This window comes from Candidatus Tisiphia endosymbiont of Ceraclea dissimilis (genome assembly GCF_964030735.1).
In the GTDB taxonomy this organism is placed as follows: domain Bacteria; phylum Pseudomonadota; class Alphaproteobacteria; order Rickettsiales; family Rickettsiaceae; genus Tisiphia.
The window spans coordinates 1,557,130-1,614,800 of record NZ_OZ034917.1 but is presented as its reverse complement, the minus strand read 5'-3'; the positions used below and the strand labels follow the sequence as shown (position 1 = coordinate 1,614,800).

Sequence of the window (57,671 nt, the reverse complement as noted above, 5' to 3'; positions counted from 1 at the left end):
GAAGCTTATAGTAAAACTTGAATATTGTCGTAATACGATATAATATTTTGAATAAAATTATCAATTTTATTATGCTTTACTACAATGTAAGCCTTGTATGTTAAGGTTTTTATGAATTTTCTAATCCAGAATTCGGGTTAGTATTATTATGAAATACAATATTAAAAAATGTTCAAATAAAGATAAACAGATTAAGAACCATTGAAATAAAAAACTATTACAAATAATCTATTAACTTTGGCAGGTAAATTTATGACTAAACTTATTAAACCTACTGACTTTATTAGAAAGCTACAAGATAATGAGAAATTGACCAAAATAAACCTTAGAAACTATAATATCAATAGTAATGATCTTAAATTACTTAGTGGGGCTTTAAAAAATAATAAAACGGTAACACATATAAATCTACATAATACTAATATTTACGATGATGGAGCAAAGATAGTTGCAAAGTTTTTGCAAAACAACACAACCGTAACCAAAATAGATCTAAGTAATAATAATATTAGTGATAAGGGTGCAATCAAGCTAGCTAAATTTTTAGAAAATAATAGAACTATCAAGCGACTATATCTCAGTGGGAATAATATTGGTGATGATGGGGCTAGACAACTTGTTAAGGCTTTAGAAATTAATAGAACTTTATCCGAACTAAGACTTAATGATAATGTTTTTAATCATAGTGTAGTAAAAGAACTTGTGGAAATGATAAAGGATAATAAGAAGATTGTCAGTAAAATAAGAATTGATAGTAGTAGTATTGAAGATGATAATGTTAGCATATCAGATGTGTTAGAAGTGTTAATTATGGGTTTAATACAAATATAAAAGACTAGAAGTGTAATTATCTGAAGTAGTTGAGATTAAACTTATATTATGCTGCTAAAAAGAGCCTTAATAGAGACTGTAATAGGCAAACTTAAATTTCTTGATAAACTACTAGAGCATTCTAGGCATAGATCGATTACTAATGCATTTAGCCCGGATATTGCATGAAGGTAGCAAAATTAACCTCTGAACCCCTTGTAATATAAGGGGTTCAGAGGAATTATACAAAAATACAAATTGAGTCAATCATTTATTTTGTGTGTGCGCCAAGACAAGGTGCATTAATCTTGCAGGTGAAAGTCCTGTTATGGAAGGAGTAGCTAGCTTCACCATATAGCGAGTCTTGCACTGCTGAAGGTAACGACAGTGGTGAAGCGTAGACAGCGAAACATTCGAGCCGAAACCAAATGGTGATCGTGATAGCCCCGAAATTTAATTGGTAGTGGAAGCTGATGTCCTACACAAGGCAGTAAGCAATAGAAAATTGGAGGTTAACCTAGCAAATCCAACAGTTTTCAACCACCGGGGTCTCAGGCGTCAGCGAGTTTGTAGAGATTAATGACACAACTTGGGAAGTCCTTATAACTCTTACTGCAAAGTAAGTATCTAAAGTACAAGTGCCAAAACATAAGGCTTTGGAGATGGTGTAAGGATGGCTGAGTCAGCTGTAGTAGTGATGAAACTCCGTAATGGGAGTGGAGCAAAGGGCTGGCAGAAAGGTAAGAACGTAAGGGGGAAACAATGTCTGTACTCAGAGACGGAAACACATGGTTAACAAAACTTGAACGTATAAAGTTGTTAGCATCACAAAATCAACAAATAAAGTTCAATAACCTTGGACATATTATTGATTTAGAGATGCTAGAAGAACAGTATAAGGAACAGAGTGGTAAGAAAGCTGTAGGAATAGATGGTATTACCAAAGAAGAATATGGCAAGGAGTTAAGAGCAAACTTAAACTCACTACTAACCAAAATTCATCTGGGTAAGTACAATGCTAAACCTACAAGAATTACCATGATTCCAAAAGAAGATGGAAGTAAGAGACCCCTGGCAATATCTTGTTTTGAGGATAAGTTAATCGAATCAGCAATAAGCAAGATATTAAACTCTGTGTTTGAGCCAATATTCTTAAAATGCTCATATGGATTTCGTCCAGGACTAAATGCCCATGACGCACTAAGGAAGCTAAATGAACTTACATACAACTTTAATAAAGGTGCTGTAGTAGAAATCGATATAACAAAGTGTTTCAATAAAATCAGACACCAAGAGTTATTAGAATTTTTAATGAAGAGAATATCTGATAAGAAATTCCTAAAGCTAGTGAAGAAACTGATAGAAACTCCAACTATAGAAAATGGCATTATAGTACCAAACAAAGAGGGATGCTGTCAAGGCTCAATAGCTTCACCAATACTAGCTAATATATTCCTGCATTATGTTATTGATAACTGGTTCGATAAAATCAGTAAAGAAAACCTAAAGGGAAAGAGTGGAATGGTGAGGTATTGTGACGATATGGTATTTGTCTTTGAGAAAGAAGATGAAGCAAGGAAGTTTTATGAAGTTCTTCCCAAAAGACTAAGTAAATATGGGCTAGAAATCAATGAAGCTAAATCGCAAATCATCGTATCTGGTAGGGAACATGCTGAAATTCTAGCCAAACAAGGCAAGAAAATTAAAAGTTACAATTTTCTTGGGTTTACCTGCTATTGGGGTAAAACAAGATTTGGTACAACATGGAGACTAAAATATACCACTAGAAAAGATCGTTTTACTGGAAAACTTAAAGGGCTGCGGAAATATTTGCGAAGTAAGCTAAATACGCAAAACAAGACACAAATATTAGAAAAAGTCATTAAAGTTACTAGAGGATGGATCAATTATCATGGTATATCAGATAACCAAAGACGAGTAAGATCATTTATTTACCAAAGTAGGCGTTCAATATATGGGTGGTTTAATAGAATGGGCGGAAAACGTAAGATGAATTGGCAAAGATTAGCGGAAATACTAAGGATAACCAACTTTCCAAAGAAATGGAAGACTATTTCAATGTTCTAAAGCAGCAAATAAGGTTAATACACCTATCTTGCTTTTCGCGAGCCGTATGCGGTAGTTCCGCACGTACGGTTCTGAGGAGGGGTCTAATCGAGTGATTGGTTAGATATACTCACAAAGTTCTATTTTTTACATTCCAATAAATCATATTTAAAATCACCACAAAGTATTTCAAATTGATTCAAAGCTAATGACCAATCTTTTATGGGCATAGTCCATTTTTTAGATGCATTTTGTAGGGCTAAAAATATTATTTTCTGAATTGATTTATCATCCGGAAACACCCCCTTATTTTTGATAATTTTCCTAATTTGACGGTTGACAGATTCAATGGTATTTGTTGTATAAATTACCTTTCTTATTTCCTGAGGAAAAGCAAAAAATGGGATTATCCCAGACCAACTACGTTGCCAAATATCAGAAATTACTGGATATTTTTTATCCCATTTTGAACTAAATTGTTGAAGTTTTAGACTTGCCATTTCTTCATTATTTGCTGTATAAATTTGCTTCAAATCTGTGGTCACCTCCTTATTACATGTCGTTTTTAAAGAGATGACTATTTTTATACTTTGTTGTATAAATAAACAAATATTACCTTTATACTTACATAAAAAGTAAGGTAATAATTAACTATTGATATGAGATATTTATATTGCTACAATATGGTTATGAAACCGCAAGTGAATCATACAGTAAGGCTATGATTCATTATTTTTCTATACTGATTGATAGATTACTTATTATGAAAGAATTTCGTAAATTTCAATTGACAAAAGAATTGACAACTCAAATAAAAAGTGAAGAACAAATTAAACAACAAAATAAAGAATATAAAACTTTGTATCAATATAAAGCAAGTATTGATAAGCATTATGATACAGTACATGCCCAATACTATAAATTGGTGAAGGTCAAGGAGAAGCTGGAAAATGAACATGAAGAAAAAAAGCAAAAGATGATAGATATTCACTCCTCAGATACTTATGATAGTAAAAAAGTGGGAATATTAAAACATAAAGAGAAGAAGATTGAGCAATTAATTCCTGTTGTGATAAAAGCTAAAGAACTTAAAGCTGAAGTATACAAGAAAATGACAATTATAGAAGAATATCACAAAAGAGAGGCAGAATCATGGAGTGAACTTGAGGATATAGCCAATAATTGCCAATACACATATCCTGATAAACATAAAATGCTGAAGATAGTTGCTAGCTTGGGTAGGAATCAAGAGGTAGCTATTACTGGCAATGGAATAGTGCATGATACACTCATTCGTAGAAAATTTATAAACTTGGCTAAAAATGGGAAGGATAAAGCAATGAGCAAAAAAGCACAATATCAAGTAAAAGTAGTAACTTAATTTTCCTAGTTTAAGGATAAGTAGACTAATATTTTTAACAATATACAAATTAAAATTTTATGCAGATACACAATACCTACGTAGTTACTATATTGTTTTTATTTTAGGTTGCTTTTAGTTTATTGTTTACTTATCCAAATAACAACCAATTTAAGAATAAGCAGTGTACTCTATACTTTATTATTACAATTTAGATTATAACGGTCTTGAGGTAAAATTTGATAAGGTTATTAAATTTTTACAGGAAGGTGATTTTAAATCAGCAGAAGTTAAAAAGCTGAAACCTACTGATTATTTCAGAGCTAGACTGGATATAACTAACCGAGTATTATTTAAACCTATAAGGCATAATAATCAATATTACTTACTTATTTTAGAAATAATTCGAAATCACGATTACAGTAAATCGAGATTTTTAAAAGGAGGGGCAATAATTGAAGAAGATGTAGAATTTAAGTCATTAGAAATAAATGACCTTGAATTATTGAATGGTAGCCCTACAAACACTTCACCTGTTCGTTTGTTAAATAAATTTATTATCTTTGATAAACAGCAAGAAGATATATTACATTGTAATCTACCTTTGCTTATTATTGGTTCTGCTGGTAGTGGCAAAACCTCAGTAACTTTAGAAAAACTTAAGGAGCTTGAAGGCAGAATTCTCTATATAAGTTTATCTAGCTATCTTGTTCATAATTCACAAAAATTATATTTTTCGTGTAATTATAGTAATAGTAAACAGGATCTTGATTTTTTATCTTTTCGTGAGTTTTTGGAAACTATAGAAATTCCTAAAGGGAAACCAGTTAATGAAAATATATTTTTATCATGGTTCACCAAGCAAAAGGTTTCTGGATCCATAGGAGATGGGCGTAAGCTATTTGAAGAGTTTATAGGGGTAATAGCCGGTTCTTCTAACGAAAGAGCTTACTTAACCAAAGAAGAATACCTAAATTTAGGAATAAAACAATCGATCTTTTCTCAAGAACAACGACATGATATTTATGGACTCTTTCAAAAATATACTAAATTCTTAGAGCAAGAAAACTATTATGATAGTAATATTATTGCTTATAACTATCTTAATTTAGTGGAGGCTACTTATGATGCAATCTTTGTCGATGAGGTGCAAGATTTTACTAATAGCCAATTATCTTTAATATTAAAAAGTCTAAAAGATAATAGTCAATTTTTGTTATGTGGGGATGCTAATCAAATAGTCCATCCCAATTTCTTCTCTTGGTCTAAGCTAAAATCTTTTTTTTATAGTGATACAGACTTAAATACCACTAGTATCACCAGAATTCTTGTGGCAAATTATCGTAATAGCTTAGAAGTTACTGAATTGGCTAATCGGGTACTACGCTTCAAGAATTATCGTTTTGGCTCAATCGATAAAGAGAGCCATTATCTTATAGACAGTACTTCTGAAAAGCATGGTAGTGTTAGCTGTTTAGAAGCCACCTCAAATATTATCAAAGAGGTAAACGCCCGAACATCTAGATCAACAAGTTACGCTATTTTAGTATTATATGAGCATTGCAAGCAGAAAGTCAGGGAAGTCTTTAACACGCCTCTGATATTTACTGTCCAAGAAGCAAAGGGTTTAGAATATGAGAATATAATTCTTTATGACTTTATATCTTCTGAACAAACTTATGCTACTATTAGCAAGGATATGGATCGATCATTTCTTGATACAGATTTTAAATATTCTCGGACAAAAGAAAAAACAGATAAATCCCTAGAAATATACAAATTTTATATAAATTCTTTATATGTTGCAATTACTCGGTCTATTTGCAATGTTTATATGATAGAATCTAATCCAGCTCATAAGCTCTTGAGGCTGCTAGATATTAATCAAATTAAGGAAGTAACTATTGAAGCTAAAGAATCTTCTAGAGAAGAGTGGCAAAAAGAAGCAAGTAAGCTAATAACCCAAGGTAAAGAAGAGCAGGCTAAAGCCATTGAAGATAGTATATTGCAACATAAAGTAATTCCATGGAAAATTATTGATAATCAACAATTAACGCAATTACAGGATGTTGTATTAGTGAAAAAGACTGCTAATAAAAAGGATATAATTAAATTGCTAAATTATGCAATAATCTATTCTAATGTTAGGATAATAAAAAATCTACAAGATATCGGGGTAAAGGCTGCTAACAATCTTCCCAAATGTGTTGCTCTAATGCAGGATGAATATTTCGTTGATTATATTTATAAAAATACTAATAATATCTTACAAAAAGTTGATCAATTTGGTATTGATTACAGAAATGAATTCAATCTTACTCCTTTAATGTGTGCTGCATATATCGGTAAAAAGCCCCATATAGAAACATTAATTTCTTTAGGAGCATCAGTAGATTTAACTGATAATAATCGTCGTAACGCCTTTATGATTGCTATAGCTAGGGCAGTAAGTGATGTAAAATATTGTACCGGGCTATTCCCAGATATTTATGAATATTTAAAACCAGATGCCCTTATAGTCAAAATAAATAACAAACTAGTTAAGATTGAATCCTATAAATCTGAATATTTTTTGTTGTATCTTCTACTAACAAAAATAAGGAATATCACCTGTGTTCAGGATGATCAGCATATAGTATTTAGATCTGGTACTATTGGTGATATGCTGAAGAATATGCCAGAAAATATTGTACCTAAACAACGTAAAAGTGCTGAATATATAAGGAGTATACTTGCCCGCAATGAGGCAAATAGTAAGTATCCTTATAATAAGCATTTATTTACCAGAATAAAAATAGGAGTGTATAGTCTCAATAAGGAATTACAGATAAAACTTAATAATGATTGGCAAATGTTATATTGATATGAATAGCTGAAAGTTTGTAAAATGACAAAAGAGAATAAATCAAAATTAATTGTTACAGAGGAGGCAGAAGGAAATTCACTATAGAAGCTCGGCTACTGATGGTGCTGGAGTATATAAGGGAGTATAGACTTATTTCATGCCATATGCTAAAGACATATGGGTTTTACGATGTTTTTTGCCATTTGAATTGTTGTCTCGGAAAGATGATATTTCTTTTTTACTTCTATCCAAGCTTGTTGGGGATTTAATTTTGTAACCATTATTACTCCTTATTAATTTTGGCAATATTTATGTAGGAATGTGGCATAAGGCTGCAATCCCGTAGGTATAAGGTTTCCAGAGAATAGTTTTCTTTTGTATAGTTTTGAAAGAGGAGACTGCCTACGATAACTAATTAATTATATTTTGAGCTATTTTTCGGCGAGAATAAATATAATTTTTGAAGGAATAGTGTACTTATTTCAAGAAAATCATGTTTATTCGCAGCCAAAAAGAGCCAAATATAGCATTACTTTAGTTATTGCAGGCAACCTCCTAGATACCAATAACTGTATTAGTACTTTCCCCTTACTATGCTACCCTTTAATCAGCGAGTGTATCAATGCATTAACAGCCTGTTGATATTCTGGGTTACGGATTTTCATAAAATTCCTCGACACCTCTATACACAGACGCTGATGCTGAGTTTGGACAGGCTCAATATTTTTAATATCTTCTAAACCTTCATAAAAATAACCAATATTTTTTTCTAATGCCTTAGCAATAAGAATTAGCCTACCTATTGATATTCTATTGAAACCAGTCTCATATTTTTGTAATTGTTGAAGGGTTACATCTATTGTCTTTGCAAGTTGCTGACGTGACAAACCTTTAGCAAGCCTTAGAGAATAGATTTTTTGTCCTATCAATTTATCAATTTTGCTTATATAGTCATTGTTTCTTGCCATAATTAACTCCCCTGGCTTAATATGTGCTAGGTAGATTAATTATATCTAGAAACGACTGGTAGGTTATATCTAACTCATTGTTTAAAGATTCCTCAGGATAAGATAACATGTAAAAGAATGTACCATTTTTTTAACTTTTTTCATGAATCCAATTTTCTTAAATTTGCTCAACGGTACCTAATATTTTTCTTTCAGATACTCATAGTATTTTGCTATCTCCGATATACTCTTTCAATTTATTAATTTGTATTTTAGTTAAGCCAGTAAATTCAATAATTTCATCTAACGGTTTATTTTTAATTAGCATAGTTTTTGCTACCACTTTCATCGCTTCAGCTTTACCTTCAGCTTTACCTTCAGCTTTACCAATCTGGATTCCCTTCTCTTTACCAATTTGGATTCCTTTAGCCTCACCAATTTGTAAACCTTCTAGGACGCCTTCTTCTTTCCAATGTTGTGCCAAACTACCCATAAGCTTTGTACCTGTTTCCTGATTTAACTTACTTATTAATAACTTTTCTAATTCTACCTTATCAGATTGGTTTATTCTTGTCAATGTGTAACACAATAGTAGCTCTAAGTAATTGTAACCAATAGTCACCTTAGTTATTTCAGGTAACATATAAGCTACTTCCTGCCATTTCTTTAGTAGATCGCGTTTCTTGATATGCTTCATGAAAAACTCAAGTATCCCTGACCACATCCTTTGTTTCAATTGCTCATCAGGAATATCATGAACATTAACTAGTTGATAGTCATTGATCCAAGCACTTCTTGCTAGCTTACTGTCTTCAAATAAATCCCATAAGTTCCTTGGAACATTATATTTTTCTGTACCATTAAAAAATATCAGCGGATAAACCAATGGTAACGTCTTGGTCTCAGGATTTAAAGTCAAATATCGATCACAAATATTAATGAAATATTTGAATATTCTGAATGCCATGAAGTGGTCAGGCGAACTTTGGTGTTCGACTAATAAATATAGATACCCATCATTATTATTATCAAATTTTGCCGAAAATAACACATCCGAAATAGAATCTCTTAAATCTAGCTCTATGAAACTGGTATTTTCAATTGTCAAACTAGGGAAATTTACTATATCCTTAATATGTTTAGGTAAATGAGCATGCAGAAATTCATGGGCTACTAGCGGATTCTCCATTGCTTTGCGAAAAATTTTGTCATGCTTTAAACGTTCTGTCATTTTACCTAGCTATTTTAAGAACTCCCATATATTTTGACATAAAAACTTTTAATAGACAATATCATAATTGCCATTTTTAACGATCTTAAGTCCATATGCTAGGAGGCTGCCTGCAATAACTAAAGTAATTCTATATTTGGCTCTTTTTGACTGCGAATAAACATGATTTTTTTGAAATAGGTACACTATTCCTGCAAAAATCATATTTATTCTCGCCGAAAAATAGCTCAAAATATAATTAATTAGTTATCGCAGGCAGCCTCCTAGATTGACAAAATTTAAATTACTCTATTTTGACCATTTTAAGCTACAAATTATAAGATTTTTTTTGAAATAGATGTCAAGTATGATTGCATTTAATCCTTGATTATTTGTGCTTTATTACAAAATTTACCTTGCATATCAAATATTTGTACTACTCCTTCTGTATGAATATCGTGAGCTTTTTCAACCACATATTTTTGCCGTGGTGGAAACCATTGTAATACAAAATAAAGGACTGTGGTTGAGGTAATAATTGATGAGATAAGACTAATTGCTACCATAAAAAAGAAATTTTTACTACGATCAATCCTGAAAAATTCAATATCAGTTTTAATGTTGTTTAAAGTTTGAATGCAGCCATTAATTGCTGTAGTCATTTCTTCTATTTTCAGTTGGTTATTATCTTGAATTGCCCTAGCCACTTCAGGAGCAATAGCTATTATGCTTTTACTTAACTTTTCTGGTATTTTGTTTAAAATGTAACACTCTTCACTAAGCTTGCAAAGATTCTTTTTAAAAGCTTCTAACTGGATACTGATATTATTACTACATTGTTTGGTAGAATCATTAAAAGATGCTAAGATATCTTGTACCTCTCGTTTAATATATGGCAAATCTTTAACAAGTTCCATACATTCGGTAAAGTGCTGGTCTAGTTTATCATAAATTGTAGCAAAATCAGATAATGTAATATTTGATAATGCTTGTTTATTTCTTGGCTTATTTAGATTTTTATTATTTAATTGTACTTGTTGATGCGGCAAATCAACATCATCTGTTATTTTTTTACTCATTGCTTATCCTTATACCAAATCACTATCTATTTAATAATATAGATGCTATAGTGTGTTATTTAAGATAGTATAGTGTTAATTAAGATGTCTAGAGGGTATAAGGTATTAGAAGTTAATGTAGAAGAAGTGAAACAATTAATGAATGAAGCAAAGACTAAAGAAGAATTTAGACGTTATCAATCAATCTATCTAAGAGTGAGTGAAAAAATGCCGACATCATTGATTGCTAAAGTTACAGGATTATCAGAAAGTCATGTTCACAGAACCCATAGTCAATGTCGGAAAAAAGGCTTAAAGGCACTATGTAGCAGGAAGAAAGGTGGGAGATACAGAAGTTATCTAACTCAAGAGCAAGAACGTGAGATGCTTAAAAAGATAGAACAGAATGCCGTTAATGGTGGGATAGTAGAAATTAGCAAGGTGCATAAGATTTTTGAGGAAACGGTTGGTAGTAAAATAGCACGTTACACAGCTTATAGGCTGCTTCATAGGCATGGGTGGCGTAAAATTGCACCAAGACCATACCATCCTAAACAAAAGAAGGATGCGGTAGAAACTTTTAAAAAAAGTGGCCTGATATGGTTAAAGAAGCAAGAGTATCAGCAGCAACTGAAGGCAAGGAATTAAAGATATTCTTCCAAGATGAGGCACGTTTTGGTCGTATAGATTCATTAAGGCGTTGCTGGGTTCCGGCTGGAATCAGGCCTTTACTTAAGAAACAAATTATTCGTGAATATACTTATACTTATGGGGCAATTTGTCCATTTGACGGTGCTAGTTGTTTCCTTATTTTGCCTTTAATGAACCAAGATTGGATGATGTTAATGCTACAAGAAATGGCAAAGCGTTATAAGGATAATTTTCTTTTAGTAGTATGCGATGGAGCTGCTGCACATAAACTCGATAAAGAATTATTACCTAATAATATTAAACTAGCTTACTTGCCACCATATAGCCCACAATTAAACCCACAAGAAAATATATGGGATGATATGAGGGAAAAATTCTTTTATAACCTAGCTTTTGATTCAATGAATGCTATAGAAAATCAACTAATCACAGCATGTAATTATTATGAAAATAATCCTGCAATTGTCAAATCTATATGTGCTTGGAATTGGATAGTATCTTGTTAATTAGATAGTGATTTGGTATTAAATGTTTCGTTATTGTTTATTTTAGTCATAGCAACATATTCTTGCCTAGCTTCTTGCCACCAAGGTTGTTCTTCTTGTTGATCTTGTGGCACTTGAGGTATTACTTGCTCACTATCTGTTTGACTTGTCGGCTTATTTGAAATATGAGGAATACTGGTCTCCTGAAGATGATAATTAATAATGGAATTATTATTAGTAGCTCTATTTGCAGCAACAAATCCAGGATGTTTAAGCGGAACATCGGAGGCTATTGGCACTTTAATTCTAGCTATTCTAGCTTTTGGCTCTGGTAGGCTGACAAAACATTCTAAATCTGCTAAAGTAGCAAGATCATTGGTGGTAATCAAAGCTTTACGTTTGGTGCCTTCAGTATAGCTAACACCATCGCGAAACTCATGAGCACCAAAAGAAGTATTTTTTTGGGACGTGGCATATTCCAGTTGCCCAAATATCTCAGTAATAATTTTGGCGGTAGCTGGTTCGTCACTTCTAAAGAGAAACTTAGTAGCATTGCCCAAAGATAGTGCTGCCCTGTAGCATGCCAAAATTATCGAATATTTGATTAATTGATTGAGTTGCACTAAGTATACAACCACCATATTTTCTGGATTCCGATATTAAAGTAGAAAAGCCAGATAAATTGCCTAGAGAAGCTAACTCATCGATAATAAACCACATGCGTCTTTTCTCGTTGATACCTATGCCAATTAAACATGAGATCGCTAGCTCAAATAAACAAGCAATGATAGGCATCGTGACATTTCGCATATCTGGTTTAGTACTTAAAAATAACCAGGCAGAGCTTCCTTGCTGAACTTCAGCAAAATATTCTGTTAGTGAGAATTTTTTCTCAGACTCAAATAACAAATTTAAGGGTTGAGTGCTAGTTGCCAGTACTGATAAAATAGAACTAGCTGTAGTCTTATTATTAGCTGTTAAATATCTAGCAGCTAAGGTACCAGTCAGCCTATTCTTAAGCTTATCCCAGGAAGATAGACTCAACATATTTTTCAATTCGATAATTGACTTGTTGCCCTCTGTTACTAAAACTTGTACACAAGCACAGAAAATGGTGGCAGCACTATTATCCCAAAATGGATCAAAACCACTATTAGTTTTCTTGCCAAACTTAAACAATACTTTAGCAAATTTATCTAACTTTGGATCAAAATATTCTGCCTGTTCTGGATTAGGTATATTACCACTATCAGAGTTAGTGTCAGCCCAGAAATCCCAAGCATGAGATCTCGCATCTAACGGATTAAAAATAATATCTCCCCTATCAGGATTATAGTATCTTTCTATCATTTCTCCTGTTTGATCTACCACTAAGGCTGGTTGTTTAAAGTTTCTGATTTGTGGAATTAGGTTATTAAACAAATTAGTTTTACCAGAACCTGTAGTACCAATAGCTATGATATGTCTGATTTCACTATCTTTAACAAGTCGCATATCACCTACAATGAATTTACTTGCTTTATTAGCTTTATTTAAATAATTAGTGATTTCTTTGGAAGATTTGATAGTACTACCGCTGATTTGTTTTTCTATTGATACAGACTTACCAAATTTTGTCCAAAGTAGGAAAATTAGTACAAAAATACCAAACATCAGCCCAAGACAAAATAATAACTCAACTTTGATAAAATTAACCAGATGATAATAATTCTTACTAAATTGCTGAGAAGTTAAGATCACTTCCGGATTAATATTACGCCTATATAAACCAGCTTGGTTATAGGCGTTTATGGTGGTAATATGTTCATATTTTTTACTTTTAGGATTAACTATTGCTCTAATAGAACGTATGCTATTATCAAACTTACTGACTAGTAAAGCTTTTTGATAAGTTACAGCGGCAGATAAATCATATAGTTCTAGCTTGGGATAAGCTAGAACTATGGTAATTATCACACTGACTACACACGAGATAGCAATAGAACGACCAAATACCTGCAAAAACATCCTGATCTTATGTAAGAAGATTTGCCCACCACCAATAAAATTATTTAGCATATGAATTCCATAGTTATTGTTTCTTTCTCCTTTCATTTATGGGTTGTAACCAGACTACGTACCATCAGAATCGTCAAGCCATGATAACAACACCTTTCTTGAATATTGCCTATGATGATGAGGTTTAGCTGAGTGATAGAGCCTTACTACCTTTTGCCAATCACCGTGCTTCCCATATAAATCAGTTAACAATTTTGCCGCATATTTAAGGTTATTTTTAGGGGTAAGCATTTCATTGATGCTGCTAAAATTATAACCGTGCCAGTGCCAATTTATTTGAGCCAGTCCTATATCAATATTGGTATGTCCTTTCTTTAGATAAGAACGTATAATTTTAACTGCATCTACCTGAGAACTCGCAATAAAAGCTTTACCTGCTATATTTACTGCATAAGCTTTTAGTCCAGATTCTACTTCAACAATGGCTTTCAACAAACCACTTGGAATATCATGCTCTTTTTCAACCGTGCTAATTAATTCAGGTAAATCTTGGGCAAATGCTATATTTTGTGAAAAACTAAATATTATAACCACCAAAATCTTTATTATTGCTTTACTTAAAATAGTAAACCATGATATCATCGATTTAAGTATGGTAGAATTGAGGTTTGTTATGAATTGGATCAAATCACGGCTAAATAAAGATAATTTCTGGAATTTAATGTTCTGGTCTGGGGTGGTTTTTAGTGTTTTTTTGAGTGAACAAATAGCAGATTTTTTAAGTATTGGTGCTTTAATTATTTTAGTTTTGTCACTGACTTTAGTACCATACTTACTAGATTTAACAAAACTAAATATATTAGTAATAAAATATTTCTAAATAGCCAAGGTAAAGACTTAACGAATAAACTGCCAAAAAGGTTCAGCATAATATTTTTAGTTAATATATTTTTCACTGCTGCATGTATATCTAAAAATTTTAATGAGCTAAACCTATCTTCTATTATTGGGATAGCTCTTGTCTTGCCTATTTCATACTTCATATATAAAAATTGTCCTATTTCTATTTTATTTAACAAAAATGCTTGGCAAGAAGAAGTGATTGGCATAAAAGCAGGAACATATAATGCTAATACCCATTCTTCTACCTTTAGTTCCAATAATATATATTACACAGGCATTGAACATCGTAACCTACCTGGTAATATGTATTATCATAGAAAGTAAATCTTTTACTTAATATCTTTTGGTTTACTCTGCCTTGCAGATTGATAAGCTCCTTTGTTGAACTGCCGACCTCTTGGAGAACCTTTAGTTGAACCTCCTATTCCTAAAGGGCTACCAATAATTCTTCCCTGCCCAATCCTATCTTCTTCATACTTATCAATCTCTGCCTGTAAATCTTTTCGCTCAAGTTGATTAACTTGCCGGATATTATTATATTGTTCAGAATTTTTATCCGTTACTTTTTTACCCTTGTTTTTAGTTCTCCTTCTTTTTCATGAATATTTGCTGCAAATTCATTAATATTAATACCGCTTTTTGTTGCTACTTCTTTAACTTGCGATTCAGGATTCCTATTAATTTGCTTATCATGTTCATTGCTAAAATCATTCAATGCTTTTTCTGCATGCTGACCCGATACTTGTTGCTTACCGCTATTTATTTCAGGCATTAAATTTTGTAATTCTTCAGATGCTATTTTATTCCATACTTTCATCACGTCAGGATGCCTTTTGTCTACTAGCTTCCTCACGGAGTTTGCATCCATACCAAACTCTATTACGCAGCGATCTAATACTTCTTGATACATATCTTTGTTGACTGTCGCTGATTCTAAATCAAGTTTGCTTTTTGTTTTGTACCAATTATCTACTGTTTCTTGACGCATTGATACTTGTGCCTCTAATCTTTTCTGTTTTTCATAGCTGTTTCTTACTGCATCGCTATAATGTTTTTCAGCACTATTATCTTTTCCCCATACCTCACTTGATGCTGCTTTGACTATATTGTTGTAATCTTCATGAGTATTATTTTGTGTTGATGTATCATTATCCTCCATAAAAGACTGATCGCTCATATTTCTAGCAGTAACTGAACCTTCTACGCTACCAGAGACACCAATACCAGTAAGTCCTTTTAGTGGAGTAGACGCAGTCATAGATGCTTTCAATGCTGCATCTGTTGCTTGTTGCCAACTATATCCATATTGTTCTTTAAGAGTTCTTACGTTGTTTATTGCTCGTTGAAGTGACTTGCCTTGCTCTCCCATTATATCATAATTATAACTTTCCCCATTATGTTCACGTTGTGCTAAGTTGGAAACAAAATCAGCTGTTTTGCTAAAGGTGTTACTCTTTGCCTCTGATAGGGCTCTTTGATCTGACTTCAACAAACTTTCAGCCGTGTGCATGCCTTGAGTCACATGATTTTGGGCTGTTTGTTCCAGATTAAATTTGGTAATACCAACCGAAGTATTAATACCTTGACCGCCAGTGTAAATTACGTTGCCATCAGGATTATTGCGAGCTATACTACCATCAGCCTGTTGCCAGCTATTACCCCCTTCAACATATTGCATATTATGGTCGGTCTTATATCCTGATTTCATATATTGCTGACTGTTCCCTTCTGAAACATTATCAATGCTTCTATTACCACTTGCTGTCTCTGCTCCTATACTACCACCTGTTGCTTGTAGCCCACCAATAATTGAGCCAGCTAAGTGACCAAGACTGCTAACTCCACCTTGCATAATAGCAAATGCCAAAAATGGTATTACCATTTGTAAACCTGCTGCTACTGTTACTATTGTATCAACATGATTGGTGATTGTACTGCTACTACTGAAACTTAACATTAAATTTGAGCCAGTCTTTAAATGACTATACGTACCCATGATCATATTAATGATGGCATTTAATGCTGGCCATAATTGTAGTGATGCAACTAGGGTTAGATAAGAAGTATATTTTGCTATGCCACCACTAAAGATCAACATTGGCACTAAGAACATAAATGATGCATAGACTATACATTTTATTACCACTAGTAACATTGGGAGATATAAGCTTGCCATATCACTTGATAATAGCCAGCCGCTTTCTTGATTAGTTCGTGCTCTTGCCATTGCATAGTTACCGGATGTATAGTCAGATAAACTATTGATCATCATTTGCTGACGTAGTATGTCACCTGCTTTTTGACCACCACCATAGAGTGCTTTAATATTTTTCTCTAAAACATTTGATATAATTGATGAGCTAGTTGATGGAGTATAATTTGATCCACCTCTTGCTAAAGCAAATTCTGTATTGGCATTTTTTGATACTACTCTTTTGATTTCTTCATCAAAATAATTTTCAAAGAAATTTACTGCCTCTCTACAAGTGACATTACGCATTTTATCTCCTATTCGCAGATAAAGACGAGTTAAAGTTCCAGCTTTACTACTTACTAATTTCCAAATATCTGGAGTATTTATTAATTGTTTAGGAGTAAATTGGTAGCCGATCATTGCTGGAAGTACAATACATTGCTTGATAAAAGATCGCATATTTTCTACAAATTCTGGGTCTTTTATGCGAACCTGACGTAATTCCTTTTTTAGTCTTGCACCAAATAACATCCCATAATTATAATAAGAAAATGTAGATGACCCAGAAACAAGAGATTCTATCGGTGCATATACTTGCTCAAAACCTATAGTGATCAAATGACCAAATTCCTCTAATATTCCAACAGGAAGAGCAAAAGCTATGGGAATATTATCAACCTTGCCTATTCTTTTAGTGACATGATCTTTAACAATCATTTCTGTTTTAGGTAGTAATAATGTGTTAATTAGTATAATCATACCAAGTACTTTAAACACATATGCCCGCCACACCATATTACTATTACTATACGACATTTTTACTGCATAATAGCATCCGGTAATTATGCATAGACTATTTACTAAATCTGTATAAAATTCATTATTGCGGAACATTGCCAAACCATTTAATACATAGTACAAAGCATCATAATAACCGTAAGTATGAATTGTTAAATCAAGTTCCATATTTCCTACCTATTTTCCTTTTCTTCCCTTTTTTCTATTATAGCTAATCCGATTAGCATTTAGTCATAGTAAACTGGCTTCTATTAGCGAGAAGCCGCTTTAGTAGCGTCGAAGCAATCCAGAAAAGTAATTAAAATGGATTGCTTCGACCATTCCCTGGTCTCGCAATGACATATGTATGTACATCTCCAACATCATTGCGAGGAACCAGTTTGCAATACACCGTCATTGCGAGCCACCGTAGGTGGCGTGGCAATCCATAAAAGAATAGATTGCTTCGTCGGCTTACGCCTTCTCGCAATGACGGCATAATGCTTAATCCATGCCAATTTCACATTTATCCACTCACCTTACACATAAACCCCATGACAATTTAAAAATTCCAGAAAAGTACAAGACGTCATTGCGAGACCACGTAGTGGTCGTGGCAATCCACATTCATTAGATTGCTTCGTCGCTACTAAAGTAGCTCCTCGCAATGACGCCATGCTATTTTCTCTATTAGTTTTAAATGCCATGCGTAGGGTGAGTTATCCATCCATCTCATTAGTCGACATAAACTCCTGAAACTTCATCTCAAAGTATTTTTCCTCTTGCAACATTCTCATTTTGGTTTGTTCGATAATATTATACCGTCTAAAGGCGTTCTCTCTGCTACCCACCAAAAAGCTAATAGTATTATTTACTTCCTGTTCAAAGCTGGTAAATACTCCTATATCTGCCAGCTGCAAGTAAGATAACTCTGATACTGCTTCAGAAGTTTGCTGTAATAATTTGGTAAGATAATTAGTTACCACGTCATAGCATAAGGTTTCAACAAACTCAGCCATGCGGACTGTAAGGTAGCTATTATCAGCATTAGTGGCAAGTTCTCTCTGTATCTTGTTAGTTAGTGGTATGGATGATAAGGCTATTAAATTTTCCTCTTCTTCAGTAAAATCACCATTATTAGTTTTTATTTTTTTAACCATCGAAACTAACATATCATCAATACTACCATATAATGTATCGCTAGCTGATAATCTGGTTTTTGCTTTTTGTGGCATTAAGCATAAATTTGTTTCATCACACTGATATTGCTCAACATCTACATTACCTTTTCTTACTCCAATAAATTCCTCTATTAATTCTTTATTAACTAGTGACTTCTTATGAATTATAGAAATACGTCCTTCACTATCTTTTTTGCCAATAATAGTCCCTGATATACTCATTAATAATTCTTTGAAACTAGTTGAATCTCCACCACCACTTGCATTCTTGGTAAGAGCTTTCCATACCAAATTAAAATTATCACCTAGTAAACTTTCGAGTTCTTTATTGGTTTTGGTTGGGTCTCCATTATCCTTTTTAGCTTTATCTCTAATATCTGCCATATCGCTTCCGCTTTTGGTCATTGCCAAGTCACTCTGGCGAGTAAGCTCTGCTCCTTTATTCATTCTGCTAGCTATACCATTACTTATCTGAGTAGCCATATCGCAGGAATTAATGTTGAACTGGTTAGTGTTTCTTTGCATTTGTTCTAAGTAAGTCATAATGTTTTCGCATTGAGGGCAAACTGTTTTAATAGCCATGATTGCTGCATAGCCACCAACATTCTGTACCATCTCTTTAAGAAATTGCTCCATAGCAGCACTTTTTAGAAATGATAATGCTCCACCTCTTAAATCAAGTTGTATTCCACATGGAAGACCACCAAGTTTACAGCTAGGAGCTTGGAAATTAACAAGCTGCAAATCTTCTATAGGTGGCGACTTAATTAACACTGATCCACCAACTATATGACCCGATAATTGATCATGTACTATCGCAGTTTTACTAACATTGCTCATAGTACCTTTTGGCATAACGCTTTTAATCAGTTTCTCTATACCGCCATAACTATTACTGCTTGCGAATAAGCATATTGCTAATAAGCAATAAATAGATAATTCCCGTATGAAGTTTCTAATCATCATTTTCCGCTACCTGAGTTTTTTCTTCAGCTATTCTCTCCATCTTATTCAGATATTCAGCAGCAAATATTGCAGCTTCCTCAAGCTCTGACATTGATGCTGCTCCTCTAATTAGTTCAAAATTGATCTTGCTGTCATTAGTTACAACTACTATTGTTGGGGTACGTTGCAAGTTTAGCTTATCAGCCAGTCCTTTATTTTGATGAGTTTTAAAAATTTTACTTGTGCTGCCATCCAGGCTTACTGCTTCTACCTTAAATCGGTATTTTTTAGCAAAATTATTAAGTACCGGTTCAAGTATTGAGCAATAAGGACAAGTTGAGGAAAAGAATACAAAGAGTTCTATCTTACTACTAAGCTCTTTAAGCTTGTTAGTTATTTCCTGTTCATTAATCTCTTCTTTTATTCTTCTGCCATATAGGTTAATTGGGTTATCAATTAAATTGATAATTTCAGGATAAAGAAAATTCACCATCCTAAAGGTATGAGCAAGTTTTAAGCTATCTTCTAGCATCTGTGCCTCCTTTTCCTTATATCTCCTTGCATGTTCAATATTTTCTGGATATCTAATCATCATAAATTTTAACTCCTCTAGTTCCTGGCTAAACTGCTCTACTTCTTGTCTTGCTTTAGCGTATTTTTGTTTCTGTATTTCCTTTAAGGTTAACTCCTTTTGTTTGTTAGCCACCTTCTCAGCTTTTTCTTTTTCCTCAAACCATATCCAACCACGGTAACGTTGATCAAAGAAGTTACTTGCATAACAATAGTTAGGGATGCAGTAATTAGCGGCAACTATGCAAATTAATAATATTTTCAGAATATATGCATAGCTAACCCGACTAGCATTTAGCCATAATAAACTGACGTTAGTGCCAGAAGGTGTGAGCCTATGAAGCAATCCATTTCTAATCACTTTCCTGGATTGCTTCGTCGACCTACGGTCTCCTCGCAATGACGTTCGTGAATTTGGTGTAACGTTAGTAGGGTTAGCTGCTATACACATCACTAATTGCCTTTCTGTAGTTGTAGCTCTTGCTCCATTTGTTGCTCCTTCTATTGTTCTTGGTTCTTTATCTAGCATTATGTTCCCTTCAATTAACTTATAGCTAACCCGATTAGTATTTATCTATACAAACCTTCATTGCGAGCCACCGTAGGTGGCGTGGCAATCCATTTCTAATCACTTTTATGGATTACTTCGTCGACCTACGGTCTTTCTCGCAATGACGTTGACCATATACTACTTATTAAAGTGTCTTGCCTAAAACCGTATCTTCTTCTAACTTTCAACAATTGTGCTACGGTCTCCTCGCAATGACGTTTGAAAAATTGGTGTACTTGCCATTAATCGTCTCCTATTTTGGTACTCCAACCAGATTTATTATTTCCTTTATTATGAGGATTATTATCTCCTTTTCTGATGTTAGAGGTTGCTGTACCTTTTATCCTGATAGTAATGTCACCGACATTTGGTGCTTTATATTTTCCAGCAAACTTAAGCTTAAAGTCTTCAATAAATTCAGTAAGATCCATTTTGTCAAAATCCAGATTCTGCAATTCTGCTAAAGTTAATCCCCGACAATTAGGATTGCCGCCACTACCAAAATTCTTTTCCGTATTACTGATAAGTCCCTTGGCATATAATTGCTTTCTTCCTTCAACTTGAATAACCTTTTGTAGTAAATTACCAAAACAACAATAATAATGCTTTATACCAAATCACTATCTATTTAATAATATAGATGCTATAGTGTGTTATTTAAGATAGTATAGTGTTAATTAAGATGTCTAGAGGGTATAAGGTATTAGAAGTTAATGTAGAAGAAGTGAAACAATTAATGAATGAAGCAAAGACTAAAGAAGAATTTAGACGTTATCAATCAATCTATCTAAGAGTGAGTGAAAAAATGCCGACATCATTGATTGCTAAAGTTACAGGATTATCAGAAAGTCATGTTCACAGAACCCATAGTCAATGTCGGAAAAAAGGCTTAAAGGCACTATGTAGCAGGAAGAAAGGTGGGAGATACAGAAGTTATCTAACTCAAGAGCAAGAACGTGAGATGCTTAAAAAGATAGAACAGAATGCCGTTAATGGTGGGATAGTAGAAATTAGCAAGGTGCATAAGATTTTTGAGGAAACGGTTGGTAGTAAAATAGCACGTTACACAGCTTATAGGCTGCTTCATAGGCATGGGTGGCGTAAAATTGCACCAAGACCATACCATCCTAAACAAAAGAAGGATGCGGTAGAAACTTTTAAAAAAAGTGGCCTGATATGGTTAAAGAAGCAAGAGTATCAGCAGCAACTGAAGGCAAGGAATTAAAGATATTCTTCCAAGATGAGGCACGTTTTGGTCGTATAGATTCATTAAGGCGTTGCTGGGTTCCGGCTGGAATCAGGCCTTTACTTAAGAAACAAATTATTCGTGAATATACTTATACTTATGGGGCAATTTGTCCATTTGACGGTGCTAGTTGTTTCCTTATTTTGCCTTTAATGAACCAAGATTGGATGATGTTAATGCTACAAGAAATGGCAAAGCGTTATAAGGATAATTTTCTTTTAGTAGTATGCGATGGAGCTGCTGCACATAAACTCGATAAAGAATTATTACCTAATAATATTAAACTAGCTTACTTGCCACCATATAGCCCACAATTAAACCCACAAGAAAATATATGGGATGATATGAGGGAAAAATTCTTTTATAACCTAGCTTTTGATTCAATGAATGCTATAGAAAATCAACTAATCACAGCATGTAATTATTATGAAAATAATCCTGCAATTGTCAAATCTATATGTGCTTGGAATTGGATAGTATCTTGTTAATTAGATAGTGATTTGGTATTACTACTGTCCTCTTCATTATTCCCCTCCTTTCTTTTCCAACATATATGCATAGATTCTTCTTGCGATTTTCAATTAATTGTTTTTCATCGCTATTGCAGTGGGCACCTAAATGATTGCCCCAACCATTTAGACTAACTGCACAGCAATTGATGTAACCAGTAGCCTTCTTACTACAATGGCTATTAAAACCAGCAAATATTTTAAAATTAAAATCCTTTGCATCTCTTATTTTGCTCACCATGTAAAGCTTGGAGACTGAATCCATCATCTCACCATTAGTCTCGTAGCTTTTATCAACACAGTTACCGTCTATACAAGGTACCCCCCTGCAAACTAATCCTTCTTGCCCATCTTTTTCAGTTAGTCCCATTCTTGCCTTTTGATTCTCTACTTCCGCTGGTATCCATCTCTTACACGAAAATTCTCTTTGTAAGTTTACACAATTACCTAAGCTGTCATGCAGTAAGCAAGGTAAATCTGCTACTGTGTAACAATGATCATAATTCCTGCAATTATCCTGACTCGGATAATTGCAGGTTTTTTGGTAAGAATATTCCCAACAATCTTTGTTTACCTCGACACCGTCAATTATCCTAACACCGCTAGATAAACAAGTCTTTACTGTATCTGAACATGGGTAATTGCTAACAAAACTAGCTGCTTCTATCTTCACCATCATTACTAAACTTACGACAATTATAGGAAGGACTAGTGCCAGTATGTTTCTTAAATAAATATAAAATAAAGCTTTGTGGTTAATTAATTTAATGTACATGTCTCACTCCACTCTTCTTGCCATTCTGTACATTCTTCAGAACCGATCTTATAAGCCACAGTAAAGTCTCTACCAAAATAATCATCATGAGACATATAAGTACGAATCCACGATGGATCAGATAGCTCACCTATTGGAGGACCATCTCTATTAATTCGTACTGAAACTATATCTTCAACAGGAATTTGCAACTGATCAGCTAATAATCGCTTCATTTGCTGTTGTACTACTGAACCATTTTCTTTAATTCGTCTAATAGTGCTTTGTTGCACTTCCCAATCTAGTAAATCTTGATTGCTATTATAAAAATATTTCAAAAAATAATGTTGAACAGGAATACCCTTAGGAGGATTAGGAAGAAAATGATAATTAATATAAATTGTTTTTTCTTGTAGAGTCCTTTCTTTCTTTTTACACCTTACTGTAATAGTATCGGTGCAACGATATTTGTTACGTAGTTCCTCACATATAGTTTTATCATAGACTGTATCTCCCTTATTCCGGTCAAGCTCTGTTATTAGCTGGATATAATATTGTGGTTCTATTTCCTTATTTCCTTTAACTTGCTTACAATCAATATCTAACCTTTTCAAAAAACCTAATAAGCTCGACATCATTTGTCCTGTTCCTTCAGTTATGCTATTTGCATCATCTTTATGTCTCATCATTCCAGGTCTAGAGTAATCAACTAGATATTCATTAACCCAAGCTTCTTTAAATGATTCTCTTATTCCAGAACCTTCAAGCTCTTCTGCCCTAATATTACCTAATTCTGCCCCTTTAGTTCTTGCCTGCTTACTACCAACTAGATCATTAAAACCTGTTTCAGATTCAGCTCCTTTTACTGCAGATACCTTTTGTCTTTCTAGAACTTGTTCAAAACCTTTATAGTTCTCTATTTTTTCATTAAATAACGGGTCTACTTTATTGACATTAGTTTTAGCAGTAGGTTCAGTATATACAGCTAAGCTAGTTAGATGCCAAAAGGGTAGCAGGGCTACACTGAGCCTTAGCAAACAACAACTCATATACCAAAAGTTTTTAAATATTATTTTATAGCTAACCCGATTAGCATTTAGCCATAATAAACTGGTGTCATTGCGAGTAGGCGTAAGTCTACGAAGCAATCCATTTCTAATCACTTTCCTGTGGATTGCATCAATGCTACTAAAGTAGCTCTGAGCCATGACGTTTGAGTTGCATATATGTCATTGCGAGCGAATGTACATGAGCGTGGCAATCCATGAAGCTTGTATATTATGGATTGCTTCGTCGGCTCGAAGCCTCCTCGCAATGACGCTTGTGAATTTGGTGTAATGTTCATCGGGTTAGCTATATAATTATTTGTCATTTTAAATTTAATCATTTTTCATTAACCTCTCAACTTCTTGTGATAAATCACCATTAATTGCAAATTTCTCTAAAGCCTTTTTAACGGAGATACTGCCAGTAATCTTATCGTAAGTAACTTTGCAAGATTTACCAAAACACCCATCTAAGTAACCTTGTTGTTTAACCAGCAAAATAGCTGGGACAACATTAATACCAAACTGGTCAAAGGCTTCGTCATCTATTTGCATACTGCCTACTTCACCATTTTCTGATATTGACATAACTAATTTGGTAAGCTCTTTAAAACTACCATTGGGTAATCCCTTAAATACCAATGTTCCACCATATTTAACTGCTTGTTGATGATATATCCTCAGTAAATTACCTGGCATCCCGCTACTTACAAATATCTTAAGCACTGCTGAATTAATAAGTTCTTTGTCCCACAATTCTTTATCACTGCAATTTTTATTTTGTTTCAAATAATGTTGCTCATCTAACTCACGCAACTTTTGTAAAATAGCTTCTCTTGTTAATATTTGTCCTGCATATCCCAATTCTTTAGCCCAATCTCGCTGCTGATCAGTTGCCTCAATATTTTTTATATTATTTAGCAATTCGCTATTAGCGTTGCTGATATTTTGTGCTATAGTTAAGTGACTAATGTCAAATAGTAATGCAACTAAAAGGCACAGCAATTTTTCTTTCGCCATACTAAGTACCCCCAATCTTGTCCGTCATACGGATATTCTTTAAATGTTGAATACATCATGTCACTTAAGCCTAAAGACCAACAACCAATGCTGCTGGATGTTGATACTGGGTTGACCATCTGTAACTTATATTGACTCTTTTTGATTTTTAATGCCTTAGACTTACGGCATAATTTACCGCCACCTGTTAGAGAAGTGTTTTCATCAGTTGACGTCTCCTGTGCTAATCCTATTCGGTGCATCTTGGCAATTATTCGGGTAGCTAGTAAACTACTACTCTGAACTCCGCCAACATGATCAGCATTTGCTCCTGAAAATGGATACATATTACCCCAACAACCAGCACACCAAAACATGCTATCTAATGGCAACCTGACTGTACTACTTGCACAATCTAAAGCACAAGCTGCTTGGGCTATAGGGTTGGCAAATAAAAAAGCTTCAGGATTTAACAGGCTCTGCAATTTCTCATCATTCCAAGTAACATCAAATTCACTCATATAAGCCACATCAAAGCTATTTTGTTCTAAACAAATAAAATCAGTGATAAGTTCAAGCCAATAAATCAGTGGGTAAACATAATAATGAACATGGTAAAAACTATCGTGAACATGCCTATCATCGTATCCTCTATTAAAGCTACTAATCCTTTTTGCATCCGATCCAATAGGTACTCCACCAAGATTAGTCATACAATAAGGCGTTCTTGTAACATCAATAAGTCTTACTGGTTCCCAAAATCCTATGGTTATCCCTGGTACAGGAATATTTGATTTAATACATAAACAAACTGGTGATGAGGGATTTTTTGTGTCTCTTTTTTTAGGCATAACACCGCTACCAATAGTAATGACATTGCCTATACTTATTGGTAATATGCAGCTCCAACAAATGTCAGTAATTGGATTGACAAAATGCCCTTTACATGTGATACTGGCAGATACTGAAAATGGCATAAAAAGAGCCACTATCAGTATGATGCTTAATCGTGTCTTTGCACCTTGAGCTGGGTCGCCAAACTTTCTGCTCAAGGCTGCATTATTGATATTTATCAACTTTTCACCTCTTACATCATTTAAATCCAAATTCCTCAAAAGGATTATCGATTTCTACTTCTCTTATTCTTAACAACTTGCCTTCTTGTTCTATTATCGCTGGGACTTGCTCAATTTTGAATTTTGTCGTTAAAATTCCTGCTTGATCAAAATATACTTCTCTATTTAGTTCTTTCTGTAAATCCAGCGGTCTGCCAGCGATTAATATTAATTTGTCTTCTTCCTTTATTACTCCGTTGCTTTGTTGCTGCCTAAACCACTCTACTTGCAAGCTATCTTTACCATTAATAAATATTAGTTTCTTGTCTAAACTCATGTGATCTAATGGGTTCAATCTTGTACCTAGGGCATAAAGTAATTTGCCATCAGGTAAAATAATATCCTCTTTTACTATATAGCTTGGTTCATAGGTAAAATTCTGTGGTTTCTCAGTTCGTTTTATATTTGTAACAAACACAGGTTCCTCTATTCTATTTTTAGCGATTTCTAACATTTTTCTTTGCTCCTGTTCTATATCAACTAGCCTTAGTTTTCTTTGGATCATTGTTAAAAATCCTTCTTCTTTAACCTCAAAAACTGTTCCATATATACCAAAATCCTTGGCAATAGTTATTTGTGGTAGTAAGCTTACTAAAGCTAGTATTATTAGTTGTCTCATTTATATTTAGTTCACTTAGTTTTTTATGTTTGCTTTTTTACCATTACCTTACGCATAACCCCCACAACTGTTGAAAGTTAGAAGAGGAAGAGGTTTTAGACCGAATAGTTTAAAAGTCGTATGTGGTCAACGTCATTGCGAGAAAGACCGCAGGTCGACGAAGCAATCCATAAAAGTAACCAAAGATGGATTGCCACGACCACTACGTGGTCTCGCAATGACAGAAAACCTATCTAAAACCCGCTTTACCTTCTAACTTTCAACAGTTGTGGCATAACCCCCATGACAATTTAAAAATTCCAGAAAAGTACAAGACGCTATTAGCAAGACCACGTGGTCGTGGTAATCCACATTCATTAGATTGCTTCGTCGCTACTAAAGTGGCTTCTCGCAATGACGCCAAGCTATTTTATATATGACTTTTAAATACCATGCGTAAGGTGACTTTTTTAGCTACTCCGATTAGTAATTTAATCCATAGTAAACTGACGTCATTGCGAGGAGCTACTTTAGTAGCGACGAAGCAATCCAAGAAAGTTGGTAGAAATGGATTGCTTCGTCGACCTACGGTCTCCTCGCAATGACGGTGTAATGTTAATCGGGTTAGCTATATATTTACCTTTGTTGCGTTCGCTTATATTTTTTTTAAATCTTTACCAATTTCTCTCCAACATTCAGCAACTTCTGGATTGTTGTTAAGTAGCTTTTTGTCTGTTAACAACATACCGTAAAGAACTTCGGCATCTTGGGGATGTAAGTAATCCAGTCCTGCTTTTATTATTAAACCTCCTAGCATGATCTTTTTTTTAGTGTCTTGTTTACGTTTTAAATAATTAGCATTTTGGTTGTTATTGTAGTTGCTATTTTGGTTGTTACTCTGATTATTCATATAGTACCTGTAATTATTACAATCATTACGAGATTGTGAGTTTGTATTTGAGTTCGTATTTTGTTTGTTCGTTTTGCTATAAAACGGATAATTAATTTTGTCGTACATTGTTAATTCCTCTATATTTATTTTTGATAGTTGCTGTTTGATAGTTGTGGCTGTTTGTTAATAGTTACCTCTCCTAAATTATTATCCTCTAATCTATCAGACGACTTGCCTTGCTCTAGGTTACCTAATAGTTTCGTCAAATGTTCTATTATATTCTGATGTACTTGCTTGCTTATTGATGCCGTACCTTCTCCTGTAATAAAATCACCGACTACAAATACCACCTTGCTTCTTTTATCCTTATATTTTTGAGCTTCTGAATTGATTAGCTCTATCGCCTGATTAATTTTGCCAAAAAATAGGTTTTTCTCTTTTGGTTGTTCGTTTATTCTTTCTTTTTCGAAGCTCAGTATTTCTTTTTGTGATACATAGATAATCTTGCATTGATTACCAATATCACCAAATAGTAAAAATCCAAGCCAGCCAATTGATACTCCAAGTATCGTAAACATTAGCAAGACAACAATTTGTTTTTTGTTAAATTCGTTATCATTAGCTATGTTTAGGTTATTATCTGTCTTTATATTCATATTGAGGCTCATGTTCCTTGTAATTACTGTTTATCGATATTTTCTAGAATATAGCTGATCCGACTAGCTATTAAGCCAAATTCACAGACGTCATGGCTCAGAGCTACTTTAGTAGCAACGAAGCAATCCACGAAAATGATTAGAAATGGATTGCCACGACCACTACGTGGTCTCGCAATGACGCATAGGCGTTAGTTTAAGAAAATAAAGTAGAAAAGTCGTCATTGCGAGCCACCGTAGGTGGCGTGGCAATCGATTTCTAATCACTTTTCTAGATTGCTTCGTGACCTTACGGTCTCCTCGCAATGACGGTTTCTCAATTATTGTTTTCTTAAACTGACGCTTATGTGCAATGACGAAAGTTTATGCTAATCTGGAGCTATAGGTAGCTCACCATATTTGCTTGCTAAGGCTTTTACTGCTTCATCTTTACTTAAGCCCTTACGTTTTGCCTCAAGTAAATATTTAAAATCAGCTGCTTCTGTTGAGTATAATCCTTGTGAATATGGATCTAATACCAATTGAAATAGTTAAGGAGGTATATTATAATATGGGAATATAAACTTGAGCAGGTAGTAAAATGGCAAGAACATTAATATTACCAAAAGGTTTTCATGAGCATGATTTCATATGCCTAATGAAAAAAGAGTCGCACGGAAGAAATCGCATACGCTTATTAGCAATGCATCACCTGCAATCAGGCAAGTCATTGAAAACTGTATCGATAATAGTTGGATCGCACTGGAAAACAGTACAATCTTGGCTTAGAAGATTTAGAAACTCTAGCTTTGATGGATTATTTGAATCACATAGGAGTGGTGCGTTTAGAAAATTCAATAGCTTACAAGAATCTTTTCTGTCTGATAAAATAAATATGTTGAGTGAAAGTAAGACAGGTGGTTATATAACAGGAAAGGAATTACATAATATGTTATTTGAAACATATGGTATTAAATGTAGTTTAAAAACAGTTTATAACACTATACATCGACTTGGTTTTAGCTGGATTACTTCTCGTTCAATACACCCAAAATCTAATCAAGCAACTCAAAATACATATAAAAAAACTTCGCCAATATGCTAAAAGTATTATTACCAAAAGATATTGATTGGAGTAAGGTTGACATTTGGTCACAGGATGAAACTCGAATTGGGCAGCAAGGTAGTTTAAGTCGCATATGGGCTAAACGTGGGAGCAGACCTAGGAAAGTAAGGCAACAACAATTTATCTCAACATACATCTATGGGGCTGCTTGCCATGATACGGGCGAATCTTTTGCGTTAATTTTACCATATACCAATACTGATTCAATGAATAAGTTCTTAGATGAATTTTCTTTGACTATTGATTCTGGTAGGCATGTTGCATTATTAACAGATAATGCCGGGTGGCATGCAGCGAAAAAATTAATTATTCCAAGTAACATTACCTTGGTACCGCTTCCGCCATACGCACCGGAATTAAATGCGATGGAACAAATTTGGCAGTGGATCAAAAATCACTTCCTATCTAATCAATGTTACGGTGTATACGAAGATATCGTTGCTAATGCTTGCTATGCCTGGAATCAACTTAGTAAAAATGTAACTTTAGTAAAATTAATTATGTATAGATAGTAGATTAATATACCGCGTTAATTGTTTCAATTGGTATAATAGCTAATAATCTCTGAATTATTGCTTGAAGACAAAAAGTAAAAACCTTCAATTTTATCTTTTGTTCTTTGGTAGATGATAAAGCTGTTACATGCTTCCTGATTATAGAATCTTCTCAAAGTTTCGTATTCGTAGCCTAGATTTTTGCTTTGGGTGTTTTTGATATTTCTTGTGCAAAAGCCCATAGTTGTTCCATTGTTTAAAAATTGACGATAGCCAAATTCCTGAATATTTAAACCAAATATCGCCATCAATTGGTCAGTTAGCTTTGCTTGTAATTCATTTTTTACTAATTGTGCAAGAATAAATTGATTGATTAGGCACTTACTCATTACACCTTCAACTATTTTTTTATCCCTTTGTTCATGGTCACTCTTATTGCTTTGATAAAATTCATCAGGAGCTTGCTTGACTAAAGCAAGTTGCAGTCCATATTTGATAGCTTTTTTGTTCATAATTTTTTCTTTAATTGCTGTTGTTATTCAGATTATGACAGGGATTTTTCTGAAAACAATAGGTATTTCATTACGTGAAACGCTATTTTATATAGAAATATAAGACAAGAGCTGTAAAATAATTAAAATTAGTTCATGTGATGACACAAGCTTAACAACATCGTTGTATTTCAGCAGTGAAATAAGCAAAAGATTTTGGATGCTCTAGACCTTGCTTGCTAATACGCTGGAGTATTAGGACAATTTTTTGATAAATAGAATCGATACTAATGCCAGTTTTTATCCATTTAACTAGCAAAAATTGATCCTTAGGAAAACGCATATTATGCTCACTAAAGAGTAATTGCAGTTTATTGTATAATTCGTGATAAACGACTAATTGCCCTGAGTTATCCACATGCCTATCTATATCATCTAATCTTAAATCAATATCTTTCTTTTTAGACGCACGCACATAGCATTGCTTTTGCATATGCTGTGGCATTGCAATTGCATATGCTATAGCATCATTTGATTTACAATTTTTACTTCCTATTGATATAATATCTTCAGGTATATTACAATTCTGTTTACTCCATCTCTTCCTAGCTTTCAGAGAATTCTTTTGTGATATTAAGATAGTTTTTTGGTATTCTTTTTTGAGTTCAGTATGAGTAAATGTTTTGTCAGAAAAAATGAACAAATTTTGTAAAATTTTTTTGTAATTTTGCCATTTTTTTGGTGTAATGCGTAAATAATGAGCAATTTTTGTATCATCATGTGGTAGTTTTCCACCACTTATCCACTATAATGGTCCCCAAAATTTAGACAAAAAATAAGAGGAAATGAGATAGAATTCTTTAGCAAAAGAATAAGGAGCTAGAGATGAAAAAACAAGCTAAGCAGTATAGTGCCGAAGAAAAAACTAAAATTGTCATAGAGGCAATAAAGGGGGAATTAACTATAGCCCAAATAACTAGCAAGTATGGGGTTCATGCTACACAGATAAGTAACTGGAAAAAACAAGGTCTTGAACTGTTAGTACAAGGTTTTAAGAGTAAGGCACAGAGTACTGATCCAAATCAGCAGAAGCTAGTTAAAAGTTTATATGAGCAAATTGGTCAGTTAAGCGTTGAATGTGACTGGCTCAAAAAAAAATCTGCATTGTTTGGACTTAAAGGATAGGTATAATATGATAGAGCCTAATCATAATATCCTAACGATTGTGCAACAGTGTAAGTTGCTTGGTGTAAATAGGTCAAGCTATTACTATAAACCTATTGGAATTAGTGAACAAGATCTCAAGGTCATGGCAATAATTGATGAGGTATATACCATGCATCCATATTATGGTATGCGGAGAATGGCTAAATACCTTCAAACAAAAGGCTTTGTAGTAGGTCGTAAAAGAGTAAGGTGCTACTACCAGATAATGGGGCTTGAAGCTGTTTATCCTAAAATGAATTTAAGTAAAAAGAATCAGGCACATAAGGTATATCCTTATCTACTCAAAGGCTTAGAGGTAACATACTCGAACCAAGTATGGTGTTCAGATATCACTTACGTAAGGCTGCAACAAGGGTTTGTTTATTTGGTAGCCATCATGGATTGGCACAGTCGTTATATACTTAGCTGGCGGGTATCAATTAGTTTAGAAAGCACTTTTTGTGTAGAAGCTCTTGAGGAAGCTATAGAAAAATATGGTGTACCAGAGATTTTTAACACGGACCAAGGTGTGCAATTTACCTCTGAGCAATTTATCTGTATTTTAAAACAATATAATATTCAGATAAGTATGGATGGCAAGGGTAGAGCTTTGGACAACGTGTTTATTGAGAGGTTTTGGCGTTCGCTGAAACAGGAAAAAGTTTATCGAATAATTTTAACAATTGTAAAGGAGGCAAAGACAGCAATTAACGAATATATGGACTTTTATAATAGACAAAGAATGCATCAAGCTTTAGATTATAAAACTCCAGAATGTGTATATTTTGAAAGAAATATTGTATAAAAACAACAATTTGATTTTTGAGAATTATATCTCAAATTATCTAAATTTTTGTCTAGACAAACGGGACTACCATACACATATGTTCCAATAGACGAATATAAACACCATATTCATCATGTTTTAATAACTCTACATCCTTAATAATAGCCGATGGGTAAAAGAGTTTACGGTAAAATTCTGTCATAATTAATGTCCTTGTTAATTAATATAAATTGGTAAAATATTTGTACTAAAAAGACCGTTCATTTTATGAAACCAAAAAAAATCTTTAAAAAATTGGTAAAAAGTTCTAATTTTCTGAAAAATTTCCTAAATTTTCTGCTAATTTTTATAGTTTTAAAAAACTTACCCACGCATTATCCACAAAGTTATCAACAATATTTGCGGATAATTTTAATATCATTAATGGTTGTTTAATAGTATTTTATAATTAATGGTTTTATTAAAATTACTTATGCAAAGAGATAATGCTAACCTGGATATTGTATGATAGATAATGAGTCTTGGTGCCTTCATGCAATATCCGGGCTAAAGATTAGAGGGACATTGCGTACCGATTAAAACTTATTATTTTACTGTCTTATGTCACCAGCTCTTCATGGTCATTTAATATGCTCAAACATCAGAAATATGGAAATTATTATCTGACACACAAGAGTTATTGATTGGATTTTAATATGTTAATTATGATTGATATGCTAATCCCGAAAAGAATTAGCATGTAATTTTTCTTTCTCAAATAATTTATCAGAAAGCCTATGGAAATCATTAGCTGAAACTGCTCCAAAAGTTGTAATATAAATTTTAACAATGACATTATGCTTGGGTACAACATCTTCATGGATATATTTATGTACTTGACTTCTATTCTTACCTATTTTCTTAGCAAATATATGAATTGGCATGTGTTGCAGCTCTAACCACTTTTCTAATCTCATATAACCTTTAAATAATCAACCAACAAATTGCAGATATATTCATTAAAAAAACATCGTTTGCTAAAACTCCAAAGGATTTAGTTAATTAGTTCATCACATGAACTAATTTCTAAACCATTTTACAGAATTATACTGCTTATAAAGCTAAAGTTACAAGGTAACAAAACTTTATGAAACAAATTATTTATGTTACACGTCATGAACTCACAGTTGTGTAATGTAAAATTATGTTGGATGCTAAGATAAAATTATAAAAATAAGAAGAGCTGAAAATATTATGCCTATAAAAGAATGTAATGAACGTACTAAGGAAGAAATCTATGCTAGCATAGTCTTTAGGATAAAAGTAATGTACCATAACAAAATCACTGATCAAGAGGCTCATGAAGCTGCAAGAAACTTAATTGGCTTCTGCCAAGAAATTATTAATTGCAAGATGAAAAAGCAAGAACAGAAAGACAACGAAAATAACAATTAATGGTAAAAAAACTGTTATTGACTTTAGGGGAGTATAGTTTAAAATTAAAAATAGAGTAACTGCAAAGTTACTTTGGGGTGTAGTAACCTGTAAATCCGTTAGTGGTGTGCATCAGCCATAAATGATGCTTCCTCGACTTTCTTTATGGTCGGGGAGATGCTAGTTATGTCCAGGATATAAATAATTTATTATTTATATCTAAAAACTAACATAGCTGTCTAACGGCGGTTTTACTAACTCCCCGATCACCAAAGTAATCTTTAAAGATTCTTTGGTGGTTAAAACCTGATAACTTTAAGTTTAATCATAAAGGGGATACCATCATGACAGATAAAACAACTTTACATTCCAAAGCAATAGTCTTACTGAACCCAGCTTATGACGATCCTACTAGTCTTAAGCTTCGCAACAATATTATCACTGCCAGCCAAAAGAACAGGATAACGATAGTAGGAATTATCCAATCTAAAGAACCTTATGATCATGCCACTCTTGGGCAATTAATTCACCAAATAATGACTTGTACTAATAAGCCTGTCACCATCCTAATTGACGAATATCTGCAGCATACAACAATTAATACGCTACTTTGGGCTGTACTTGGTACTTTGTCATCTGCTAACCTAATTGCCGTTACTACTTACAACAGATGCTATGAGAAAGTACTCTTGCAAAAGGTAAATATAGAGATTATCTTCTATACGTTGCTGCTACTTATTGTAAAAGATACCATGCATTTGGTAGTAAAAAATCAAATTTAAATATAGATGAATAATATATCCAATAAGGTAACTAAAACTATTCTTTTAGCTCGTGTCTCATCAAAAGAACAAAAAAATAGCTATTCTATTGAAATCCCAAAATACCATCTGCAGGAATATAGTATCTGTAAAGGTTTAAAAGCCCTGAAAATCTTTGAGAGTCTATAAGATAGTATTGCACCCTTAATCCAAAACTTATTAACTAAAATAGGAGAAATTTTATGACAGAAAAAGCCAAGAAAGCAGTAATATTAGCTAGAGTTTCTTCAAAAGAGCAAGAAGAAGGATACTCTATAGAAGCTCAAAAATATAGATTACAGGAATATTGTATACGTAAAGGTTTAGAAATCTTAAAAACCTTTGAATTTTCTGAATCATCAACAGTAGGTAATCGTAAAAAGTTCCAGGAAACTGTTGACTTTGCTAAAAAGCATAAAGAAGTTATAGCAATAGTAGCTGATAAAGTAGATAGAATACAACGTAGTTATAACGAAACTCCTTTATTAAATGATCTAATTGAAAGAGAAAAAATTGAATTACATTTTTATACAGAAAATTGTATTATTCATAAATATTCCACTTCGCAAGAAAAAATGGTGTGGAATATGTTTGTCATGATGGCTCAATCTTACGTAGATAACCTTAGAGATAACGTAAATCGTAGTATTGCTCAAAAGCTCCGTCAAGGAGAGTGGATAAGTACAGCCCCTATAGGCTATTTGCATATAAAAAGCAATAATAGCAGAGATAGAGGCAAAGGTAAAATAATAGTTGACCCAGATCGTGCTCCTTTGATAAAAAAAGTATTTGAAACATATGCTACAGGTACTCATACTCTATCTGAGATGCTAGAGAAGACAAAAGAATGGGGATTACGTAATGCTAGAGGTAATCAAGGTCAGTTATGTCAATCGCATATTTATTCGATTATTACCAATCCATTTTACTATGGAGTAATGAGAATATTAAAAACTAAAAAAGAATACCCACATATCTACCCGCCTATTATTACCAAGGAGGTATTTGATGCTTGCCAGGCAGTGAGACTTGGTTGGAACAAAAAACCATTTAAATATGGAGAAAAAGAGTATATATTTAGAGGATTAATAAAATGTGTAGCTACTGGTAGGCTAGCTACTACTGAAACTAAAAAGAAAACATATGCAAATGGTAAAACTGAAGAATGGATATATTTAAGAACCTGGGATTCTAATAACCATAATAGGAGAATATACGTGAAAGAAGAAATAATATTAAAAGAAGTAGAAAAGGTTTTTGAAACACTAAGATTAGAGCCTGAGTTACTGAAAGAAGTAATATCTTATATAAAAAGCTCAGCTAACATTGAACAAGATTACCATAAGAACCGTATATCTGAATTACAATCTGAACACACAAAGATGAAAACTCGTATGGATAAGCTAACAGATTTATTTTTAGATGGCGATCTGACAAAAGAAGTGTATGAAGAAAAACGTCAGCAATTAACCAAAAAACGTGAGGATATTGTCAACGAAATAGCAAGTCACGACAATGCCGATGATAAATTTTCAGAATGCCTGATCAGCTTAGTAGAATTGGCTTCCGGCTCACTAGAAACATTCAAAGGTTCGACTGTTGAAGGAAAACGCAAATTAATAAATTTTGTATTTGCGAACCTAGAATTGAAAGACGGGAAGCTAGACTTTAAGCTACGTCCACCGTTTGACATGTTCGTAAAATGTACCAAAATCGAAGAATGGCGCACCCTAAGGGATTCGAACCTTTGACCTACGGATTAGAAATCCGTTGCTCTATCCAGCTGAGCTAAGGGTGCGTATATTCGCAAGCTTTCAAGAATTGCTTTTTACAAATATCATGGTCAGTTCTTTGTCATTCATTTTTATAATTCTTTAAATCTCAAAAGCAATATATTTTCAAAAAATAATTCTTCAAAGCATTTGACTATAGATACAAAGCTGTTTGTTTTATATCAGCTAAGATTATCTTTTTCAAGTGTAAAAAATAATAATTTTTTAACATAACCATGATTGATTGAAGAAAATTAACTGTATTATTTTCAAGTTCTATTACGAATTTGCTGTTGAGATGATGTCTTGGGCATTGATGATATTATCTTAGTTGGTGTATTGGTTATATGACGTTTTAAGTTACTCTGAATTTGCTTTAATTCACTATTATGTATTAGCAAGTCACTTGCCTCAGAGGGAATAGTTTGCGATATATTGATATTACATCCTTGATTCTTTGCTACTTCTTGTAGCATTGCTTCATATTGACCCTTGGTCACCGGGATAGTGTAAATATGCTTCCCTCTTTGTATATATCCCATAGCATTTTTATCATCACTGGTAAACTTTAATGATAATGGGTTGGTTATTTCTACTAGTTTTCCTTGCTCGTTATAGTGAGTAGTAAAATAAAGTGCCTTTGAGACCTCAATATTTTCACCTTTCTCATTTTGCACTGGAAATGAAAGATGCACTGCTGTACCAGATGGTTTGATGGCTAATGGCAAATTAATATTGCGATAATTGCTAATCTCTGTTTCCGTTACTCCATCTTCTAAAATTACTTTAGTAGAGGTTTTAACCTTAGTTTCTGTTAATTTAAATAATTCTTCATCTTTGACTTTAATAACCCTTGACCTGGTATCAGTGGTATTGTCTATTGGTGTTTGATTGCTCCAAGTTAACGGTTTGAAATTATTAGCATGGTGGATTTTTGCATAGCTTTGCACTTCATCATTCATTGCTTGAGTCACAGTACTCTTTGTAATAGAGCTAGCCCAGGTTTTTTGTATTAATTCGTTGTTATTTTCTACAAATTCTTTAAATTGCTGAGAATTAATAGCAAGATTAGCCACTGAGATTGCTGTAATATTTGCTTCAGCAAGGATGTTTTTTAATGTTGTTTGTTGTTTAGCAATAATTTCTTGCCTAAAAGCCAATGTTACCAAATCTACTTTAATCGGGGCTACTATGGCTGGTACTATTTCAGATGGAGCTACTTTGTAGGGTGCAGTCTGTTCAGTAGCTTGAGTTTCAGTAGTTGTTGTTATCGCATCACTAATATGCATAACATCTAGTGCTTTTTTATAGTCAATTGATGAGAAATTGGGAACGTCGTCACTCGTCGCTTGCCTATTACTTATAGGCGTCGCTCCATCGCTCCTGCTACCCAATCCTCCTGAATTGACTATAGATATTGGTACAGATAGATCAGTTCTTTCTAAAGTAGGGTTTGTTAGTGCTTTTTTTTGCTCTTTTACTATTTGAGCTATTTCTTTAATTAACAGTACTTCTCGAGTTTTATTACCTAAAATATAATCTATATATTTTTCTTTAGTTCTTTTTCTTAGTCTTAGTTTTTTGCTTTGATCAATTATATTACTAAAATAATCAAACTGTTCATTGATTAATTTTTTTAATTCTGGCTTATTAATTTTTCCCCTTGTTACTAAAAGACCGAGCTTAATTTGCAACCCGTATTCTTTTAATGATTGTTGTCTCTTTTGCATAGTTTCTTTAAGAGCATCTTTAATATCAGCAATCTTTATATTTTCTGGAGATATATTGTTAAATTTTTGGCTCATTGCCATTTTTGCCCAATTTGCTAGGGCTTTATCACTATAATATTTTGATAATTCAACGAAGCTATTGTCAATAGTATTGTTTAAATCAACTTGTGCAGTATCAAGTAAACCTTTTACAAATAAATCATTATACTTTAGGGTACTTGGAAATTCTCTAAAATGATTAGTTGGTCCTAGTAAGGGTAGATGTCTAGACCAAGAATGTGGACGTATCTCATCATCTAATTGGTCAAAACTTCCAGCAAAATCTAACCTAACTAGTCTAGGAGGGATAGTAGAATTGTTAGGATCTCTTACAACTCCTATATTACCTGTATGAATATCAAAATCGCCTATTAATAAGCTAGTTGGAGCTATTTTATCAAAATCACTATAATGAAGTTCTTTAAAAGCTTTAGTTAAAGTTTTTGACAATAACTCTCTTGTTCCCATAAAAAATGGTCTTCCTTCTTTTGTTCGCAACCAACAGCTTGGCTTAGTTTTTGTAGACATACGGTTATCCATGTCTACATACATGTCTCCACTGTAATGTTTAAAAAACTCAGATTGCACATATACTTCAGACCCATCATTTTGCATTCCTCTTTGCTGATTTACTTTTTCGGTAAGATGATTAGGTACAATGAGCGAAACTTTGGCACCATGCTCTGGATTTGTTGCTTGAAAAATTTGGGAACCCAAAAACTCTGATATATTTTTTTCAGCTTTATTTTCCTTTTTAATCATAAACAGAATATCATTTTGGCTACTATATATTCCACCTAATTCTCCAGCTTCATTAGCTCCAGCTTCCTTTTTTTTGTAATATTGCAAATTGGTAAATTCTGACATTTATTATCCCTACTTAGTTAACCTGAATTTGATATAACCTATTGCAAATTCGGTTATATCTATAAATATAACAGATTTTTATGCTCCACTAATAGCTATTTTCATTATTTTTGCGATATTGCTTATTTTTTTCGTTCGGCAGATCAAACAAATATGTAAAATTAGCCGAGAGCGAGATAAGAAAAATAAAACTAATAGCTATGAACAAGAGAATGTGTTTATGATAACAAGTCTCGGAAGCAAGTTTAATCCAAAGAGCTTGCTAAAGTTCAATAAGAATCATTGGTCATGTGAGAATAATTTGAATTGGGTCAAAGATACAGTTTTTGGGGAAGATAAGTCAACTATAAGTATAGGAAAGGCTCCCTTGGTAATGTCATTACTCCGGGCAATAACTATTTCTGTAATAACTTTATTTTCAAACAAAATTACTGAAACCAGAGAAAATTTTAATAATTATAGATACAAACTATTTAAAGTTATGGCAACTTAAAGTTGCGACTTTTAAATCGCCCTGCTGGATTGCTTAATTATAGTTGCTAAACATGTTTAATTGAACTAATATTAATCTTAGTAAACAGTAGAGCAAACTTTATGTATCCAGTAAACATTACTTCTGCAAAAGCTCACTTGTCATCTCTACTAAAAGAAGTAGAAGACAAAAATGAAGAGGTTATTATTGAAAGAGCAGGGAAACCAATTGCTAAAATCATTAAATATAATCCTATGAAATCTATTAATAGGCTTGGGATATTTAAAGATAAAATTAAAATAACTAAAGATTTTGACAAATGGTCTGAAGAAATGGCAACAAGGTTAGGGATAAAGGACTAGTTGCGAAATTATTACTTGATACTCATACCTTAATATGGGCATTGTCTGAACCAGAAAAATTACCCCCTAAAATTACTAAATTACTTACCGATGTTAATAACATTATTTTTCTAGTGTTGTTTCTTTATGGGAATTACAAATAAAAAAATCACTAGGAAAAATTATCTTACCTGATGCATTTGCACTTCAGTTACAAGAATGTGGGTATGAATTACTAAATGTTACTCCGGAACATATCTTGAAATTAGAAAATATTCCACTTTTACACAGAGATCCTTTTGACAGAATGCTTATTGCACAAAGTTTATTTGAAAAGATGCCTTTAGTTACAAAGGATTCCGAAATACTAAGATATGATTTAGAGTTTATAAAATTTTAAGTCATCAAACCTCTAATATTTTGGTGGTTAATAACATATACGCCATTGCGAACCCATGTAATGGTCGAAGCAATCCATATGACAATTTATGGATTGCCACGCTCACATATGTTCGCTCGCAATGACGTTGACCACATACGATTTTTAAACTATCCGGTCTAAAACCGCTTCCTCTTCTAACTTTCAACAGTTGTGCCTCATATACCAAGAAAGTTTAAAAAATCTCGCAATTCTTGACGAGCAGCTACATGAGATATACTAAGTGTTTTACCATGATTAGCTGTTGTTAAGTCAAGTAATGTTAGCCCTTGTAAAAATAATTCCCGAAAAATTACTCTTTCACTAAAGCCTGGAGCAATCTTAAAGCTAATTCTTTTTGCTAATTGTTCAAGAGCAGCTCCCACTTTTCTTTTATTTAATGCATCCAAGTTGCTTAATCGATTACGCATAACAATCCAGTTAATTGTCTCGCCATTACGATTAGCTTTCTGCATCTTTTGCTCCCAAATCATTTGACTATAGATTGATGGGGCAATAATTGACAAATTGTCAGCGTTAACTTTGGCTAATACATCAAAATCAAGAAAACTGTCGTTAATTGGAGTAATTACCGTATCAGCATAAGAATGGGCTAATCTAGATAAGAAAGAGTAGCTTCCTGGCGTATCGATTACTAGATAATCAGCATTTTTTGTCTGTTCAATTATCTGTTCAAACCTAGTTCTTTCGTCCTCTTCTTTAAGTGCAACGACTTGTTCTTGACTTTCAGTCAAATGAAAATGCTGAGAAGTTTTAACCGTATTGTCCGGGTTTTTTAAATTGTAATCATCTCTGTTCTTTAAATAATTTGTTAAAGACCCCTGACGTGAATCAGTATCAATACTAGCCACCGTATAACCATTATACAATAAACCGGTAATTAGATGCATGGAGCAGGTACTTTTACCAGCTCCACCTTTTTCAGCCCCAAGTACAAAAATACGATTTGTTTGATTATTTTTCATAGTGATCTTGAATAAATTGATTAAGAAGTCTTACACCATAACCTACTGCTCCTCTAGGACCAAGGGGATTACCTTTTTTATTATAGGCAACACCGGCAATATCAAGATGTGCCCAAACCATACCTTCTTTAATAAAATTCCCTATAAACTGAGCTGCTGTACAACTACCAGCGGCTCCAGGAACGTTACCAATATTAGCAAGATCAGCAATGTCTGACTTTATCATCTCATCAAAATCTTTATGTAGAGGCATACGCCATAATTTTTCATTAACTTTATTGCCAACATCTATTAGCTTACCAGCTAATTCATCATTATTGGTAAAGCACCCAGCATAAGTTTTACCAAGAGCGACAACAATAGCTCCAGTAAGGGTAGCCAGATCGATTACACATTGAGGCTTAAACTTTTCTTGAGTATACCAAATTGCATCAGCCAAGACTAACCGACCTTCTGCATCAGTATTATCCACCACCACTGTTTTTTTGGACATAGTGGTTACCACATCTCCTGGTCGTTGAGCATTGCCTGAAGGCATATTTTCTACCAGACCAACAACCCCGACCACATTAACTTGTGCATTACGACTAGCCAAAGCCATGATTGCTCCAACTACTGCAGCTGAACCGGCCATATCATATTTCATATCTCCCATATTGGCTGCTGGTTTAATAGAAATCCCACCACTATCAAAAGTAACCCCTTTACCAACAAAAGCGACAGGTGGGGTATCATCATCCAAGCCATTATATTGCATTACTACAAGTTTGGATTCATTTTGTGAACCTTGTCCAACACCAAGTAAAGCTCCCATACCAAGATTTTTCATTTCTCTTTCACCGATAATGATAATTTCAACTCCTAGCGGTTCAAGAAGTTCTAATATTTTTTCAGAGTAAGATTGAGGAGTTTTTATATTGGCTGGTTCATTTATCATATCTCTGGCAAAAAATACTGCCTCAGCTAATGATCTTTTATCATTAAACAATTCCTCTGCTTTAGACTGATCATCTATAGAAATCTCAAGAGAGTCTACAACAAATTTTTCTCCTTCACTTTGAGTAGTTTTGTATTTATCAAATCTATATGAAGCAAGCAAACAGCCGCTAGCTATAAGAGAAGCAACAATAGCTGGTTGATGTTGTCCGATATTATGAGAAATTTTTATGCCAATAGTACTAATTTTACTGCAAGTACTACAGGATAAGATTCTTCCTCCAAGCTCTTCAATGCAAGAGGTTGTTAATTTTGTTTCATCACCGGTGCCAACCATAATTAAATATTTTATTTCTCCATCCTTAGCGATAGAATTAACAATTTTAATTTGTCCAAATTTTCCAGTAAATAGTAATTTATTTTGAATAGTTTTAGAAATTAAACCATGATGTTGTTGATCAAGTAATAATAAATTACTGTCTAATTTCAGCTGTTCACTAATAAACACTATAGTTGCTTGATTATTTGATAATTCCTTACTGATGAAGTTAATGTTATTGAGCATAAATCCCTCTTATAATTTAATGGTCTAATTCTATTGATGTATGTTTACTTTGCAAGTATAAAAAATCCTATATAGTCAATATAAGTGATTATTTGAGTATACTATAAAATTTTCTTCCACTAAGTGGAAAAGTGATTAATTTTATATAGTAGGTTGTTTGAAGGAAATTTGAATATATCCGAGTCACGATATCTATCTTTAAACGCAAAATCTGTCATATATGGACGAGTGAATTTGTCAAGAAAGAAAATAAAAAAATAGAGCCACAAAGGAAGCGGTCATATATTCGGCATCAAGTGCCATAATGGTTTCTGCATTCTTATAAATATCCTTGAGTGACCTCTCATTCCCACGGCTTCTAGAGCCTCGACATAATTACGGATTTTATTCAGAATACTTATTCATTAACTCTTTAACTTTCGTTCTCTTTATTGTTACTATTCTTTACTCACAATATTTATCAATTACCAATTTTTATTTAGTTGACATAGTTTCTTCTTTTTTTCCAACTAAACTAATTTGCAACATATTCGCTACCATTGGTGACTACTGCATAAGCAATCCTTGCTAACTTATTTGCTAAACCAACACATATAATATTATATGATTTATTTTCAGCAAATTTCTTCACTGCCCACTGCACTAGTTTATCTTTTGATTCCTTATCACTTTTTGCTCTTATTGCTATTGTCCTTGCGGCTTGAATCAACATAGTTCTGGCATATCTATCTCCTTGTTTGGTAATCCCTCCTAAAACTATCTTATCTCCTGAGCTATGTTGCTTTGGTACCAAACCAAGCGAAGCAGCAAAATCCCTCGGGGTTGGATAACTTTCCATTGGGGCTACACTCAAACAACTAGCATTGATTGCTCCAATGCCAAAAATTGTCTGCAACCTAGTAGCTTTCTCACTTTGCTTATTATTGCTGATAATCAGCTTTTCTAAAGTTTTTTCTTTGTCACATAAATCCTCAATTTCTTTACATTCTAAAAGTAAAATTGACCTTACCCCAGAATTTATATAACCTTTACTATACGCTAACTCTACCTCCAGCCTACATGATTTGCAAAATTTATTTTTACTTAATTTTGTATTATAGCCATATTCACATAAACTTGATATTGTAGAATTAGTTTTTTGCACACGATCTCTGATCGTATTACTTCTAATTTTATGCAAGAATTTTATATCTTGTTCCTCCTTGCTTTTTAGTAGCACAGTTTTTAATTCTGGATCACGAGCCGCTTTGCATATTGCTAACGCATCGTTATAATCATTTTTCTGTTTCGATGTAGCATAAACTTTTACATCTTTTGTTTTCATTAGTTTGACTTGCAAACCAAGCTTAGCAATTTCCTGTGACCAATAATTAGCTCCTCCACATGCCTCCATAGCTACCAATGAACTTTTATCGAGATTGCTTAAATAGGCTATTAACTCATCTCTTGTAACTTTTTGGTAACCTATTTTTTTGCCATTTTGATCGACTTGCACCAAGTGCATACTATTTTTTGCTAAATCTATTCCTATTATAGTATTTTTTATGCTATTATTTATCATGGTATGGACCTATTAATTAAATTATTATTTAATTTGGAGCAGCTGAAAACTATTTTTCAGCTGACTCCGTACAAGTAAAGCATATTTCGCTTCACTCGTCCATACCATCATTCCCGCTTCGGTGCGGAATCTAGTAAAGTCGTCATTGCGAGCCACCATAGGTGGCGTGGCAATCCATTTTTAATCACTTTTCTGGATTGCTTCGTCGACCTACGGTCTCCTCGCAATGACGGTTTCTCAATTATTGTTTTCTTGAACTGACACTTATGCAATCTTCCTCGTAATGATGTTAGTTTACTATGACTAAAACCTTCTCGAGTTAGCTATATAAAATATTTAAAAAATTATTATATTTTTTTAAATTTATACTTAGTGCTAGTCAAATTTTATTCTATAATGATATTGTTTTCAGATATAGGAGGCTGCCTCTTAGGATAAAACCAAGTAAGGAGTACACCAAATAATAAAGAGAGATTTAGTAACAAATTCCATTCTGTCATCGATATGCCAAATAATTTAACTGTTGCTTTGGTACAACTCGTGATCGGTTGGCTATAAAATATCTCTTTAATATCTTGGATTGATAAGTGTTTAGGAATATGGATTAAAGTTGAACAAAGAACACTTGGATTAACTATTCCCCTTTCTACGGTACTATGATAGCCTGCTAATATGCAAGCACCTAATAAATTTAGAGTGATAAAAAATAAAGTATATTTGCTTATTTTTTTAATAATTAATGCTACAACTGAAATCTTGATGATAAATAAATATGGGAATCTTTGATAAATACATAAAGGACAAGGTATAAAATGTAATATATATTCAACAAAATAAGCTAAAGATAAGGCAAAGATGCATATGCAAATTAGGGTTATATGTAAAATTCTAAAGCTATCTTTACGAAAAAAATGTACAATAGAAGGAATAGTCATAAGTAAATAATAATTTTTAATCGGTTATTGTCTAAGAATATTGTAAAAAACTCAAGAGATATATTTATAAATTTACAAAAAACCATGTATATTTATAATCTTGGTAAATCGAATCAAACTTATGGATATTATAGATGTCAGAACTAGAAATTTTAGAAGATGCGGTTAAATCAAACGCTTGGACTTTTTTAGAAGCAAAAAGAATATTAGATCAATTGGGCGGCAAAACCCCAGCTAAAGGCTATGTATTATTTGAAACGGGCTATGGACCGTCAGGGTTACCGCATATTGGTACATTTGCAGAGGTTGCTAGATCTATAATGGTGCAAGAAGCGTTTAAACAACTATCGAATATTCCAACTAAGATGTTTTGTTTTTCTGATGATATGGATGGTCTGCGTAAAGTTCCAAGTAATATCCCCAACCCTGATATGGTGGCATTGCATATTGGCAAACCTCTGACATCTGTGCCAGATCCTTTTGGTAAGTGTAAAAGTTATGGGCATTACATGAACGCCAAACTTCGCTCATTCTTAGATAAATTTGGCTTTAAATATCAATTTGTTAGTAGTACAGAATGTTATAAATCCGGTTTATTTGATCAGATGATGCTAAAAGTCATAGACAAATATGAGGAGATAATGGCTCTAATGTTACCAACCTTTCGAGCCGAAAGAAAAGCAACCTATTCGCCTTTCATGCCGATTTGTCCCAAAACCGGTATTGTCCTGCAAGTACCTATTAGCAAAGTTGATCGTTTAAACGGCACTATTAGCTATCAAGACGAAGAAGGAAAATTGGTTGAAGTTCCTGTGACCAAGGGGCATTGCAAACTACAATGGAAACCTGATTTTGGTATGCGTTGGGCTTCGCTACAAGTTGACTATGAAATGTATGGCAAGGATCATATGACTAACGCCAGGTTATACTCTGGAATTTGTCGAATTTTGGGTGGCATTGAACCAGTACAATTTTTTTATGAATTATTTCTTAATGAAGATGGAGAGAAAATTTCTAAATCTACAGGCAACGGTATTACAGTTGATCAATGGCTACAATATGCCCCTATGGAAAGTATGGCATTATTTATGTACCAGAATCCAACAAGAGCCAAACGTTTACATTTTGATGTAATACCTAAAAATGTTGATGAATATATTACGTTTAATAAAAAATATCATTTAGAAACTGATCAAGTAAAGCGTTTTGCTAATCCAGTACACCATATTCATCATGGGAATGTGCCTATTATCGAAACTTTTGGCATTAGTTTTAGCCTATTGCTCAACCTAGCATCAGTTTGTAATCCGGAAGATAAATCGGTACTTTGGGGATTCATCAGTCAGTACGCTCCAGATGCGACACCGCAAAATGCTCCGTACCTTGATCATTTAACAGATTTTGCCATTGGTTATTATAATGACTTTATTAAAGCGAATAAGTGCTATTTAACGCCTAATATTCAGCAAAAAGTTATCTTACAAGAAATTAGCACTATGTTATCTTCTTTACCAGTAGATAGTACTTCCGAACAGATTCAGGAGAAAATTTATGATATAGGTAATAATCATGGTTATCATAATTTGCGAGATTATTTTAAAGAATTATATCAAATATTACTTGGTCAAACTGAAGGGCCAAGGCTTGGGTCTTTTGTTAAACTTTTTGGTATTCAAGATACTATAAATTTGATTGATGAAAAAAATAAGGCTTGACCAGCATTTAGTAGAATGCCAATTAGTTGATGATATTAACATCGCACGAAGCTTAATAATCCAAGGCAAAGTATATGTTAATCAGCAGCAAAATACTAAACCAGGTACGGGAGTATCAATTGATACTCGTGATATTATTATAAAACGCCCGATACATGATTATGTATCACGAGGGGCGTTAAAATTAATTGCTGCTCTAGACCATTTCAATATTGATCCACAAGGGCTGATTTGTCTAGATATAGGCTCTAGTACCGGTGGTTTTACTGAGGTTTTGCTTCGTAGAAAGGCTGAAAAGATTTTTGCGGTAGATGTCGGATATGGTGAACTACATCATAAACTGCGTAATAACCCTAGAATTTCAGTAATTGAAAGAACTAATGCCCGGTATTTAACAATTGAGCAAATTAGTTTGCCACCAGATATTATCGTTTGTGATGCCAGCTTCATTAGCCTTACTACCATATTACCCACTGCATTTGGTTTAGCAAAAGATAATTGCCGTCTAATTGCCTTAATTAAGCCGCAATTTGAAGTGGCCAAGAATGAGGTCGGGAATGGTGGTATTGTTAGAAGCCAACTCTTACATCAAAAAGTATGTGATAAAATTCAACAATGGCTAGAATCAAATTATAATTTTAACATATTTGGGGTAATACCCAGCCCTATTCTAGGAGCAAAAGGCAACCAGGAATTTTTAATTTATGGACAACGTAGCCCTGGTATTCCTATTACTATAGTCAATTGATGAGAAATTGGGGGCGTCGTCGCTCAATGCTCGCCTATTATTTATCATAGCAATTATCTTTACATGTAGATATAGTCAATTCAGGGGAATTGGGTAGCAGGAGCGATGGAGCGACGCCTATAAGTAATAGGCGAGCATTGAGTGACGACGCCACCAATTTCTCATCAATTGACTATAATTGGAGAATTAATGTGTAATTGTGATGTTTGCATTGATATATTCCTGGATTTTTATTAAATCATACCAGATGGTTTTTTTCTGCATTGGTTGTCTAAGCAGATAGGCAGGATGGAAGATAGCAGTGGTTTTAATTGGTTTGATAAGATACTGATTGGTATATAAATAATATTCTTGTCTGATTTTACTTATACCAGCATTTTTGCCAAGTAAGCTAGTTGCCGCAACATTTCCCACTAAAATAATTAATTTGGGATTGATTAAAGCGATATGTTTTTCCACAAAAGGTCGGCAAATATCTATTTCTTCTTGTGTTGGTTGACGGTTGGCTGGTGGTCGCCAAAATACTGTGTTAGTAATATAAGCATTATGTTTTCTTGAAATATTGATAGAGGCTAAGACATTATCAAGTAATTTACCACTTTCACCGCAAAATGGTATACCCTCTGCATCTTCGCTACTACCTGGTGCTTCTCCAATAAACATGATAGAACTTTGTGGATTGCCATCAGCAAATACGGTTTTATTAGCTAATTTCTTTAAACCGCAACCATTAAAATCCATTAATAGCTGTTTTAATTCTTCTAAACTGCTAGCTGAATTAGCCAAAGACCTAGACAACGAAATGATGTTATCCTGCTTCGGTGCGGGAGCTAGATTTCCGCCTACGCGGGAATGACAATTTACTTTTTTTGTGTCATCCCTGCGAAGGCAGGTATCTATACTAGATTCCCGCCTACGCGGGAATGACAAGGGTAGGGTGGAATGACCGGTAATAGCTGATTTTGATAAATAATAATCTATACCAATCGCTTGTAACCATTTTAGTTGGTTGATTTTTTTTGTTAAATGAGTCATGTTATTATTTTAAAATATTTTAGCTAATGAAAGAATATAACATACCCCCAAATTTAGATGGGTTTAGACTTGATAAGGCTGTGGTAACACTTATCGATAAAACATCTAGAAGCCAAGTTCAGAAGATGATAAGTGACTTTCAAGTACAAGTTAATGGTTTGATTATTTCTGATTCTAACTTTAAGGTCAAGGAGAATGACATTATTTCAGTATTTTTTAAAGCTCCTGATCCATTAACAATGCAGGAAGCTGATATTAAACTTGATATTTTTTATGAAGATGAAGATTTAATAGTTATCAATAAAGCAGCTGGTATGACCGTTCACCCTGGCAGTGGAAACCACCAGGATACCTTGGTAAATGCCTTGTTACACCATGCAAAATCTTTATCTAGCATAGGAGGGCTGGAAAGACCTGGTATTGTTCATCGTTTGGATAAAGATACATCTGGGCTTATGGTGGTAGCAAAGAATAATTTTGCCCATGTACATCTTGCAAGTCAGATAGAAAGTCGTAATTTGGTGCGGAAATATAAAGCTTTAGTTTGGGGTATTATCAATCCACAAGAAGGGGTTATAAGCAATAATATTGGTAGAGACCGTATTTTACGGCAAAAAATGACTATTTTAAAATTTGGAGGTAAAGAGGCAATTACTCATTACAAAACGGAGAAAATATTTTTTAATGGTATTATAAGCATGGTGGAATGTCGACTTGCTACCGGACGAACTCATCAAATTAGAGTACAGTTAAGCCATTTAAAGCATTCTGTAGTAGGAGATCAAACTTATGGCAAAAATAGCAGGAAAGTTAACCACAATTTTAGCATTGTACCACAAAAATTAATGGATTTCAAGAGGCAAGCATTACATTCTTGGTATATAAGTTTTTCCCACCCGGTAAGCGGTAAATTGCTAGAATTTGAATCCCCCCTACCATCGGATATTACGGAAATAATCGAATGAATATAAAAAAATCCTTAATTAACGCTGCTAGCAAGCTGCAAGCTGTAGGTATTAAATCAGCCCACTTAGAATCACGCATATTGATGCAACATGCAACTAATAAGTCTATTGAATATTTATTAGCTAGGTCAGAAGAAGAATTGACCCGACAAGAGCAAATTATTTTTGATAATCTGGTTAATAGGCGAACATTACTAGAGCCAATAGCCTATATTGTAGGATATAAAGAATTCTATAGTTATAACTTTATCGTAAATGATAAAGTACTTATTCCTCGACAAGATACCGAGACTATTGTAGATGCGATTTTAAAGGATGTTATAGCTAACTCGATTAGTATCACCCCTTGCTATTCCCATACTCCTGATCATTCCCGCGTAGGTGGGAATCTAGAACCCGCACCAAAGCAGAATGACATCGAGGAGCTAACCATACTGGAACTTGGTACTGGCAGTGGTTGTATTGCTTTAAGCTTATTATTAGAAATGCTAAATGCTAATATCAATGTTAATGTAACTGCTACTGATATAAGTAATGAAGCTATTGCTATTGCTCGGCAAAACGTTATAAAATATAAGGTTTTTGATAGATTTAAGATAGTTAATAGTAACTGGTTTGAGAATTTAAAAAAGCAAAAATTTGACATTATTGTAAGTAATCCACCGTATATTTCCTTTGATGATACTATTTATATGTCTCCTGAAACCATAAAATATGAACCACACTTAGCTTTATTTGCTGAAAATAATGGTTTAGCGTCATATTACATAATTGCTAAAGAAGCTAAGGGTTTTTTAAAACAGAATGGTAAATTATTTTTAGAGATTAGTTTTAATCAAGCGGCATCTGTTACAGAAATATTTATAAATCATGGCTATACGGTTCAGCAAGTGTATAAAGATATAGAAGGTCTAGATAGAGGGCTTTTGATTATAGTCAATTGATGAAAAATTAACTATAAAGTAAAAATAGTAAGGCTATTAGCATTATTCATCTTTTTTCTTATCATCTTTCATTCCTTCCTTAAAAGCTTTAAGACCTTTAGCAAGGTCTGACATTACTTGAGGCAATTTACCAGCACCAAACAACACTAAGATGATTAATAAGATCACTAATAAGTGACTGAAGCTCATTCCCATAATATCAATTTTGTAAGTTCTAAGTTAAAGATAATAATCTATATACTCGATAATCAAGTTTTTTTGCAGATTTGAATAAAATATAGAACCATGGTTGTCATCCCTACTTCGGTGCGGGATCTATAATAGATTCCCGCCTAAGCGGGAATGACAAATTTTGCGTTTAAAGATATCTCTGCAAAAAACTTGATTATCAAGTATATATAACAAATAAGATTAAATAATACTATAGCAAATATTGTTAATTTGATCTAGTATGAAAAAATTTAAAACTATAGTCAAGTCAGGAAAATTGGGGGCTAGGAGTAATAAGTGACAAAGTTCCCAACTTCTCATCAATTAACTATACATCGATTGTTAGCGGGATAAAAGGATATGATGCACACTAGAATCTTTACTTTAATTATGTTGTTATTGATATTGTTTGGTCTAACAGGTTTACCTACAGATATTTTTACGTTGTTGATTTCCTCGATTATTGTCAGTATAACTTATCTTTTTGCGATAAAACTCAATTTAATGCCCCGTAGGGTTTATTTAAATTATCATTCTATACTATATTTTACTTGGCTAATTAAAGAAATACTGCTATCTAGCTTAGGGGTAATGAAGATTATATGGCGGAAGAATCTTAACTTGCAACCAGTTTTTGAGTGGATTGATTCAGAGCAAAAAAACGATACTAGTCTTGTAGTATATGCTAATTCTATTACCCTTACGCCAGGAACTGTAACGCTTGACATAGCAAATAATATGTTATTGGTGCATGCTCTGGAACAATCATCAATTGACAATTTAAAGTTTGGTGATTCTACTATGAGCAAAAGGGTAAAGCAAATTTGCTGTCGTGGCAAAGAGGCATGAGCCATAGTACTCTACAATTTTTTATTTATTTCCTTATGATGAGTAAAAAAGCTTACTGCTAAGCGTCATTGCGAGGAGCTACTTTAGTAGCGACAAAGCAATCCATAAGAATTAGTATAGATACATCAAGACTATATGGATTGCTTCGTAGGCTTACGCCTCCTCGCAATGGCGTTTTTATGCTGTTTAATACTTATAGAATAAAAATTGTAGAGTACTATGGGCATGAACCGACGAAGCAATATAACAAGCTTCGTGGATTGCCACGCTCACGTACATTCGCTCGCAATGACGTATAAGCGTCAGATATAAGTTTAAGAAAACAATAATTGAGAAACCGTCATTGCGAGGAGACCGTAAGGTCGACGAAGCAATCCATAAATGATTAAAAATCGATTGCCACGCCACCTACGGTGGCTCGCAATGACGTATATGCCTATAGCAAGACCACGTAGTGGTCAATGAAAAAAAATAAGCAATACCGCAAAAAAAAAAAAAAATGAACACAGCTATTAGTGGAGCAAAAAAATCTGCTATGTTTATAAACATAACCTAATCAGGAATAAGAAGTTATGGACAAAAACTTTAAACAAACCAGCTTTTTATTTGGTAGCAATGCTATCTTTATAGAAGAATTATATCAACTATATTTATCAGATCATACAGCAGTTGATAAAAGCTGGCAAAATTATTTCCAAAATATTGAAAATAATATAGTCAATTCAGGAGAAGTTGATGCTAGGAGCGATGGAGCGACGCCTATAAATAATAGGCGAGCGACGAGTGACGACGTCACCAACTTCTCATCAATTGACTATAATAGCCATCAGGTTACAAAAAGCATTGCTCATATTATCACTTCGCCTTGTGAAAGAGGGGAGGGGCTTGATACGGATTTTTCTACTGTTACTAACAAACTTAGAGTAAAAATGCTGATTGCCAGCTATCGCAAATATGGACATTATTTAGTAAAACTAGATCCATTGAATCTTGAAGCTCTTAAAACAAAAAGTCAGTTGAAGCTTAATATAGAAGATTTTGGTTTTACTAAAGATAAGTTGAATAATATTATAGAAATTGACGATCAATTTTTTGGAATAAAATCATGCACAGTTAGTGAACTGGTTAATTTGCTCGATCAAACTTATGCTAAAGATATTGCTATAGAGTTTGATCATCTGACCAATGAAGATGAAAAAACCTGGCTTTGTGAACAAATGGAAAGTAACATTCAAACTTTTAATGTATTAACACAAGATAAGAAGGATATACTACAAGATTTAGTAGAAATTGAGGGATTTGAACAATATCTACACACAAAATTTCCTGGGGCAAAGCGTTTCTCAGTAGAGGGGGGAGAGGCAGCTGTAGTAGCTATAGATAAAGCTATAGATATGTCTATTGTTCATGGAGTAGAAGATGTCGTAATAGGTATGGCACATCGAGGAAGACTTAGTACCTTAACTAAGGTAATGACTAAAGCTTATAAAGCTATTCTATCTGGATTTATGACTGGCAGTATCTTGTCAAATGATTTAGGTATTTCGAGTGATGTAAAATATCATATTGGCTATTCGTCAGATCGAATAAGAGGTCAATCTAAGGTTCACCTCTCTATGGCAGATAATCCTTCGCATTTAGAAGCGATAAACTCAGTGGTAGCTGGTAAAGTACGAGCAAAACAAGACAACATTCAAGATGTTAATCGTCAAAAAGTAATGGGTATTTTAGTGCATGGTGATACTGCTTTTTGTGGTCAAGGTGTAGTAGCTGAAAGTTTATTTATGTCGAATTTAAAGGCTTATCATGTTGGCGGAACTATTCACTTTGTTATTAATAATCAGCTTGGCTTTACAACAAATAGTTATGATACCAGACCAAGTAGATATTCTACTGAATTTGCTAAAATAATTAATAGTCCAATTTTACATGTAAATGGTGATAATATTCAAGCTGTACTCAAAGCTACTAATATGGCAGTGAATTACCGACATAAATTTGCTAGAGATATAGTCATTGAGATCATATGCTATCGTAAATACGGTCATAATGAAGGTGATGAGCCTATGTATACTCAAGGCGCTATGTATAATGTAATAAAAAATAAACAATCCCCAGCAACAGTTTTTGCCAATGAACTGATTGCAGAAGGAATAATTGACCAAAATCATTTTCCTACGTTAAAAGAACAATTTAAACTAAAATTAGATCAAGAGTATGAATATGCTAAAAATTATCAAACACAAGCTCAGTACTTAGAGGGGTTATGGTCTGGTTACACTAGGTCAAATGCTAAAATACTCTCTACTGGTGTTAGTAAAAATACTTTAAAAGAGCTTGGTATAAGGCTTTGTCAAATACCAAAAGATTTCCCTTTAAATCCTAAACTTGTAAAATTATTTGAATTAAGAGCAAATATTTTAAAGCAAGATAAACCGATCGATTGGGCAACTGCAGAGCAATTAGCATTTGCCAGTCTATTAAATTCAGGTACCAGAATACGTTTTACTGGTCAGGATTCTGAGCGTGGCACTTTCTCTCACCGTCATGCAGTATTGCATAGTCAGGTAGATAATAGTACCTATACACCATTAAATAATTTATCGCAAAACCAAGCAAACTTTGAAATTGCTAACAGTAATTTATCTGAATATGCAGTTTTAGGTTTTGAGTATGGCTATTCATTAGTTAATCCAAAAAATTTAGTAATTTGGGAAGCTCAGTTTGGCGATTTCGCTAATGGAGCTCAAATAATTTTTGACCAATTCATTTCCAGTAGTGAAAACAAATGGCTCAGAATGAGTGGTATAGTAGTGCTACTACCACACGGATTGGAAGGGCAAGGTCCAGAGCATAGTTCTGCAAGATTTGAGAGATTTTTACAGCTTGCTGCTGAAGATAATATTCAAGTTACCTATCCTACAACCCCAGCCTCATTTTTTCATTTATTACGTCGTCAAATATACAGTAATATTCGTAAACCACTAATAGTAATGTCACCAAAATCTTTATTAAGACATAAAATGGCTGTATCCCCTCTATCGCATATTGATGAGAATACAAGCTTTGCCCCTGTACTAGACGAAATTAATGAGACGATAAATGCCAAGGAAGTAACACGAGTTATATTATGTAGTGGCAAGGTATACTATGATTTATTAGAAAAAAGGGAAGAAAAAACTATTTCAGATATGGTAATTATTAGAGTTGAGCAATTATATCCGTTTGAAAAAGATGTTATCATTAAAATATTAGGTAAATATAATAAGGCTAAGGAGTTTATTTGGTGTCAAGAAGAATCTAAAAATATGGGAGCGTGGAATTTCATTAAAGACCACTTAAATGACACCCTAAAAGATATGTCAATTAATAATCAATTTAAATATGTTGGTAGAAATGAATCTGCTTCACCTGCCGTTGGGGCACTGAACATACATAATGAGCAGCAAGAAAAATTACTTGAAGAAGCCTTGGGCAAATATAGCTAACCAGACTATAGTCTAAAAAGATAACATTAGGATTTCTGTCTGAGAAGTGACATATGAGTTACATATGAAATGGTTATTAAGACTATAAAAAACCGTGAATGGCTGATAAATACTGGTGGGCGGTAGTGGACTCGAACCACCGACCTTTACGATGTCAACGTAATGCTCTAACCAACTGAGCTAACCGCCCTTATTTTTTCCTGCTTTAATTTTATACTTAAAGCAACAAAATATTCAAGTAACATGTCTAATCTATAATAGCCCTAATTTCAAGTTTTATTTGCATTATTTTAAATATTCAGCTAAAATCTACGAGAGTGTCTGCGATAACGAAAGTAATTCTATATCGGGTTCTTTTTGGCTGCGAATAAACATGATTTTTTTGAAATAGATACACTATCCTGTAAAAATCATATCTATTCTTGCCGAAAAATAGCTCAAAATATAATTAATTAGTTCAGTTATTATAGGCAGCCTCCTAGCATAAAATTATGAATAAATGACCTTAAAATCTCAAGCTTTGGATATCTGCAATAATTTTGTAGTGGCACTGGATGGTCCAGCGGCATCAGGTAAAAGTACAATTGGACGAATGTTAGCACAAAAACTTGAGCTCACCTATTTTCAATCAGGTATTGTATACAGAAGCCTTGCTCTTTCTTGTATAAAGCAAAAAATTGATCTTACTGATATAAATAGAATAATTGAATTATCTAAATCCACGGAATATATAAAAAATTCAGAACTTGATAGTGAGGTTGTAGGTAATATAGCATCACAGCTTGCCGTTATACCGGAAGTAAGAAATAATCTGGGAATATATTTGGTAAAATTAATAAAAACAATTCCTAGAATTGTAATGGAAGGTAGAGATATTGGAACAGTAGTGGCACCGAAGGCTGATTTAAAGATTTTTATTAAAGCAGATATTGTTATTAGAGCAAAAAGAAGGTATAAAGAGCTGCAAAAGAAAGATGGAGAATGTCTTTTTGATGTAGTTCTAAAGCAACTGGAAACAAGAGATAAAAGAGATATAGAGCGTGATATCGCTCCGTTAACTATCTCTCCAGGAACTTTAGAAATTGATACTTCTTATCTATCACCAGAAAAAGTGATTGATAAGATTATGGAGTTTATTTTAGTTAGGTAATATCAACATATTTTATGTGCAATAGGTTGTTTTATCTACATTTATTAACCATTCATAGTTAATTTAGTTGGATTTGCTGATCAGTGTGATAGAAGTGAAACCTAAATTTAGGTCAACATCTAAGCAACTCACTCGAGCAAATTCAAATCAATTAACTATATTTATTATACTAGGTGGCACAACTAGTATTAGAGAATAATATGCAAAAAATTAAGAAAAAATTTGTTTCCCAACTTGCAGAAATTAGCCTTCAATCTCATGAAGATTTTGCACAAATGCTTGAAAGCATAAGTACTAGCCATATAAAAGAAGGTACTGTTGTCAAAGGTCAAGTAGTAGGTATCGCCAAAGGAATTATCATAGTTGACGTTGGCCTAAAGAATGAAGGTAGAGTTCCGGTAGAAGAATTTGCCTTGGCTAGTAATCAACCTTTACCAGAAGTTGGTGATATAGTTGATGTCTATATTGAGAAAATTGAAGGTCGCAACGGTAGAACTATATTAAGCCGTGAAAAAGCTATTAGAGAAGAATCATGGGGACATTTAGAAATTGCATGTGCTCAAAAGCAGTTTGTGGATGGTGTAATATTTGGGCGTGTTAAAGGTGGGTTTACCGTTGATGTATCAGGGGTTGTTGCTTTCTTGCCTGGAAGTCAGGTAGATGTTAGACCAATAAAAGATATTTCTTCGTTAATGGGTATCAAGCAGCCATTCCAAATTTTAAAAATGGATAAGAAACTTGGTAATATTGTGGTTTCTAGAAGAGCCATACTTGAGGAATCAAGATCTGAGGCTAGGGATGAAATGTTATCGAAAATTAAGGAAGGGATAATATTAGATGGTACAGTAAAAAATATCACTGATTACGGTGCATTTATTGCTTTAGGTAGTTCAGGTAATGTAGACGGTCTATTGCATGTTACTGATATTTCATGGAGCAGAATAAATCACCCTTCAGAAGTTTTATCGCTAGATCAAAAAGTTAAGGTTATAGTTATAAAATTTAATGAAGAAACTAAGAGAATTTCACTTGGTATGAAGCAACTTGATCATAATCCATGGCAAAGTATAAAAGAAGAATTTCCGGTTGGTACGATAATGACCGGTAAAGTAACAAATATTGCTGATTATGGAGTATTTATTGAGCTAAAAGATGGTATTGAGGGTCTTGTACATTCAAGTGAAATTAGTTGGGTGAAATTAAATCAGCATCCTAAAAAAATGCTTACTATCGGTCAAGAAGTGCAATTTACCATTTTAGAAGTTGATACTGATAAACATAGA

At 33.4% G+C, this 57,671-nt stretch carries 57 protein-coding genes, 2 tRNA genes and 3 pseudogenes (1 of these 62 running past the window's edge); 28 read left to right on the top strand and 34 right to left on the bottom strand.

Annotated features, from left to right (window positions below):
• The first annotated feature begins 252 nt into the window (after positions 1-252).
• From ACQH1V_RS07665 to ACQH1V_RS07655, 3 genes and pseudogenes are all read left to right on the top strand, one after another.
• Entirely contained in the window at positions 253-831 is a 579-nt protein-coding gene (locus tag ACQH1V_RS07665; RefSeq protein ID WP_425360360.1) for a hypothetical protein, read from the top strand.
• Positions 832-876: 45 nt separating this feature from the next.
• Positions 877-984, top strand: a pseudogene (locus tag ACQH1V_RS07660) (IS982 family transposase); the annotation flags it as partial.
• Between the two features lie 588 nt (positions 985-1,572).
• Positions 1,573-2,898 (top strand): reverse transcriptase domain-containing protein, encoded by a 1,326-nt coding sequence (locus tag ACQH1V_RS07655; RefSeq protein WP_425360359.1) that lies wholly within the window; start codon positions 1,573-1,575, stop codon positions 2,896-2,898.
• Between the two features lie 119 nt (positions 2,899-3,017).
• Here the strand turns inward: ACQH1V_RS07655 and ACQH1V_RS07650 are convergent, their stop codons facing one another.
• Positions 3,018-3,410, bottom strand: a complete 393-nt coding sequence (locus ACQH1V_RS07650; RefSeq protein WP_425360358.1) for a transposase — start codon at positions 3,408-3,410, stop codon at positions 3,018-3,020.
• A 140-nt stretch (positions 3,411-3,550) separates the two neighbouring features.
• Between ACQH1V_RS07650 and ACQH1V_RS07645 the strand changes: the two genes are divergently transcribed.
• Both ACQH1V_RS07645 and ACQH1V_RS07640 read left to right on the top strand, forming a co-directional pair.
• Positions 3,551-4,258: a hypothetical protein gene (locus ACQH1V_RS07645; RefSeq protein ID WP_425360357.1), complete on the top strand. Its 708-nt coding sequence runs from the start codon at positions 3,551-3,553 to the stop codon at positions 4,256-4,258.
• A 163-nt stretch (positions 4,259-4,421) separates the two neighbouring features.
• A complete protein-coding gene (locus tag ACQH1V_RS07640; protein ID WP_425360356.1) occupies positions 4,422-7,100 on the top strand; it encodes a UvrD-helicase domain-containing protein in 2,679 nt (892 codons plus the stop codon).
• 132 nt (positions 7,101-7,232) lie between these two features.
• Here the strand turns inward: ACQH1V_RS07640 and ACQH1V_RS07635 are convergent, their stop codons facing one another.
• From ACQH1V_RS07635 to ACQH1V_RS07620, 4 genes are all read right to left on the bottom strand, one after another.
• Positions 7,233-7,388 (bottom strand): hypothetical protein, encoded by a 156-nt coding sequence (locus tag ACQH1V_RS07635; RefSeq protein ID WP_425360355.1) that lies wholly within the window; start codon positions 7,386-7,388, stop codon positions 7,233-7,235.
• Positions 7,389-7,678: 290 nt separating this feature from the next.
• Positions 7,679-8,050 (bottom strand): helix-turn-helix domain-containing protein, encoded by a 372-nt coding sequence (locus tag ACQH1V_RS07630; RefSeq protein ID WP_425360354.1) that lies wholly within the window; start codon positions 8,048-8,050, stop codon positions 7,679-7,681.
• A gap of 199 nt (positions 8,051-8,249) precedes the next feature.
• Positions 8,250-9,260: an Rpn family recombination-promoting nuclease/putative transposase gene (locus ACQH1V_RS07625; RefSeq protein ID WP_425360353.1), complete on the bottom strand. Its 1,011-nt coding sequence runs from the start codon at positions 9,258-9,260 to the stop codon at positions 8,250-8,252.
• A 356-nt stretch (positions 9,261-9,616) separates the two neighbouring features.
• Entirely contained in the window at positions 9,617-10,318 is a 702-nt protein-coding gene (locus tag ACQH1V_RS07620; protein ID WP_425360352.1) for a hypothetical protein, read from the bottom strand.
• Between the two features lie 84 nt (positions 10,319-10,402).
• Between ACQH1V_RS07620 and ACQH1V_RS07615 the strand changes: the two genes are divergently transcribed.
• Together ACQH1V_RS07615 and ACQH1V_RS07610 are read left to right on the top strand one after the other, a co-directional pair.
• Positions 10,403-10,945: a helix-turn-helix domain-containing protein gene (locus ACQH1V_RS07615; protein WP_425360100.1), complete on the top strand. Its 543-nt coding sequence runs from the start codon at positions 10,403-10,405 to the stop codon at positions 10,943-10,945.
• Positions 10,897-11,454 (top strand): IS630 family transposase, encoded by a 558-nt coding sequence (locus ACQH1V_RS07610; protein ID WP_425360101.1) that lies wholly within the window; start codon positions 10,897-10,899, stop codon positions 11,452-11,454. Before ACQH1V_RS07615 ends, ACQH1V_RS07610 begins: the two co-directional genes overlap by 49 nt.
• On the opposite strand, the pseudogene ACQH1V_RS07605 reads toward ACQH1V_RS07610, so the two are convergent.
• From ACQH1V_RS07605 to ACQH1V_RS07570, 8 genes and pseudogenes are all read right to left on the bottom strand, one after another.
• Positions 11,451-13,086 (bottom strand): annotated as a pseudogene (locus tag ACQH1V_RS07605) (type IV secretion system DNA-binding domain-containing protein). The gene ACQH1V_RS07610 and the pseudogene ACQH1V_RS07605 sit on opposite strands and share 4 nt — an antisense overlap.
• A gap of 459 nt (positions 13,087-13,545) precedes the next feature.
• Positions 13,546-14,073, bottom strand: a complete 528-nt coding sequence (locus tag ACQH1V_RS07600; RefSeq protein ID WP_425360351.1) for a transglycosylase SLT domain-containing protein — start codon at positions 14,071-14,073, stop codon at positions 13,546-13,548.
• A 155-nt stretch (positions 14,074-14,228) separates the two neighbouring features.
• Entirely contained in the window at positions 14,229-14,591 is a 363-nt protein-coding gene (locus ACQH1V_RS07595) for a hypothetical protein (protein ID WP_425360350.1), read from the bottom strand.
• 302 nt (positions 14,592-14,893) lie between these two features.
• The gene (locus ACQH1V_RS07590) at positions 14,894-17,494 is read right to left on the bottom strand and encodes a conjugal transfer protein TraG N-terminal domain-containing protein (RefSeq protein WP_425360349.1); all 2,601 of its coding nucleotides are present in this window, start codon (positions 17,492-17,494) and stop codon (positions 14,894-14,896) included.
• Between the two features lie 530 nt (positions 17,495-18,024).
• Entirely contained in the window at positions 18,025-19,452 is a 1,428-nt protein-coding gene (locus tag ACQH1V_RS07585; protein WP_425360348.1) for a conjugal transfer protein TraH, read from the bottom strand.
• Positions 19,442-20,530 carry a conjugal transfer protein TraF gene (gene traF / locus ACQH1V_RS07580; RefSeq protein ID WP_425360347.1) on the bottom strand — a complete coding sequence of 363 codons (1,089 nt, stop codon included), beginning with the start codon at positions 20,528-20,530 and terminating at the stop codon, positions 19,442-19,444. The genes ACQH1V_RS07585 and traF overlap by 11 nt, the downstream gene beginning before the upstream one ends.
• Before the next feature lie 263 nt (positions 20,531-20,793).
• The gene (locus ACQH1V_RS07575) at positions 20,794-20,982 is read right to left on the bottom strand and encodes a hypothetical protein (protein WP_425360346.1); all 189 of its coding nucleotides are present in this window, start codon (positions 20,980-20,982) and stop codon (positions 20,794-20,796) included.
• Between the two features lie 87 nt (positions 20,983-21,069).
• Positions 21,070-21,117 (bottom strand): annotated as a pseudogene (locus ACQH1V_RS07570) (hypothetical protein); the annotation flags it as partial.
• Positions 21,118-21,233: 116 nt separating this feature from the next.
• On the opposite strand from ACQH1V_RS07570, the gene ACQH1V_RS07565 reads away from it, so the two are divergent.
• Both ACQH1V_RS07565 and ACQH1V_RS07560 read left to right on the top strand, forming a co-directional pair.
• Positions 21,234-21,776 (top strand): helix-turn-helix domain-containing protein, encoded by a 543-nt coding sequence (locus ACQH1V_RS07565; RefSeq protein ID WP_425360100.1) that lies wholly within the window; start codon positions 21,234-21,236, stop codon positions 21,774-21,776.
• On the top strand, positions 21,728-22,285 hold the full coding sequence (locus ACQH1V_RS07560; RefSeq protein WP_425360101.1) for an IS630 family transposase: 558 nt from the start codon (positions 21,728-21,730) through the stop codon (positions 22,283-22,285). Before ACQH1V_RS07565 ends, ACQH1V_RS07560 begins: the two co-directional genes overlap by 49 nt.
• Here ACQH1V_RS07560 and traN read toward each other — a convergent pair.
• The 8 genes from traN to ACQH1V_RS07520 all read right to left on the bottom strand — a co-directional run bounded on the left by traN (position 22,251) and on the right by ACQH1V_RS07520 (position 28,887).
• Complete coding sequence (gene traN, locus ACQH1V_RS07555) at positions 22,251-23,081, bottom strand: conjugal transfer protein TraN (protein ID WP_425360345.1); 831 nt, start codon at positions 23,079-23,081, stop codon at positions 22,251-22,253. The genes ACQH1V_RS07560 and traN overlap by 35 nt on opposite strands.
• Entirely contained in the window at positions 23,066-24,109 is a 1,044-nt protein-coding gene (locus ACQH1V_RS07550) for a hypothetical protein (RefSeq protein ID WP_425360344.1), read from the bottom strand. The genes traN and ACQH1V_RS07550 overlap by 16 nt, the downstream gene beginning before the upstream one ends.
• 330 nt (positions 24,110-24,439) lie before the next feature.
• Positions 24,440-25,126, bottom strand: coding sequence for a type-F conjugative transfer system pilin assembly protein TrbC (gene trbC / locus ACQH1V_RS07545; RefSeq protein WP_425360343.1), 687 nt, complete (start codon positions 25,124-25,126; stop codon positions 24,440-24,442).
• A complete protein-coding gene (gene traU / locus ACQH1V_RS07540; protein WP_425360342.1) occupies positions 25,096-26,181 on the bottom strand; it encodes a conjugal transfer pilus assembly protein TraU in 1,086 nt (361 codons plus the stop codon). The genes trbC and traU overlap by 31 nt, the downstream gene beginning before the upstream one ends.
• 16 nt (positions 26,182-26,197) lie before the next feature.
• A complete protein-coding gene (gene traW / locus ACQH1V_RS07535; RefSeq protein ID WP_425360341.1) occupies positions 26,198-26,839 on the bottom strand; it encodes a type-F conjugative transfer system protein TraW in 642 nt (213 codons plus the stop codon).
• Between the two features lie 634 nt (positions 26,840-27,473).
• On the bottom strand, positions 27,474-27,728 hold the full coding sequence (locus tag ACQH1V_RS07530) for a conjugal transfer protein TraD (protein ID WP_425360340.1): 255 nt from the start codon (positions 27,726-27,728) through the stop codon (positions 27,474-27,476).
• Between the two features lie 125 nt (positions 27,729-27,853).
• Positions 27,854-28,366 carry a hypothetical protein gene (locus ACQH1V_RS07525; protein ID WP_425360339.1) on the bottom strand — a complete coding sequence of 171 codons (513 nt, stop codon included), beginning with the start codon at positions 28,364-28,366 and terminating at the stop codon, positions 27,854-27,856.
• A gap of 368 nt (positions 28,367-28,734) precedes the next feature.
• The gene (locus ACQH1V_RS07520) at positions 28,735-28,887 is read right to left on the bottom strand and encodes a hypothetical protein (protein ID WP_425360338.1); all 153 of its coding nucleotides are present in this window, start codon (positions 28,885-28,887) and stop codon (positions 28,735-28,737) included.
• 59 nt (positions 28,888-28,946) lie between these two features.
• Between ACQH1V_RS07520 and ACQH1V_RS07515 the strand changes: the two genes are divergently transcribed.
• Positions 28,947-29,450: a helix-turn-helix domain-containing protein gene (locus ACQH1V_RS07515; RefSeq protein WP_425360337.1), complete on the top strand. Its 504-nt coding sequence runs from the start codon at positions 28,947-28,949 to the stop codon at positions 29,448-29,450.
• On the top strand, positions 29,444-29,983 hold the full coding sequence (locus ACQH1V_RS07510; RefSeq protein WP_425360336.1) for an IS630 family transposase: 540 nt from the start codon (positions 29,444-29,446) through the stop codon (positions 29,981-29,983). The genes ACQH1V_RS07515 and ACQH1V_RS07510 overlap by 7 nt, the downstream gene beginning before the upstream one ends.
• Positions 29,984-30,009: 26 nt before the next feature.
• Here the strand turns inward: ACQH1V_RS07510 and ACQH1V_RS07505 are convergent, their stop codons facing one another.
• Both ACQH1V_RS07505 and ACQH1V_RS07500 read right to left on the bottom strand, forming a co-directional pair.
• On the bottom strand, positions 30,010-30,477 hold the full coding sequence (locus ACQH1V_RS07505) for a hypothetical protein (protein ID WP_425360335.1): 468 nt from the start codon (positions 30,475-30,477) through the stop codon (positions 30,010-30,012).
• Positions 30,478-30,628: 151 nt separating this feature from the next.
• On the bottom strand, positions 30,629-31,159 hold the full coding sequence (locus ACQH1V_RS07500; protein WP_425360334.1) for a hypothetical protein: 531 nt from the start codon (positions 31,157-31,159) through the stop codon (positions 30,629-30,631).
• 182 nt (positions 31,160-31,341) lie between these two features.
• Here ACQH1V_RS07500 and ACQH1V_RS07495 point away from each other — a divergent pair, with 182 nt between their 5' ends.
• Positions 31,342-31,641: a transposase gene (locus ACQH1V_RS07495; RefSeq protein WP_425360333.1), complete on the top strand. Its 300-nt coding sequence runs from the start codon at positions 31,342-31,344 to the stop codon at positions 31,639-31,641.
• Between the two features lie 7 nt (positions 31,642-31,648).
• Positions 31,649-32,467, top strand: coding sequence for an IS3 family transposase (locus tag ACQH1V_RS07490; protein ID WP_425360332.1), 819 nt, complete (start codon positions 31,649-31,651; stop codon positions 32,465-32,467).
• Positions 32,468-32,519: 52 nt separating this feature from the next.
• Here ACQH1V_RS07490 and ACQH1V_RS07485 read toward each other — a convergent pair whose 3' ends face one another.
• Positions 32,520-32,651: a hypothetical protein gene (locus ACQH1V_RS07485; protein WP_425360331.1), complete on the bottom strand. Its 132-nt coding sequence runs from the start codon at positions 32,649-32,651 to the stop codon at positions 32,520-32,522.
• Between the two features lie 514 nt (positions 32,652-33,165).
• The gene (locus tag ACQH1V_RS07480; protein WP_341759794.1) at positions 33,166-33,405 is read right to left on the bottom strand and encodes a hypothetical protein; all 240 of its coding nucleotides are present in this window, start codon (positions 33,403-33,405) and stop codon (positions 33,166-33,168) included.
• 277 nt (positions 33,406-33,682) lie between these two features.
• Here ACQH1V_RS07480 and ACQH1V_RS07475 point away from each other — a divergent pair, with 277 nt between their 5' ends.
• The 4 genes from ACQH1V_RS07475 (at position 33,683) to ACQH1V_RS07460 (ending at position 36,413) form a co-directional block, all read left to right on the top strand.
• A complete protein-coding gene (locus tag ACQH1V_RS07475) occupies positions 33,683-33,883 on the top strand; it encodes a hypothetical protein (RefSeq protein WP_425360330.1) in 201 nt (66 codons plus the stop codon).
• Between the two features lie 323 nt (positions 33,884-34,206).
• Complete coding sequence (locus ACQH1V_RS07470) at positions 34,207-34,644, top strand: hypothetical protein (protein ID WP_425360329.1); 438 nt, start codon at positions 34,207-34,209, stop codon at positions 34,642-34,644.
• A 6-nt stretch (positions 34,645-34,650) separates the two neighbouring features.
• Positions 34,651-34,812: a hypothetical protein gene (locus ACQH1V_RS07465; protein ID WP_425360328.1), complete on the top strand. Its 162-nt coding sequence runs from the start codon at positions 34,651-34,653 to the stop codon at positions 34,810-34,812.
• A 53-nt stretch (positions 34,813-34,865) separates the two neighbouring features.
• Entirely contained in the window at positions 34,866-36,413 is a 1,548-nt protein-coding gene (locus ACQH1V_RS07460; protein WP_425360327.1) for a recombinase family protein, read from the top strand.
• Here the strand turns inward: ACQH1V_RS07460 and ACQH1V_RS07455 are convergent.
• Both ACQH1V_RS07455 and ACQH1V_RS07450 read right to left on the bottom strand, forming a co-directional pair.
• A tRNA-Arg gene (locus ACQH1V_RS07455) sits at positions 36,384-36,460 on the bottom strand. The two genes, ACQH1V_RS07460 and ACQH1V_RS07455, sit on opposite strands and share 30 nt — an antisense overlap.
• A gap of 243 nt (positions 36,461-36,703) precedes the next feature.
• Positions 36,704-39,070: a Sca4 family protein gene (locus ACQH1V_RS07450; RefSeq protein WP_425360326.1), complete on the bottom strand. Its 2,367-nt coding sequence runs from the start codon at positions 39,068-39,070 to the stop codon at positions 36,704-36,706.
• A gap of 220 nt (positions 39,071-39,290) precedes the next feature.
• On the opposite strand from ACQH1V_RS07450, the gene ACQH1V_RS07445 reads away from it, so the two are divergent.
• From ACQH1V_RS07445 to ACQH1V_RS07435, 3 genes are all read left to right on the top strand, one after another.
• The gene (locus tag ACQH1V_RS07445; protein ID WP_341748984.1) at positions 39,291-39,563 is read left to right on the top strand and encodes a hypothetical protein; all 273 of its coding nucleotides are present in this window, start codon (positions 39,291-39,293) and stop codon (positions 39,561-39,563) included.
• A 101-nt stretch (positions 39,564-39,664) separates the two neighbouring features.
• Complete coding sequence (locus ACQH1V_RS07440) at positions 39,665-39,904, top strand: type II toxin-antitoxin system Phd/YefM family antitoxin (protein WP_094648777.1); 240 nt, start codon at positions 39,665-39,667, stop codon at positions 39,902-39,904.
• A 139-nt stretch (positions 39,905-40,043) separates the two neighbouring features.
• Positions 40,044-40,283 carry a type II toxin-antitoxin system VapC family toxin gene (locus ACQH1V_RS07435; RefSeq protein WP_425360905.1) on the top strand — a complete coding sequence of 80 codons (240 nt, stop codon included), beginning with the start codon at positions 40,044-40,046 and terminating at the stop codon, positions 40,281-40,283.
• Positions 40,284-40,480: 197 nt separating this feature from the next.
• Here ACQH1V_RS07435 and ACQH1V_RS07430 read toward each other — a convergent pair whose 3' ends face one another.
• From ACQH1V_RS07430 to ACQH1V_RS07415, 4 genes are all read right to left on the bottom strand, one after another.
• A complete protein-coding gene (locus ACQH1V_RS07430) occupies positions 40,481-41,287 on the bottom strand; it encodes a division plane positioning ATPase MipZ (RefSeq protein ID WP_094648779.1) in 807 nt (268 codons plus the stop codon).
• Positions 41,277-42,788 (bottom strand): leucyl aminopeptidase, encoded by a 1,512-nt coding sequence (locus ACQH1V_RS07425; RefSeq protein ID WP_425360325.1) that lies wholly within the window; start codon positions 42,786-42,788, stop codon positions 41,277-41,279. The genes ACQH1V_RS07430 and ACQH1V_RS07425 overlap by 11 nt, the downstream gene beginning before the upstream one ends.
• 514 nt (positions 42,789-43,302) lie before the next feature.
• A complete protein-coding gene (locus tag ACQH1V_RS07420) occupies positions 43,303-44,349 on the bottom strand; it encodes an IS110 family transposase (protein ID WP_425360001.1) in 1,047 nt (348 codons plus the stop codon).
• 386 nt (positions 44,350-44,735) lie between these two features.
• Positions 44,736-45,284 (bottom strand): disulfide bond formation protein B, encoded by a 549-nt coding sequence (locus tag ACQH1V_RS07415; RefSeq protein ID WP_094648781.1) that lies wholly within the window; start codon positions 45,282-45,284, stop codon positions 44,736-44,738.
• A gap of 134 nt (positions 45,285-45,418) precedes the next feature.
• Between ACQH1V_RS07415 and ACQH1V_RS07410 the strand changes: the two genes are divergently transcribed.
• Entirely contained in the window at positions 45,419-46,999 is a 1,581-nt protein-coding gene (locus tag ACQH1V_RS07410) for a lysine--tRNA ligase (RefSeq protein WP_425360324.1), read from the top strand.
• The gene (locus ACQH1V_RS07405; RefSeq protein WP_094648782.1) at positions 46,980-47,747 is read left to right on the top strand and encodes a TlyA family RNA methyltransferase; all 768 of its coding nucleotides are present in this window, start codon (positions 46,980-46,982) and stop codon (positions 47,745-47,747) included. Before ACQH1V_RS07410 ends, ACQH1V_RS07405 begins: the two co-directional genes overlap by 20 nt.
• 186 nt (positions 47,748-47,933) lie before the next feature.
• Here ACQH1V_RS07405 and ACQH1V_RS07400 read toward each other — a convergent pair whose 3' ends face one another.
• Complete coding sequence (locus ACQH1V_RS07400) at positions 47,934-48,782, bottom strand: uracil-DNA glycosylase family protein (RefSeq protein ID WP_425360323.1); 849 nt, start codon at positions 48,780-48,782, stop codon at positions 47,934-47,936.
• Between the two features lie 26 nt (positions 48,783-48,808).
• Here ACQH1V_RS07400 and ACQH1V_RS07395 point away from each other — a divergent pair, with 26 nt between their 5' ends.
• Entirely contained in the window at positions 48,809-49,747 is a 939-nt protein-coding gene (locus tag ACQH1V_RS07395) for an RluA family pseudouridine synthase (RefSeq protein WP_425360322.1), read from the top strand.
• Positions 49,744-50,691, top strand: coding sequence for a peptide chain release factor N(5)-glutamine methyltransferase (gene prmC / locus ACQH1V_RS07390; protein ID WP_425360321.1), 948 nt, complete (start codon positions 49,744-49,746; stop codon positions 50,689-50,691). Before ACQH1V_RS07395 ends, prmC begins: the two co-directional genes overlap by 4 nt.
• A gap of 42 nt (positions 50,692-50,733) precedes the next feature.
• On the opposite strand, the gene tatA is transcribed toward prmC, so the two are convergent.
• Entirely contained in the window at positions 50,734-50,886 is a 153-nt protein-coding gene (gene tatA, locus ACQH1V_RS07385; protein ID WP_094648787.1) for a twin-arginine translocase TatA, read from the bottom strand.
• Positions 50,887-51,261: 375 nt separating this feature from the next.
• Between tatA and ACQH1V_RS07380 the strand changes: the two genes are divergently transcribed.
• Together ACQH1V_RS07380 and ACQH1V_RS07375 are read left to right on the top strand one after the other, a co-directional pair.
• Complete coding sequence (locus ACQH1V_RS07380; protein ID WP_425360320.1) at positions 51,262-51,750, top strand: Na+/H+ antiporter subunit E; 489 nt, start codon at positions 51,262-51,264, stop codon at positions 51,748-51,750.
• A gap of 572 nt (positions 51,751-52,322) precedes the next feature.
• On the top strand, positions 52,323-55,238 hold the full coding sequence (locus ACQH1V_RS07375; RefSeq protein WP_425360319.1) for a 2-oxoglutarate dehydrogenase E1 component: 2,916 nt from the start codon (positions 52,323-52,325) through the stop codon (positions 55,236-55,238).
• Between the two features lie 113 nt (positions 55,239-55,351).
• On the opposite strand, the gene ACQH1V_RS07370 is transcribed toward ACQH1V_RS07375, so the two are convergent.
• A tRNA-Val gene (locus ACQH1V_RS07370) sits at positions 55,352-55,428 on the bottom strand.
• A gap of 309 nt (positions 55,429-55,737) precedes the next feature.
• On the opposite strand from ACQH1V_RS07370, the gene cmk reads away from it, so the two are divergent.
• Positions 55,738-56,388: a (d)CMP kinase gene (cmk, locus tag ACQH1V_RS07365; protein ID WP_425360318.1), complete on the top strand. Its 651-nt coding sequence runs from the start codon at positions 55,738-55,740 to the stop codon at positions 56,386-56,388.
• 200 nt (positions 56,389-56,588) lie between these two features.
• Positions 56,589-57,671, top strand: partial view of a 30S ribosomal protein S1 gene (locus tag ACQH1V_RS07360; RefSeq protein ID WP_341748974.1) — the 5' portion only. Its footprint extends 648 nt past the window's final position; 1,083 of the gene's 1,731 nt are visible here — the first part of the coding sequence; it begins with the start codon at positions 56,589-56,591; its stop codon lies beyond the right edge, outside the window.

Bases quoted from the DNA above. Each gene is read 5' to 3' on its own strand.
- ACQH1V_RS07665 (WP_425360360.1), top strand. From the start codon at position 253: ATGACTAAACTTATTAAACCTACTGACTTTATTAGAAAGCTACAAGAT.
- ACQH1V_RS07655 (WP_425360359.1), top strand. From the start codon at position 1,573: ATGTCTGTACTCAGAGACGGAAACACATGGTTAACAAAACTTGAACGT.
- ACQH1V_RS07630 (WP_425360354.1), bottom strand. From the start codon at position 8,050: ATGGCAAGAAACAATGACTATATAAGCAAAATTGATAAATTGATAGGA.
- ACQH1V_RS07625 (WP_425360353.1), bottom strand. From the start codon at position 9,260: ATGACAGAACGTTTAAAGCATGACAAAATTTTTCGCAAAGCAATGGAG.
- ACQH1V_RS07620 (WP_425360352.1), bottom strand. From the start codon at position 10,318: ATGAGTAAAAAAATAACAGATGATGTTGATTTGCCGCATCAACAAGTA.
- ACQH1V_RS07615 (WP_425360100.1), top strand. From the start codon at position 10,403: ATGTCTAGAGGGTATAAGGTATTAGAAGTTAATGTAGAAGAAGTGAAA.
- ACQH1V_RS07610 (WP_425360101.1), top strand. From the start codon at position 10,897: ATGGTTAAAGAAGCAAGAGTATCAGCAGCAACTGAAGGCAAGGAATTA.
- ACQH1V_RS07600 (WP_425360351.1), bottom strand. From the start codon at position 14,073: ATGATATCATGGTTTACTATTTTAAGTAAAGCAATAATAAAGATTTTG.
- ACQH1V_RS07590 (WP_425360349.1), bottom strand. From the start codon at position 17,494: ATGGAACTTGATTTAACAATTCATACTTACGGTTATTATGATGCTTTG.
- ACQH1V_RS07585 (WP_425360348.1), bottom strand. From the start codon at position 19,452: ATGATGATTAGAAACTTCATACGGGAATTATCTATTTATTGCTTATTA.
- traF (WP_425360347.1), bottom strand. From the start codon at position 20,530: ATGCTAGATAAAGAACCAAGAACAATAGAAGGAGCAACAAATGGAGCA.
- ACQH1V_RS07575 (WP_425360346.1), bottom strand. From the start codon at position 20,982: ATGGATCTTACTGAATTTATTGAAGACTTTAAGCTTAAGTTTGCTGGA.
- ACQH1V_RS07565 (WP_425360100.1), top strand. From the start codon at position 21,234: ATGTCTAGAGGGTATAAGGTATTAGAAGTTAATGTAGAAGAAGTGAAA.
- ACQH1V_RS07560 (WP_425360101.1), top strand. From the start codon at position 21,728: ATGGTTAAAGAAGCAAGAGTATCAGCAGCAACTGAAGGCAAGGAATTA.
- traN (WP_425360345.1), bottom strand. From the start codon at position 23,081: ATGTACATTAAATTAATTAACCACAAAGCTTTATTTTATATTTATTTA.
- ACQH1V_RS07550 (WP_425360344.1), bottom strand. From the start codon at position 24,109: ATGAGTTGTTGTTTGCTAAGGCTCAGTGTAGCCCTGCTACCCTTTTGG.
- trbC (WP_425360343.1), bottom strand. From the start codon at position 25,126: ATGGCGAAAGAAAAATTGCTGTGCCTTTTAGTTGCATTACTATTTGAC.
- traW (WP_425360341.1), bottom strand. From the start codon at position 26,839: ATGAGACAACTAATAATACTAGCTTTAGTAAGCTTACTACCACAAATA.
- ACQH1V_RS07530 (WP_425360340.1), bottom strand. From the start codon at position 27,728: ATGAATAATCAGAGTAACAACCAAAATAGCAACTACAATAACAACCAA.
- ACQH1V_RS07525 (WP_425360339.1), bottom strand. From the start codon at position 28,366: ATGAATATAAAGACAGATAATAACCTAAACATAGCTAATGATAACGAA.
- ACQH1V_RS07515 (WP_425360337.1), top strand. From the start codon at position 28,947: ATGGCAAGAACATTAATATTACCAAAAGGTTTTCATGAGCATGATTTC.
- ACQH1V_RS07510 (WP_425360336.1), top strand. From the start codon at position 29,444: ATGCTAAAAGTATTATTACCAAAAGATATTGATTGGAGTAAGGTTGAC.
- ACQH1V_RS07505 (WP_425360335.1), bottom strand. From the start codon at position 30,477: ATGAACAAAAAAGCTATCAAATATGGACTGCAACTTGCTTTAGTCAAG.
- ACQH1V_RS07495 (WP_425360333.1), top strand. From the start codon at position 31,342: ATGAAAAAACAAGCTAAGCAGTATAGTGCCGAAGAAAAAACTAAAATT.
- ACQH1V_RS07490 (WP_425360332.1), top strand. From the start codon at position 31,649: ATGATAGAGCCTAATCATAATATCCTAACGATTGTGCAACAGTGTAAG.
- ACQH1V_RS07485 (WP_425360331.1), bottom strand. From the start codon at position 32,651: ATGACAGAATTTTACCGTAAACTCTTTTACCCATCGGCTATTATTAAG.
- ACQH1V_RS07480 (WP_341759794.1), bottom strand. From the start codon at position 33,405: ATGAGATTAGAAAAGTGGTTAGAGCTGCAACACATGCCAATTCATATA.
- ACQH1V_RS07475 (WP_425360330.1), top strand. From the start codon at position 33,683: ATGCCTATAAAAGAATGTAATGAACGTACTAAGGAAGAAATCTATGCT.
- ACQH1V_RS07470 (WP_425360329.1), top strand. From the start codon at position 34,207: ATGACAGATAAAACAACTTTACATTCCAAAGCAATAGTCTTACTGAAC.
- ACQH1V_RS07465 (WP_425360328.1), top strand. From the start codon at position 34,651: ATGAATAATATATCCAATAAGGTAACTAAAACTATTCTTTTAGCTCGT.
- ACQH1V_RS07460 (WP_425360327.1), top strand. From the start codon at position 34,866: ATGACAGAAAAAGCCAAGAAAGCAGTAATATTAGCTAGAGTTTCTTCA.
- ACQH1V_RS07450 (WP_425360326.1), bottom strand. From the start codon at position 39,070: ATGTCAGAATTTACCAATTTGCAATATTACAAAAAAAAGGAAGCTGGA.
- ACQH1V_RS07445 (WP_341748984.1), top strand. From the start codon at position 39,291: ATGATAACAAGTCTCGGAAGCAAGTTTAATCCAAAGAGCTTGCTAAAG.
- ACQH1V_RS07440 (WP_094648777.1), top strand. From the start codon at position 39,665: ATGTATCCAGTAAACATTACTTCTGCAAAAGCTCACTTGTCATCTCTA.
- ACQH1V_RS07430 (WP_094648779.1), bottom strand. From the start codon at position 41,287: ATGAAAAATAATCAAACAAATCGTATTTTTGTACTTGGGGCTGAAAAA.
- ACQH1V_RS07425 (WP_425360325.1), bottom strand. From the start codon at position 42,788: ATGCTCAATAACATTAACTTCATCAGTAAGGAATTATCAAATAATCAA.
- ACQH1V_RS07420 (WP_425360001.1), bottom strand. From the start codon at position 44,349: ATGATAAATAATAGCATAAAAAATACTATAATAGGAATAGATTTAGCA.
- ACQH1V_RS07415 (WP_094648781.1), bottom strand. From the start codon at position 45,284: ATGACTATTCCTTCTATTGTACATTTTTTTCGTAAAGATAGCTTTAGA.
- ACQH1V_RS07410 (WP_425360324.1), top strand. From the start codon at position 45,419: ATGTCAGAACTAGAAATTTTAGAAGATGCGGTTAAATCAAACGCTTGG.
- ACQH1V_RS07405 (WP_094648782.1), top strand. From the start codon at position 46,980: ATGAAAAAAATAAGGCTTGACCAGCATTTAGTAGAATGCCAATTAGTT.
- ACQH1V_RS07400 (WP_425360323.1), bottom strand. From the start codon at position 48,782: ATGACTCATTTAACAAAAAAAATCAACCAACTAAAATGGTTACAAGCG.
- ACQH1V_RS07395 (WP_425360322.1), top strand. From the start codon at position 48,809: ATGAAAGAATATAACATACCCCCAAATTTAGATGGGTTTAGACTTGAT.
- prmC (WP_425360321.1), top strand. From the start codon at position 49,744: ATGAATATAAAAAAATCCTTAATTAACGCTGCTAGCAAGCTGCAAGCT.
- tatA (WP_094648787.1), bottom strand. From the start codon at position 50,886: ATGGGAATGAGCTTCAGTCACTTATTAGTGATCTTATTAATCATCTTA.
- ACQH1V_RS07380 (WP_425360320.1), top strand. From the start codon at position 51,262: ATGATGCACACTAGAATCTTTACTTTAATTATGTTGTTATTGATATTG.
- ACQH1V_RS07375 (WP_425360319.1), top strand. From the start codon at position 52,323: ATGGACAAAAACTTTAAACAAACCAGCTTTTTATTTGGTAGCAATGCT.
- cmk (WP_425360318.1), top strand. From the start codon at position 55,738: ATGACCTTAAAATCTCAAGCTTTGGATATCTGCAATAATTTTGTAGTG.